49 protein-coding genes and 1 other RNA gene (2 of these 50 running past the window's edge) are annotated in these 57,671 nt (G+C 48.7%); 14 read left to right on the forward strand and 36 right to left on the reverse strand.

What is annotated here, in order from left to right:
- Positions 1–1,151, forward strand: partial view of a cache domain-containing sensor histidine kinase gene (locus tag KTH90_RS05505; protein ID WP_238726406.1) — the 3' portion only. 634 nt of this gene lie to the left of the window's left edge; the window shows 1,151 of its 1,785 coding nt (coding positions 635–1,785); its start codon lies off the left edge, out of view; it ends in the stop codon at positions 1,149–1,151.
- 144 nt (positions 1,152–1,295) lie between these two features.
- Positions 1,296–2,864 (forward strand): DUF4091 domain-containing protein, encoded by a 1,569-nt coding sequence (locus KTH90_RS05510; RefSeq protein WP_158350755.1) that lies wholly within the window; start codon positions 1,296–1,298, stop codon positions 2,862–2,864.
- 35 nt (positions 2,865–2,899) lie between these two features.
- Here KTH90_RS05510 and KTH90_RS05515 read toward each other — a convergent pair whose 3' ends face one another.
- From KTH90_RS05515 to KTH90_RS05530, 4 genes are all read right to left on the reverse strand, one after another.
- The gene (locus KTH90_RS05515) at positions 2,900–3,592 is read right to left on the reverse strand and encodes an N-acetylmuramoyl-L-alanine amidase (RefSeq protein ID WP_158350753.1); all 693 of its coding nucleotides are present in this window, start codon (positions 3,590–3,592) and stop codon (positions 2,900–2,902) included.
- Between the two features lie 75 nt (positions 3,593–3,667).
- Complete coding sequence (locus tag KTH90_RS05520) at positions 3,668–5,410, reverse strand: glycosyl hydrolase family 18 protein (RefSeq protein WP_158350751.1); 1,743 nt, start codon at positions 5,408–5,410, stop codon at positions 3,668–3,670.
- A gap of 677 nt (positions 5,411–6,087) precedes the next feature.
- Entirely contained in the window at positions 6,088–6,324 is a 237-nt protein-coding gene (locus KTH90_RS05525) for a hypothetical protein (RefSeq protein ID WP_158350749.1), read from the reverse strand.
- Between the two features lie 103 nt (positions 6,325–6,427).
- Positions 6,428–7,882 carry a serine/threonine protein kinase gene (locus KTH90_RS05530; RefSeq protein WP_158350747.1) on the reverse strand — a complete coding sequence of 485 codons (1,455 nt, stop codon included), beginning with the start codon at positions 7,880–7,882 and terminating at the stop codon, positions 6,428–6,430.
- Positions 7,883–8,157: 275 nt separating this feature from the next.
- Between KTH90_RS05530 and KTH90_RS05535 the strand changes: the two genes are divergently transcribed.
- Positions 8,158–8,892, forward strand: a complete 735-nt coding sequence (locus tag KTH90_RS05535; protein WP_158350745.1) for an adaptor protein MecA — start codon at positions 8,158–8,160, stop codon at positions 8,890–8,892.
- Positions 8,893–8,972: 80 nt separating this feature from the next.
- Here KTH90_RS05535 and KTH90_RS05540 read toward each other — a convergent pair whose 3' ends face one another.
- Together KTH90_RS05540 and KTH90_RS05545 are read right to left on the reverse strand one after the other, a co-directional pair.
- Positions 8,973–10,079, reverse strand: coding sequence for a glycoside hydrolase family 66 protein (locus KTH90_RS05540; RefSeq protein WP_238726407.1), 1,107 nt, complete (start codon positions 10,077–10,079; stop codon positions 8,973–8,975).
- 242 nt (positions 10,080–10,321) lie between these two features.
- Positions 10,322–10,525: a DUF1858 domain-containing protein gene (locus tag KTH90_RS05545; protein WP_158350741.1), complete on the reverse strand. Its 204-nt coding sequence runs from the start codon at positions 10,523–10,525 to the stop codon at positions 10,322–10,324.
- 490 nt (positions 10,526–11,015) lie between these two features.
- Between KTH90_RS05545 and KTH90_RS05550 the strand changes: the two genes are divergently transcribed.
- Entirely contained in the window at positions 11,016–12,290 is a 1,275-nt protein-coding gene (locus KTH90_RS05550) for an MFS transporter (protein WP_158350739.1), read from the forward strand.
- Between the two features lie 196 nt (positions 12,291–12,486).
- Here KTH90_RS05550 and KTH90_RS05555 read toward each other — a convergent pair whose 3' ends face one another.
- The 11 genes from KTH90_RS05555 to KTH90_RS05605 all read right to left on the reverse strand — a co-directional run bounded on the left by KTH90_RS05555 (position 12,487) and on the right by KTH90_RS05605 (position 26,484).
- A complete protein-coding gene (locus tag KTH90_RS05555; protein ID WP_238726408.1) occupies positions 12,487–13,284 on the reverse strand; it encodes an ATP-binding cassette domain-containing protein in 798 nt (265 codons plus the stop codon).
- Complete coding sequence (locus tag KTH90_RS05560) at positions 13,253–14,158, reverse strand: glycine betaine ABC transporter substrate-binding protein (protein WP_238726409.1); 906 nt, start codon at positions 14,156–14,158, stop codon at positions 13,253–13,255. The genes KTH90_RS05555 and KTH90_RS05560 overlap by 32 nt, the downstream gene beginning before the upstream one ends.
- Positions 14,155–14,799: an ABC transporter permease gene (locus KTH90_RS05565; protein ID WP_238726410.1), complete on the reverse strand. Its 645-nt coding sequence runs from the start codon at positions 14,797–14,799 to the stop codon at positions 14,155–14,157. Before KTH90_RS05565 ends, KTH90_RS05560 begins: the two co-directional genes overlap by 4 nt.
- 40 nt (positions 14,800–14,839) lie before the next feature.
- Positions 14,840–16,021 carry a MalY/PatB family protein gene (locus KTH90_RS05570; RefSeq protein WP_158350735.1) on the reverse strand — a complete coding sequence of 394 codons (1,182 nt, stop codon included), beginning with the start codon at positions 16,019–16,021 and terminating at the stop codon, positions 14,840–14,842.
- A gap of 127 nt (positions 16,022–16,148) precedes the next feature.
- Entirely contained in the window at positions 16,149–16,622 is a 474-nt protein-coding gene (locus KTH90_RS05575) for a MarR family winged helix-turn-helix transcriptional regulator (protein WP_158350733.1), read from the reverse strand.
- 529 nt (positions 16,623–17,151) lie between these two features.
- Positions 17,152–18,882, reverse strand: a complete 1,731-nt coding sequence (locus tag KTH90_RS05580; protein ID WP_238726411.1) for a glycoside hydrolase family 2 protein — start codon at positions 18,880–18,882, stop codon at positions 17,152–17,154.
- Positions 18,883–19,005: 123 nt separating this feature from the next.
- Positions 19,006–21,012 (reverse strand): AbfB domain-containing protein, encoded by a 2,007-nt coding sequence (locus KTH90_RS05585; RefSeq protein WP_238726412.1) that lies wholly within the window; start codon positions 21,010–21,012, stop codon positions 19,006–19,008.
- Entirely contained in the window at positions 21,009–23,270 is a 2,262-nt protein-coding gene (locus KTH90_RS05590) for a glycoside hydrolase family 43 protein (protein ID WP_238726413.1), read from the reverse strand. The genes KTH90_RS05585 and KTH90_RS05590 overlap by 4 nt, the downstream gene beginning before the upstream one ends.
- Positions 23,271–23,283: 13 nt before the next feature.
- Positions 23,284–24,126 (reverse strand): carbohydrate ABC transporter permease, encoded by an 843-nt coding sequence (locus KTH90_RS05595; protein ID WP_238726414.1) that lies wholly within the window; start codon positions 24,124–24,126, stop codon positions 23,284–23,286.
- 2 nt (positions 24,127–24,128) lie between these two features.
- Entirely contained in the window at positions 24,129–25,019 is an 891-nt protein-coding gene (locus tag KTH90_RS05600; protein ID WP_238726415.1) for a carbohydrate ABC transporter permease, read from the reverse strand.
- An 88-nt stretch (positions 25,020–25,107) separates the two neighbouring features.
- Positions 25,108–26,484, reverse strand: a complete 1,377-nt coding sequence (locus KTH90_RS05605) for an ABC transporter substrate-binding protein (protein WP_238726416.1) — start codon at positions 26,482–26,484, stop codon at positions 25,108–25,110.
- A gap of 311 nt (positions 26,485–26,795) precedes the next feature.
- Between KTH90_RS05605 and KTH90_RS05610 the strand changes: the two genes are divergently transcribed.
- The 5 genes from KTH90_RS05610 (at position 26,796) to KTH90_RS05630 (ending at position 31,757) form a co-directional block, all read left to right on the forward strand.
- The gene (locus KTH90_RS05610; RefSeq protein WP_158350719.1) at positions 26,796–27,716 is read left to right on the forward strand and encodes an ArsR/SmtB family transcription factor; all 921 of its coding nucleotides are present in this window, start codon (positions 26,796–26,798) and stop codon (positions 27,714–27,716) included.
- 443 nt (positions 27,717–28,159) lie between these two features.
- Entirely contained in the window at positions 28,160–30,286 is a 2,127-nt protein-coding gene (gene pflB, locus KTH90_RS05615) for a formate C-acetyltransferase (RefSeq protein ID WP_238726417.1), read from the forward strand.
- Between the two features lie 22 nt (positions 30,287–30,308).
- Entirely contained in the window at positions 30,309–30,554 is a 246-nt protein-coding gene (grcA3, locus tag KTH90_RS05620) for an autonomous glycyl radical cofactor GrcA3 (RefSeq protein WP_158350715.1), read from the forward strand.
- A gap of 38 nt (positions 30,555–30,592) precedes the next feature.
- Positions 30,593–31,345, forward strand: coding sequence for a pyruvate formate-lyase-activating protein (gene pflA / locus KTH90_RS05625; RefSeq protein ID WP_238726418.1), 753 nt, complete (start codon positions 30,593–30,595; stop codon positions 31,343–31,345).
- A gap of 241 nt (positions 31,346–31,586) precedes the next feature.
- The gene (locus KTH90_RS05630) at positions 31,587–31,757 is read left to right on the forward strand and encodes a DUF362 domain-containing protein (RefSeq protein ID WP_158350711.1); all 171 of its coding nucleotides are present in this window, start codon (positions 31,587–31,589) and stop codon (positions 31,755–31,757) included.
- A gap of 104 nt (positions 31,758–31,861) precedes the next feature.
- Here KTH90_RS05630 and KTH90_RS05635 read toward each other — a convergent pair whose 3' ends face one another.
- Positions 31,862–33,811, reverse strand: a complete 1,950-nt coding sequence (locus KTH90_RS05635) for a hypothetical protein (protein WP_238726419.1) — start codon at positions 33,809–33,811, stop codon at positions 31,862–31,864.
- A gap of 337 nt (positions 33,812–34,148) precedes the next feature.
- Here KTH90_RS05635 and KTH90_RS05640 point away from each other — a divergent pair, with 337 nt between their 5' ends.
- Both KTH90_RS05640 and KTH90_RS05645 read left to right on the forward strand, forming a co-directional pair.
- Complete coding sequence (locus KTH90_RS05640; RefSeq protein ID WP_158350707.1) at positions 34,149–34,817, forward strand: response regulator transcription factor; 669 nt, start codon at positions 34,149–34,151, stop codon at positions 34,815–34,817.
- A gap of 3 nt (positions 34,818–34,820) precedes the next feature.
- Entirely contained in the window at positions 34,821–36,776 is a 1,956-nt protein-coding gene (locus KTH90_RS05645) for a sensor histidine kinase (RefSeq protein ID WP_238726420.1), read from the forward strand.
- 19 nt (positions 36,777–36,795) lie between these two features.
- Here KTH90_RS05645 and KTH90_RS05650 read toward each other — a convergent pair whose 3' ends face one another.
- From KTH90_RS05650 to KTH90_RS05665, 5 genes are all read right to left on the reverse strand, one after another.
- On the reverse strand, positions 36,796–37,509 hold the full coding sequence (locus KTH90_RS05650; RefSeq protein WP_158350703.1) for a LytR/AlgR family response regulator transcription factor: 714 nt from the start codon (positions 37,507–37,509) through the stop codon (positions 36,796–36,798).
- A 189-nt stretch (positions 37,510–37,698) separates the two neighbouring features.
- Positions 37,699–38,451, reverse strand: coding sequence for a helix-turn-helix domain-containing protein (locus KTH90_RS05655; protein ID WP_158350701.1), 753 nt, complete (start codon positions 38,449–38,451; stop codon positions 37,699–37,701).
- Positions 38,452–38,611: 160 nt separating this feature from the next.
- Complete coding sequence (locus KTH90_RS24850) at positions 38,612–38,740, reverse strand: hypothetical protein (RefSeq protein WP_275061334.1); 129 nt, start codon at positions 38,738–38,740, stop codon at positions 38,612–38,614.
- Between the two features lie 381 nt (positions 38,741–39,121).
- Positions 39,122–40,696, reverse strand: coding sequence for a DUF3794 and LysM peptidoglycan-binding domain-containing protein (locus tag KTH90_RS05660; RefSeq protein WP_158350700.1), 1,575 nt, complete (start codon positions 40,694–40,696; stop codon positions 39,122–39,124).
- 61 nt (positions 40,697–40,757) lie between these two features.
- A complete protein-coding gene (locus tag KTH90_RS05665) occupies positions 40,758–41,234 on the reverse strand; it encodes a protease complex subunit PrcB family protein (protein WP_238726421.1) in 477 nt (158 codons plus the stop codon).
- A gap of 132 nt (positions 41,235–41,366) precedes the next feature.
- Here KTH90_RS05665 and KTH90_RS05670 point away from each other — a divergent pair, with 132 nt between their 5' ends.
- Complete coding sequence (locus tag KTH90_RS05670; protein WP_158350698.1) at positions 41,367–42,101, forward strand: lysophospholipid acyltransferase family protein; 735 nt, start codon at positions 41,367–41,369, stop codon at positions 42,099–42,101.
- Positions 42,102–42,200: 99 nt separating this feature from the next.
- Here the strand turns inward: KTH90_RS05670 and ffs are convergent.
- Positions 42,201–42,462, reverse strand: an RNA gene (gene ffs, locus KTH90_RS05675) — signal recognition particle sRNA large type.
- A 183-nt stretch (positions 42,463–42,645) separates the two neighbouring features.
- Here ffs and KTH90_RS05680 point away from each other — a divergent pair.
- Positions 42,646–43,437, forward strand: a complete 792-nt coding sequence (locus tag KTH90_RS05680; protein ID WP_238726422.1) for an enoyl-CoA hydratase/isomerase family protein — start codon at positions 42,646–42,648, stop codon at positions 43,435–43,437.
- Positions 43,438–43,536: 99 nt separating this feature from the next.
- Here the strand turns inward: KTH90_RS05680 and KTH90_RS05685 are convergent, their stop codons facing one another.
- From KTH90_RS05685 to KTH90_RS05735, 11 genes are all read right to left on the reverse strand, one after another.
- Positions 43,537–43,989, reverse strand: coding sequence for a YhcH/YjgK/YiaL family protein (locus tag KTH90_RS05685; protein ID WP_238726423.1), 453 nt, complete (start codon positions 43,987–43,989; stop codon positions 43,537–43,539).
- A 73-nt stretch (positions 43,990–44,062) separates the two neighbouring features.
- Positions 44,063–45,580, reverse strand: a complete 1,518-nt coding sequence (locus tag KTH90_RS05690) for an FAD-dependent oxidoreductase (RefSeq protein ID WP_238726424.1) — start codon at positions 45,578–45,580, stop codon at positions 44,063–44,065.
- Positions 45,581–45,676: 96 nt separating this feature from the next.
- Complete coding sequence (locus KTH90_RS05695; protein ID WP_158350691.1) at positions 45,677–47,011, reverse strand: sugar ABC transporter substrate-binding protein; 1,335 nt, start codon at positions 47,009–47,011, stop codon at positions 45,677–45,679.
- A gap of 60 nt (positions 47,012–47,071) precedes the next feature.
- Positions 47,072–47,932, reverse strand: coding sequence for a carbohydrate ABC transporter permease (locus KTH90_RS05700; RefSeq protein ID WP_158350689.1), 861 nt, complete (start codon positions 47,930–47,932; stop codon positions 47,072–47,074).
- 15 nt (positions 47,933–47,947) lie between these two features.
- Entirely contained in the window at positions 47,948–48,850 is a 903-nt protein-coding gene (locus KTH90_RS05705; protein WP_158350687.1) for a carbohydrate ABC transporter permease, read from the reverse strand.
- Positions 48,851–48,877: 27 nt separating this feature from the next.
- Positions 48,878–49,660 (reverse strand): HpcH/HpaI aldolase family protein, encoded by a 783-nt coding sequence (locus KTH90_RS05710; protein WP_158350685.1) that lies wholly within the window; start codon positions 49,658–49,660, stop codon positions 48,878–48,880.
- A 290-nt stretch (positions 49,661–49,950) separates the two neighbouring features.
- Entirely contained in the window at positions 49,951–50,673 is a 723-nt protein-coding gene (locus KTH90_RS05715; protein WP_158350683.1) for a FadR/GntR family transcriptional regulator, read from the reverse strand.
- Positions 50,674–50,738: 65 nt separating this feature from the next.
- Positions 50,739–51,881 (reverse strand): DHHW family protein, encoded by a 1,143-nt coding sequence (locus KTH90_RS05720; RefSeq protein WP_158350681.1) that lies wholly within the window; start codon positions 51,879–51,881, stop codon positions 50,739–50,741.
- A gap of 19 nt (positions 51,882–51,900) precedes the next feature.
- Entirely contained in the window at positions 51,901–53,307 is a 1,407-nt protein-coding gene (locus KTH90_RS05725) for an MBOAT family O-acyltransferase (protein WP_158350679.1), read from the reverse strand.
- 10 nt (positions 53,308–53,317) lie between these two features.
- A complete protein-coding gene (locus KTH90_RS05730; protein WP_158350677.1) occupies positions 53,318–53,815 on the reverse strand; it encodes a DUF4358 domain-containing protein in 498 nt (165 codons plus the stop codon).
- 3 nt (positions 53,816–53,818) lie between these two features.
- A complete protein-coding gene (locus tag KTH90_RS05735; RefSeq protein WP_238726425.1) occupies positions 53,819–54,604 on the reverse strand; it encodes a GDSL-type esterase/lipase family protein in 786 nt (261 codons plus the stop codon).
- Positions 54,605–54,772: 168 nt separating this feature from the next.
- On the opposite strand from KTH90_RS05735, the gene KTH90_RS05740 reads away from it, so the two are divergent.
- Positions 54,773–55,588, forward strand: coding sequence for an alpha/beta fold hydrolase (locus tag KTH90_RS05740; RefSeq protein WP_238726426.1), 816 nt, complete (start codon positions 54,773–54,775; stop codon positions 55,586–55,588).
- 660 nt (positions 55,589–56,248) lie between these two features.
- Here the strand turns inward: KTH90_RS05740 and hcp are convergent.
- Positions 56,249–57,671: the 3' portion of a hydroxylamine reductase gene (gene hcp, locus KTH90_RS05745; protein WP_238726427.1), read on the reverse strand. It continues 176 nt past the right edge of the window; only the last 1,423 of its 1,599 coding nucleotides appear in the window; its start codon lies beyond the right edge, outside the window; its stop codon occupies positions 56,249–56,251.

The raw sequence follows: 57,671 nt of genomic DNA on the forward strand, positions 1-57,671 counted from the left end.
TCATGAGCGCTTATCCGATAACGGAAAACAGCCTGACCCTGCTGGCGGATGACGAGCATCTTCTGCTTGCCTCCGGAATCCTGGATAAAAAGGAGGCAGACAGTCTCATACTACGTCTGCCGGAGATTAAAATGGATGATTGGACACTGATCGGGACTGCCGGCGGAAAAAGCTATATCCGTCCGCATACGTTTCGCCTGAACGGCCTTCACCTGATCACGCTCATTCCATGTGATGATATATACCGCGTAAGCCGTGAGCTGCGCACCGGAATGCTGTGCATCGTACTGGTTCTTGCATTGACGGCATACACGGCTGCTTATCTGATCAGCAAGTCCTTCCTCCGCCGCCTTTCCATGCTTTCCGACACAATGGCAAAGGTGGAAAAAGGGGATGTGACGGCGGAAATAACACCGCAGGGAGCTGATGAAATCGGAATGCTCATGGGCAGCTTTGTCCGCATGATGGATCACATCAGCGTTCTGATGGAAGAAAAGGTCAGAACCGGGAAACAGATAAAAAACCTGGAACTTAAGGCGCTGCAGGCACAGATTAATCCTCACTTCCTCTATAATTCCCTGGATCTGATCAACTGCACCGCCATCAGCAGCCATGTGCCCCAGATCAGCAAGATGGTGAATGCTCTTGCCCGATTCTACAAGCTATCCTTAAGCCGGGGCAGGGAGCGTATTCCCCTGTCCGATGAATTTCTGCATGCCAGACTTTATATCGACATACAGAACATGCGCTTTGAGAACCGGATTGCCGTAATATGGAATATTGATGAACAGGTATTGCCCTGTATAATCGTCAAAATCATATTACAGCCCATTATTGAAAATGCCATTATACACGGAATTTTTGAAAAACCGGAAAAAACAGGAACCTTAAATGTCCGTGCGGTAAAAATAAACGGAGATATCGTTATTACGGTTTCCGATGACGGCGTGGGCATGGATTCCAAAACCCTTTACCGCAACTTCGATCTAAGCGCCCCCGCGGTACCTGAAGCATCGGGTTACGGCATCCGTAATATCAATGAAAGGCTCCATATAGCATACGGCGGTGAATACGGGCTGACCTGCTCAAGCGGGCGGGGGAAAGGTACGACAGTGACGATACGTATTCCTGTCCAGTATCCTGACCGGTAAAATACGAAGCACATACTCTCTGCACTATTTATACATAATTAAAATATTTATTGTTTCGGAGTTATCCGGAGCCTGACTGTTCACACGCAAATTTATGCCTGCAGCCCCAAGTATACAGATTATAAGAAAGGTATGGTTACGACTATGGAATTTAAATTATTATCAGAAACCGAATGGGCTTATCCCGATACACCCCTTACTACAGAAACACCGGAAATATCTCTTGAAGCCGCGGCAGGCGGTCATACCGGTTTCCAAATCCTCGCAAAAGCCTGCGCCGGTTCCGTGTCCATCCTGTGGGATGACAAACCGCTTTCGGCGGACATATTTTCACTTCTTCCCGTAGTGGTGGATGAAAATACCGCTCCCGGACTTATGACGACTACCGATTATGAGAGCTGCAAAGGTTATGTTACAAAAAAAGCGCCCTTTGAAGTATATGACGCGCTGATGCCCTATGACAAAATGAAGACCGGAAGCAGCCGCGCATTTTACATACGGATATCCGTTTCCGAAGGAGCGGAGCCTTCCGTCTGCACCGGCAGGCTCGTTTATAAAACCGGACGGGAGGAATGCACCATACGTATCAGCTGCCGTGTTCACCCGGTAAAAATCCCCTCCCTCTTTGAAGCCTCCCTGGGAATGCTTAATTTTTTTGATTACGATAATCTTTTCTTACAGCATAATGTCCCCCGCGGCAGCGAAAGCTACTGGTCGCTGTTCCGCCAATACGTCCGTATGCAGCTTTCCCTGCGCTGTACCCATATCCTCCTTCCGCCGGGCAGTCCCCTGTACCATGACGGACAGCTTGAAGGCTTTGATTTTTCCGATGCCGAGACAGCCGGACGCATTGCCCTTGAAGAGGGCGCGCCGTTTCTCTGCGGCGGCCACATAGCCCACTGGAATGAATGGACGGAAAACGAATACTATCCCATATGGGACGCCGATACCGGAGTGACCACTTTAAACGGTTATTTCCAGCTTAAAAAATACTTTACCGGATGGGCGGATGTCATACGGCGGAATAACTGGTCCAATCAGATGTGCCAGTCTCTTGCCGATGAACCTCAGATACACAATGCGGGAACATACCGTATTCTGGCCGCCGTCTTCCGCAAATTCCTGCCGGGCATTCCCATTATAGAAGCGGTGGAAACTGCCGATCTGGGCGGCGGAGTGGATATTTGGGTTCCAAAACAGGATACCTATGAGAAAAACAGGGAGGTTTATGATCTCCTTAAGAAAAACGGAGAAGAACTGTGGTTCTATACCTGTGCCTTCCCGGCCGGACCGACTATGAACCGCAGCATGGACCTCCCCCTTACCGTTACACGTGCGGTTCTGTGGCTGGGCGCCGCTTACCGTCTCACCGGCTTCCTTCACTGGGGCTTTAACTTTTATATCGGCGAAGACATCTTTCGTAAATCATGCTGTCCGCATAAAGGCAAGCTTCTTCCGGCCGGCGACGCCCATATCGTATATCCGGGCGACGGCTTTGTCCTTCCCAGTATCCGTCTGGAGGCGCAGCGGGCCGGCGCGGAGGATTATGAGCTCCTTTGGCAGCTTATAAAGAAAGACCCGCAAAAAGCGGATAAAATAATTGCTTCGGTATGCACCAGCTTTACCAGCTATACAAGGGATGCCGGAGTCCTGTTAAAAGCCCGGCGCTCCCTGTTTCAGGCTCTTTGCTCTGACAGGGAAACCGATTTTTAACCGCATTAAGCTTAAGGGGGTACCGGCAGGCCCGGTCAGTTCGCGGCTATGTACTGCATCACGGCCATATGGACCGCCCAGGCCAGTTTCTCCTGGTAATACTCATCCTCCAGCTTAGCCGATTCCACCCAGTTTGACAGGAACCCGCATTCGACGATAACCACCGGCGTCTCGGTTCGTTTCAGCAGGTAATAACTGTCATTCGCTTTGGCCACCCGATGATTCTCAGGATCCACAGTCCCGATCAGGGAAGCCTGTATCATCTCCGCCAGTTCCTTCCCTTCGGCCGAATGTGAATAATAGAACGCCTGCGCCCCGTGCACTCCCTCTTCATGATAACTGTTCTGGTGGATGCTCACCGTACAGATCGGTTTCGCGCTGTCGATTACCGAACAGCGCCGCTGCATATCCTGCACCTTCTTATTGCTGGCGCTGGAATCATACAGCCCGCCGTCACTGTCCCGGGTCATCACTACCTTGATGTCATTTTCTTCTAAAAATTCCTTCAGCTGAAACGCAATTTTCAGATTTATATCTTTTTCCAATGTACCGCTGACGCCGACTTTACCCGGGTCCGCACCGCCGTGTCCCGCGTCTATCACCACTACCTTCTGCTGAGCCTGTGCCTGTTTCATATTTGATACCAGAACAGCGCCCTGCCTGGACAGAAACAGTACCCCCGCCAGCATCAGAACTCCCATTCCGATCTCCAGAGTCTTTCTTTTCACAAAAGCAGCTCCCACACACATTTTATATAATATATGTGGGAGCCCGCCCGATTCATGACAACAGAACGGCTGCCGTCAGTTCACATATTTCAAAATAACATCCCAGGTGCTGGGCTGCTCCAGCCCCAGCCGCCATGCGGCGATGCCGGCCAGATTATATTCCTTCACCAGACCTGCCTTCAGATCAATGGATTGATCGTCCTCGATCCACATTTTATAAGTGGAACCGTCTTTTTCGTACTCCACATAATTCTGCCCGATATCCTCCTGCCAAACCGGCTCCAGGCCGTTGACACTGACGATATCCTGCTGCGCCTGCATCCCCAGCGCCTCGCTGCTCAGATGATACGGCACGTATTCCTCGGTCAGATCCTCCGCAGCGATCTCCTCCTCTGTCTTAGGTGTCTCCTTCCAAAGCCGGCTGAAGAACGGGACGGCGTTAATGACCTTATCTGCCGGAACTTCCTCCAGCGTTTTCTCTATCCCTTCCCGAACAAATCCCATCGAGGCCACAGACCCTGATTCCTTGGAACCGCTGTAGTGTTCATCATAACCCATGATAATCACATAATCCGCCACAATTCCCTGCTCCCTGCGATCATAATGAGCCGTGTGCGCCTTTGGCACATAATTGTCGATCGACAGAACAATCCCATTAGCCCGGCATTTGATGGATAATTCCCGGATAAATTCTATGAAATGTTCCCCAGTCTCACCGGACAACTCCTCAAAATCAATATTCAGCCCGTCTAACTGATACTCGATCGCCGTTGCGATCAGCTGGTTGATCAGCGTCTCTCTCCTGGACGTATGTGACAGCACATCAAAGGTACTTACTTCTTTATTAAAATTATCCACCAGTCCCCAGACTTCCACTCCGATCTGATGGCACTGGGTCACATAACTCTTATCCGCCAGAGAAGCGATATTTCCCTCGTTATCCGACAAAGAAAACCAGGTAGGGGAAATCGTATTCACTCCCTTGGTATTGGTAATCAGCTCCAACAGCTTACCGTTGGCCTGGGCATTGGTTACCTGATGCCACACCAGATTAATCGGATAATCTTTGGAAATATTCGTATAGACCGGCTCTTCAAATTCACGGCTGGTTGCCTCCGTACGGGTCTCGCCAATCTTCTTATTCAGAATATAGCCAATATAACCGTCCCCGGTCCGCACCTTCGTCCATTCTTCGATCTGTGCTTCCTCCGGCAGAACATAGAGCTGATCCCCCTTCAGCACATCCGTCAGAATCGGGCTCTTATTCCCCGCTTTCACACGGACCTGGGTATCCCCTTTGACGTCAGCCATCTGAACCTCGCCCCACTGATAAGTAATGTGTACCCGGTTCGGCTCCTGGAACGTCTCATACTCTATATTTGTAAATTTCTGAACATAATCCAGCGCAATATACGCCTGATCTCCATCCACCTTTACGACTGCGTAACTTTCCGTATTCTTATTTTTGGAAATATAATAATCCTTGCTTCCCACTTCCGCCTTAATAATATCGGTGGGTGTCGTGTAAAGCAGAACATTTTCATTAGCATCCCAATAGAACCTGGAATTGAAGTAATTCTTAACGGTATTATAATTCAGATATACTTCCCCGTCGATCAGCTTCCCTTTATCCTCAACCACCTCATCCTGGAGCACCAGCCCCACCTGATCCTCCCCCTGCAGGTTAAAATAAGCATTCAGGTCCGCCCGTTCATCCGTAAAACTATATTTTTTAATCAAGCCGCTGGCCAATGTAATCGCTACCACGATCACAATCAGCAGCAGCGCTGCCAGTATCGGAATCAGCTTCTTCTTCATTCCGTCCTATTCCTCCTAATATAAATGTTCAATCTACAATGCACACTCCGCGCCAGGGAAAGCGCTCCGGCGCAGATATAATGTCTCTCGACATTAATCATGATTGCAAGCAATCATGCCCCCTCCGGGGCGATGCACACTCCGCGCCAAGGAAAGCGCTCCGGCGCAGATATAATGTCTCTCGACATTATATCATATAATTCAACAACTTCATCAACTTTTTTACATGTTTACAAAAAATTAAGAGAATCCCAGAAAAACATTCATCATCACTCAACCCGCTTTTTCAAAAGGGGGGATTCACCAAAGCAGGGAAGAGAGGGAAGCGGCCGGGCCTTGGAACCGGGCGGCTCATCCCGTGGGGGCAAATCATTTGAGGCCGGGCCTTAGAACAGCTTACGCAGAAGGCGGGAGAACCTCGCAGGGCCTGGAACACTGTCCGAGCCGCCCTCTGGCGAGTTTGTTCCAGGCCCTGCCAATAAGAGGTTCTCCCGTCTTCGGAGTTAGCTGTTCTTAGGTCCGGTCGAAGTGATTTGGCCCCACGAGATGAGCCGCCCGGTTCCAAGGCCCGGCCGCTTCCCTCTCTTCCCGGCCCTAACCCACACACAAGGCAGAGCGGCATAAACAGCCGCTCTGCCGTCCTGGTAAGGATATCCATATTTTGTTAATTCTATTCTTTAATCCAGGTTTCCATTCCTGATCCTGTCAAAACGGATCTCTTTTAATTCCCCCTTTTCATCGGTAACATAATCGCGCATGTAGGAATTGCAATCTTCCTCCACGGTGCACGCTTTGGCTATTTCACAGGGGCTGCTGACAGTCCCGTCAAGCCAGACCGAAATTCCGCCGTTTTCATAGCCTTCCAGCTCCAACAGCAGGCCGATCCGGTTCGGATATTCTCTTGATTCGTACATAGAAGATGCCTCCTGTTTCTGAATTTGCGGATGTCCCCTGTATGATCCTGACCGTTCAGGAGGTTTCGTGATATATTATTCAACAGGTTTCATCCTTTCTTTTTCAGTACAGCAGCTCCCGCACAAACTTCCGGCTTTCCTCATTTAAGGCAAAAGGATTTGGCGCAAACGGGACAGACCGCATTCGGATTTTCGTCAAATGCGCGATTTCCTTTAGTTCCCGGCTGCCTGCGAACTGCGCTGTATACAAAACAGAAGCGTTTCCCTTTTCATTTACCCTGTCTTCCAGGAAACCAAGATACACTTCTCTTTTCCAGGCGCACAGACTGCCTGTAACGATCTGTCTGTCACACCGTTTGAATTCATCCCGATTCGCCTCATAGTCGCATCCAAAATCGATGATTACCATCTCATAGGGCTCGTTGAGTAAATCGGTCAATTCCCTATGTGTGGCATTCCTGCAGCATGTGAATCCGAATACTGGAAACACTTTCTGCTGGCTGGCTTTTTCCGTCAGGCCCTGACAGGCGCGTTGCAGCATTCCGTAGTCCGGATTTTCATCCCTCTGAACCAACAGGGTTTTTTTATGCCGGGCTCCGGATAAATACCCCGCCGCCATAAGCGCCAGATGAGTCGTGCCGGTCCCTGAACGGCATCCCAGAACTCCGATTACCGTAGCTTTATACTCTATTTGAGGCAATTTACGATCACCGTTTCTGGTAAGATTGGACAGGGTGCTGTTTAATCCGGATATCAGAGAAGATATTCCGCCATTTTTATTTGATTGTCTTTCATACTTTGATGCGGTTTTTAGTGCTCTTTTCAACTCAGCCACCGAGTCATAACGCCCGCCAGGTTCGTGATTCAGACAGGTTTTTATGACAGACTGGAGCTTTCTGGAGATAGGAATCCCCTCTGCCTCATTTGACAGTTTCTCCTCATAGGTCCTTCCGGAAGCCATAAAAAATAAAATAGCTCCGATCGCGTAAAGATCTGTCTTTTCATCCGGCAGCTCTCCTTCATACTGTTCCGGCGCAGCGAATCCCGGAGTTCCCAGAGAATAGCTCTCACAGTCTGATTTCCGACAGACCGCGCCGAAATCGATCAGTTTCAGCTGTCCGTCGTTAACAAGCAGATGGGACGGCTTCAAATCCAGGTATAAAACGGGCTCCGGACGCATATGATGTAAGTACATGATAATTTCGCAGAGTTGAATTCCATAATCAATAATTGTAGATTCTGGTATGTATTGCTGATGCAGCATGATTGTCTGAACAGACTCACCCTCGATATATTCCTCTATAATATAGAGGTTTTCCCCCTCTTCTTCCAGATCGTAGATCAGGGGTATCCCCGGGTGCTTTAGATTTTTCAGAAGCATAGCTTCTTTTAGAAACTGACGGTACATAACGTGTTTTCTGCTGATGCATTTCACTGCACGCAGCGCCTGCAAACCGGTATGTTCTGCCAGAAATACGGTGCCGCTGTAACCTCTCCCCAGAACTCTGAGAACGCGGTAACGGCCTGCGATAATCTTATCCTCCTGTAATAGAACCACTCCTTTCCATTTTCAATGGCATAATATCTTCTCTATAGAATAGTATAGGGAAAAAGAGGAACATTTTCAAGGAAATTGTAAAATTTTATACTTTTTTACAAAATGTTTATAAAATTGAAAGATTTGTTCTATTGACTTCATATACTATATTGGATATACTTTTTACTACCAAATTATACTTATGGTAATCGCTTTACTTATCGGGCATTTTTGTTTATACTATAGGTAGGTAGTCCGACAGTTTCTAATCTCATTTTAGAATAGGAAGTGATTTTATGAAGATAGAAAAAGTCAGTGAAAACCAGATCCGTTGTACCTTAACCAGAGAAGATTTAGCAGATCGTCAAATAAAATTGAGTGAACTGGCTTACGGAACAGAAAAGGCAAAGTCCCTGTTCCGGGATCTTATGCAGCAGGCCTCCTATGAATTTGGTTTTGAAGCAGAGGATATTCCTCTGATGATAGAAGCAGTCCCTCTCTCAGCGGATTGCATAGTATTAATCGTAACGAAGGTAGAGGATCCGGAAGAGCTGGATACCAGATTTTCCAAATTCGCTCCTCTGCTTCGGGATGAAAGTGAAAGTACGCTGGATTGGGGCAGCGCCATCCGGGAAGGCGCCGACGAAATCCTGGATCTCTTCAAGAAATACCGGGAAGACCGTCAGAAGAAAGAATCACAGACCGGCACTGCCAGGGAAACTGTCGAGAATACGCCGAATGTGACGAAGCTCTACCGGTTCCGGCAGCTGGATAATCTGATTGACGCCGCTCATGTGCTGCATCATTTTTATAACGGATATAATACTTTATATAAAAATCCGGACAATGGAGAATACCTTTTAACATTAAGCCAATCCTCCCACACCCCGGTTGCATTCAATAAAGTATGTAATATATTATCCGAGTACGGCCGGAGCGACAAATTTACAACCGCCGGCGAAGCTTACTTCAAAGAACATTACGAGGTCATGATTTCTGACCAGGCATTGCAGAACCTGGCTCTGGTATAAAACGCATCTAAAAAAACCCGCCTTATCGGCGGGTTTTTTTGCGTGTGAAATTCATCGCCAGAGACGGGCTGCGCACTTTCCTATTGAATGTAAATAAGGCCCCAGAATTTGACCTGCGGAAGCGTAAACCGTACCGCCCAGCCCCGCTGTGTCCGTATGGTATCATGGGGTACCCCGGTCATACCGGACACTCCGTCTGGAGAAGCGGTCCAAACGTGCAGGGACCGCGTATCAACCTGAACCTGGAAGGTTACATTTTCCTGGGGAACCGGCGTCTCCTTCCCCTCGTTCCAACGATTATCACAGCCGCATAGGTTGACGACGCTGATCAACTTCCTCTGTCCGCTCTCACGGAGGGTAAGCCATAATCTGCCGGCCTGCCCGTCCGACAGGCGGGAATGGTCTACATAGTACCCCTGGGTGAGTATTCCATTTTTTTCACCTAATAACAGGTTCGCAGCCCCGCAGGAAGCCGTACCCGCCAGTAACAGCCGCGCCGCATTCAGCGCGCGAAGCGGCCCGTCCGTACGGAAGGGGGACAGATAGGCCGCCAGCACCACGGGCTTTTGGTCACTGCAGGTACGCCGCGCATCCAGGATGACCTGACGGAGGTGGGCATAGGTGGTATAGGGTTCCCACAGCTCTATATATACTGCCGTTTGAGGCGTATTGGCCACAGACACTACCGGCCAATTGCCTACATTGTTGAAAATCAGATGGCTTTCTGCGCCCAATGCGCCGACAGCTTCCTTTGCGTCTCTGATCAGACGGGCATAGCGCTCATCCAGACGCAGCAGCTCTCCAACCCGTGTAAAAGCTGTCTTGGGAAATCCATAGGTATCCATATGGATACCGTCGAATCCCACCTCCCTCATGGCCTTCACATACTCCGATATAATGTGTCTGTGCCATGGGCAGCTTTGTTCTATATTCATTAGGTAGAAGGTATCGATAAAAACCAGAGGATCTCCCGCGCTGGTATAAAGTCCCTGCTCCGGATGAGCTTCATGCATCCCATAATGTCTGCATGCCTCTATTTTGGCCCGCACAGCTCCCCGATCCACCACACGGCCCATCATATCGGTGTAGACCTCCTGTTCGGCCGTCAGGTCGTCATGACCGTGCGGCCCTGTCCCCCGGATACAGGCAGCCTGCCGGAGCATGCCTGCGCGTACATATGCGCCCACTACAGCGAGCCCATCAGCCTTGCTCTGGTAGCCGACTTGTTGGAAGTGACCCCCAATGAATATTTGCAAAATCATATGTAGGCCGGCCAAGAATAAAAACAAGTGTAAAGATCCGTTACAAAACAGCCTTTCCCAATAGAATAAGCGGTTCTGCGGCAATAAAAAAAGAGTTTCACTGACGAAACCCTTTTTTTGTTCCACCTATAGACGGAACCGTGACAAGCGAAACGCCGCAGTTCCGATTATTTACCTGCCAGATATTCATTAATCTGGGTCACCAGCTCGTCCGCGTCCATTCCATGTACGAATGCGGCTTCTTCCAGGCTTTCCCCCTGTGCGGACGGACAGCCGATGCAATGCATTCCGGCCCGCATAAGAATGGGAATAATATTGGTGTCAATCCCGATAATATCGGAAATAATCATGTCCTTCGTAACTTGTGCCATTTTCGTTTCCTCCTTATAGTATTCAGTTTACTCATTATAATACTTCCGCGAATATTCGTAAAGTATATTTTATACGAAATCAGGGCTTATATACCTGGTAATGGGGATTTTTACAGCTGCGGGCGTCTTATTCTACGCCGTCGTACATCTTCATCTTAACTTTTTAGGTATATATTAGAATATACATTGATCATCATTTTGATTAAGGCCGTAGGTTGTAAACTTTCTCGAATCCAAGATACTCTGTCTTACACTTTATCTTTATCTATGTTTTTTCATTATATTATTCATGGTGAAATATCAAACTTCAGATCGAAGTTTCATCGCATATACCGTGATTTCACACAAATAATTTTATGTTATTTTATATTATTTATATTTATTATACATAAACTGTTGACATGTTTGATGGAAAGTGATATTTTATGAATACAATAGTTTAATCATTAAAACGTATTGCGCAAGCAAATACAAACCAGGAGGACAAGTAATGGAAACAAAAGCTGTATCAAGATGGAAACGGATCTTTCAATTTATTGTTCTATGTTTCGGCGGTAACATAGGATATGTTGTCTATATGCGAAGCGCATATTACGATGCTTATCTGGAAGCTTTTACGATGACCAACCAGGAATTTGGCGTATTGTTCAGTGTTTATGGCACCATGACTATTTTTGCGTATTTCTTCGGCGGCGTCATCGCAGACAAATTCTCCGCCCGTAAGCTGATGTCCTTTTCTCTTGTATCAACCGGGCTGCTCAACATTTGGTTCGGCACCTTCCCTTCCTATAAGATTGCATTGCTCATCTATGCACTGATGGGAATAACCACTACCCTGACCTTCTGGTCAGCACTTATGAAAGTTACCCGCCAGTTTGGACGTTCCATCAACGGAGAGAGTACTGCCTTTGGCGGACTGGAAGGCGGCCGTGCCATCTCGCAGATGCTGATTGGTACGCTCCTGGCATTTATATTCGGACGTTTTGTATCCATGAGCACAGGTCTGCGCACCATTATATTCATGTATGGCGGACTGCTGATTCTCCTGGGAGTTCTGACATGGATGATTTTCAAGGGAGACAGTGAAGATGAGACCGCTTCCGAGACCTCGTTACAGCTGCTTAAAGAGTGTATTAAGAATCCAAGTATCTGGCTAATGGCATTTATGGTTATGGGATGCTATTCCGCCGGCAGCACCATGTCCGGTTACGCTTCCAAGGTTGCCATCTCCGGTTTCGGCGCTACCGCCGCTGCCGCTGCTTACATCGGACTGTTCGACAGCTATTTTAAGCCATTTGGCGCATTTGCAGGCGGAGTCCTGGGCGATAAATTCGGTTCCAGCAAGGCTCTGATGATCAGCGTTGGTGCAGTAGCCGTGAGCTGTATCATCATCGCGGTCTTTTCCGGCAGCGGTACCGGACTGGTCTTCTTCATGATCGTCTTCGCACTTGCCATGGTCTTCAACGGAGCCATGAGAGGGCAGTACTTTGCTCCGATTAAAGAAGCCAAAATATCCATGGCGATTTCCGGAACTGCCATCGGTCTGATTTCCACCATTGGCTACCTTCCGGACGTGTTCATCTCCCCGATTGTAGGATCAATTCTTGACAACAATGAACCGAATGTTGCCTTAAAATACTTATATCTCATGCTGGCCGGCTTCGCCGTGTTTGCTGTGATTATGGCTTTCTTATTCCGCCTGATCAACAAGAAGAACATACAGGAACTGTCCGAAGAGAGAAAGCTTGCAAAAGCTGCAAAATAACAGAATACCATAAAACGAAGAGGCGGCTGCAAAATTCATTTTTTGCAGCCGCCTCTTATTCCTTACACACCAGTTCCGTTTCGTTTTTTATACAATCTTCATTCTCTTTATAATTGACAAATCAGGTTACTTTATAAAACTGAGTTATAATTTCATTAACGGGTATACTAAGCGCGTTTTGCTTCGTTAGAAGTAATTACCCAAACTTATATCCCGCTTTCATCTGTTCCACCAGGCTGCTGACAAACGCACTTCCCGGCTTTTCCACGATTTCTTTCGGCGCCCCGTCCTGTACAATCGTCCCCTCATTCATGACCACCACCCGGGTACCAAGGGTGAGCGCCTCATGAAAATCATGAGTGATAAAAACAGCCGTAATCCCCAGCTCCTTATGCAGTCTCCGCAGTTCCTCCTGGAGCTTTCTCCGGGTCACACCATCCACGGCGCCAAGGGGTTCGTCCAAAAGCAGGATATCCGCACCGGCCGCCAGCGCCCGGGCAATTCCCACCCGCTGCTGCTGTCCGCCCGAAAGCTCTGACGGATACCGCTCCAGAAGCCCGGCATCCAGCTCCATGCAGGACACCAGATGTTCTACCGCCCGTGCGGTTCTCTGCTTATTCTTTTTGTTTAGCAGCGTTGGGACATAAGCGATATTCTGCCGCACCGTCATATGGGGGAACAGCCCTACATACTGGATTACATAGCCAATGTCCCGGCGCAGCGCTATTTTATCCGTATGTGCCACATCCACTCCCCTGACCCACACACTCCCGCTATCCGGTTCAGTCAGCCCGTTGATCATTTTCAGCATAGTGGTCTTGCCGCAGCCGGAAGGCCCGATTACGGTGAGGAATTCCCCTTTCCGGACAGACAGGTGGAACTGACCCAAAACCTGTTTGTCCCCGTAACTTTTGCTTACATTGTCAAAGCATATCACAGGCGTCTTTACACGTTCTTCTGTCTTATTCATCTGCTTCCAGAAGTCCTTTCTCAATCAGAAACTCCCGCGCTACCTCCTGTTCTGATTTTTTCTCCTCTTCCACTTCATAGTTCAGGCGGCTCATATCCTCGTTGCTGATTAAACCGTCCATCTGCATGAAAACCGGCTCCAGCTCCGGATATTTCTTCAGCGTTTCATTGCGTACAACCGTCCCACAGTAATAAGTCTTGAAAAAGTTCTGATCATCCTCGAGAATCTTCAGATTTGACACATGCAGCAATCCATCTGTAGTAAAAGAAGTCATCACATCAAGTTCTCCCGACTCTATAGCCGCGTACTTCAGTCCGATATCAATATCCAGAGTCTTTTTAAACTTCAGTCCATACGTATCACACAAGGCGTCGTACCCATCTTCCCGCTCATAGAAATCATAGCTGCTGCCAAACTGCAGCCGGCCGCTCACCCCTCCCAGCTCCGACAGCGTTGTGACACCTAATTCCTCAGCCTGTTCCTGCCTCATGGTCAGCGCGAAGGTATTGTTAAACCCATAAAGCCCGACCCATTTTAAATCATAATCCTGCATATAAATTTCTTTTAACTGTGCAAGCAGCTCCTCTTCTTCCGGTATTTCCCCGCGTTTTAAGACAAAGTTCCATGCCGTTCCGGTATACTCGGGATACAGGTCAAAATCTCCCTTCAGCAGGGCAGGATGAATGTTGGATGTACCACCCCCGATACCTTTGGTAAGTTCCACCTTAATATCCGTCTGCACCTCAATCAGCTGTTTTAACATCTCTCCCAATACAAACTGTTCCGTCATCGGTTTCGTTGCAATTGTAATCTTTCCGGTGTTTTTGGATGCACAGCCTCCCAGCATCAGAGCACATATCACAAAGAGCAGTCCCCATGCCGTCATTCTTTTTTTCATGATGGCAGCCTCCTTTTTCGCCGGTAACGTTTATCCAGTACCCCAAAAGAAAAATCAAAAATCAATGCTATCACAGCAATCAGCAGGCTGCCCGTCAGAGTCATAGCCGGGTTATTGGTGGTGATTCCACGGTAAATTGCCACACCGAGACCGCCTGCTCCGATGAACGAAGCGACTCCGGCAAGTGAGACCGTCATAACCGCCATGTTCCGGATGCCGCCTAAAATAACCGGAACCGCCAGCGGAAGTTTAATTCGGAATAATACCTCTGTATCGGTACTCCCCATCCCATAAGCCGCCTCGATCACCGGCGGGTCGATCCCCCGAATCCCCAGATAGGTATTCCTGGTCATGGGAAGAAGCCCATAGACCACCAGCGCAATCAAAGCAGTCGTATCGCCCACACCGGTAAACGGTATCAAAAAGCCAAGCAGGGCAATCGACGGAATTGTGTAGACCACGCTGATAATCCCAATGAGCAGACGTGATACCCGCGGCATCTGGGCCATCAGAATCCCCAGTCCCAATCCCAGAAACACCGCTATCATGATAGCCGCAAGGGATAGGGTCAGATGTTCCAGTGTACATTGTAAAAAAAAGTCAAAACGATCGGTATATAGTAAAAAAACATCCTTTATCATAGCGCTAGTCCGGTACTCCTTTGCTGCTGTAAAATACCAATCAGTTCAGTGCCGCTTTTAATCTTAACATGCCCTGCTCCAAAAGAGCGCGCGGGCAAGCCACATTAATTCGCTCAAATCCGACCCCCTCATGGCCAAATATGTAACCTTCATCAAAAATCAGGTGTGCCTTCTGCAGCATAAATGCTTCCTGCTCCTCCACCTGCATCCCGTAAGCACGCAGATCCAGCCATGCCAGATACGTTCCTTCAGGAATAGAGAACTTGATCAAAGGCAGCTCCTTTGCAAGGAAGTCCTTTAGATAGGTTAGATTATCATCCAGATACTGCAGCAGCGCAGCCAGCCATTCCTCACACTCATTGTATGCGGCCGCCGCGGCCGTAACTGCCAGCGGATTTGGCACTCCGATTGCTCCCTTTGTATCAATCTCCCGGAGCCATGCCCGGCGGATTGCCGGATCGTGAATGATGATATTTGACAGATGCATCCCAGCCAGGTTAAATGTCTTACTCGGCGACAGGCAGGTAATGATGCGGTCCTTATATTCCGGACAAATCTTCTCCATCGGATGATAGGTAACCTGCCCGCGAACCAGGTCACAATGGATTTCATCGGAAATAATCGTGACATCATGACGTTTGCAGATGTCCGCCACTTTTCTTAGTTCCTCCGGGTTCCACACTCTTCCGGTCGGATTATGAGGATTGCAGAAAAGCAGCAGATGGTTGTCTGGGTCAGCAGCACACCGCTCCAGCCCTTCATAATCAATCGTATAATATCCGTCCGTCTCCACCAGCGGATTCACAACAAGCTGACGTCCGTTAGCCCGGGTCTTCACCATAAACGGGTTGTATGCAGGCTGCTGTATGATCACGCCCTCTCCCGCCCGGGTAAGTACCCGCATCAGCAGCACAATCGCAGGCACAACGCCCGGTGAAAAAAAGATGGACTCACGCGGAATCGTCAATCCATGACGACGCTCAAACCAATGCTGTACCGCCTCAAAATATTCAGCATCATAAAAAGCGGTATACCCCAGAATTTTCTGGTCAATTCTCTTATGAAGAGCTTCTAAAATAGGATCCGCACAGGCAAACTCCATATCCGCAATCCAATATGGCAGACAATCCGATGGCGCATCCGGAAAATATTCTTCCAGATTCCATTTCATACTGCAGGTTCCTTCGCGGCTGATAATTTCATCGAAATTAAATGTTTTCACTCTATTATTTACCTCCTTATTCAAACGTCCACAATACGGCTACAAACAATTACAATATTTTAATCATTAAACTTTACTTTTAGAATAGCACCGCCTATGGAACTTGTCAAGAAAGGTATTTATGAGCCTAATTTTCCTCTAAAATAGAAATATATGCCTGAAGTACTTTATAAAAATGGTCGATTTCCTCCATGGAACATTTGGAAAGCAGCTTCGTTGTCGTTTCCGTAATATCCTTGGAATCATAGGCTTTATGAAGCTGGCTTAATCGTGTTCCGGACGGTGTGAGATAAAGATTTACAATCTTTCCGTTTGCAGCATTCTTCCTGCGCTCCACATATCCCAGGTCCTCAAGCTTTGTAACCACCTGCGAAATCGCCCCTTTTGTGCGGTTCCAGATGGTTGACAAGCTGGAAACCGTGGTACCGGGATTATCTCCAATCTCTGTCAGGGTATGTATTTCCAGCATATTAAACTCGTCTCCGCTTCCATAATCATATCGTTCAAACATCAAATCCCTGTACTGCAGGACAAACCGGTAAATCAAATTTCCCCTTGCATTTAGCTGGGTATACAGTTGATCAATATTTCTTATATCCATAAAATACTCCTTGTCTTAACTATACTAACAAAAGCAATTTTTGTTTTTAGTATTATCTCACACAACTGCGAAATATTCAACGGCCAGAACGAATAGCCGCCTGGCCGCACCGTGATTTCATACATATAATTTTTTGTTTTTTTATATTATTTATATTTAACAAAAACCGTTGAAGGGTTTGATGAAAAGTGATATTTTATGAACCAAATGGTTTAATCATTAAATCAAGTTGCCAGGCAAATAACAACCTATGGAGGACAAGCAATGACAGCACAAGCTAGGGAGTCTTATACTTCACTCAATGTTCGTCATCATCTTGACTTTTTAAGTTCTGTTGAATCGTGCTGCGGCTAATAAAGTGAAGTTTTGAATCCCCATATATCAGATGCGACTTTGTTCAATTCGGAAAAAACCAAAAGTGTGCTGAATAAGAGGGCACAAGGGATGCCCTCTTATTCAACCCACCTTCGGTTTTTTCCTTAGAAATTTTACAAACGGAAACGGACAAAGGCACATAGCGTCTAAGCGTTTATCCAGTCATATTCTCTCCTGAAGTGATTCGCCGAATCTGCTCCAGGTCTACTTTGGCGGCTCTGTCGTAGGTAAGAAGTCCATTGATCTCCTGTTCGATATCGGTTAGCTGGGTATAGCAGAAGCCTTGTATGTGGGGAGACTTAAGAATTGGTTCCATGACAGCGCGGTATCGTTCCAGAAAATCCCGGGCTGATCCGGCTGTAGAATATCCCCAGCCTTTTGCGCCTTCCACCGCAAAGGAAATGCCGCCGAACTCACTTACTATAATCGGTTCTCCATGGTAGCCGCTGCCTTTTGCATACAGAGGACGGCCGGCCGGCTGAGCGTTGATGATCTGTTCCATGGAAGCGTATCTTTCTTTTAACACCTCTTCTTGGGACTCGTAGTCATGGATCGTGAGAAGATCACTGTCCACATGTTCCCAGCCATCGTTGTCACTGACCGGGCGGCTTGAGTCCAGCGCTTTTGTGAACGCGGCCAGGGCTCTGCAGAACTCCCGCTGTTCGGGCCGGTTAGCGATCTCCAGCACGCCCCAGGATTCGTTCAAAGGAGTCCATGCCACGATACTGGGATGATTATAATCCCTGAGAACGATCCGGGACCATTCCTGCAGCAGGTCCTGTGCCAGACGTCTGGAATATACATAGCCGGAAGCGTTTTCCCCCCACACCAGCAGTCCCATTCGGTCCGCATGATACAAAAAGCGGGGATCCTCGGCTTTCTGATGAATCCGCACACCATTGAACCCCATCTGTTTTATCAGGGTGATATCTTTACCATAATCCTCATCCGACGGGGCGCTCATCAAACCTCCGGGCCAATAGCCCTGATCCAGAATCAGCCGCTGGTAATAGGGCCGGTTGTTCAGCAGAAATCGTCCCGAGGCGACGGAAACTTTTCGCATGCCAAAGTAGGATTTCACCACATCAACCGTCTCCTGACTCTGTTTCAGCCGGTATTCCACATCAAACAGTCTGGGGTGCTCGGGCGTCCAGGCGAAATCCTCCGTCACATTCCAGCCGCCCAGCGCCGCCTCATCCAACTGCAGGCAAAATGTCCCTTTCTTTCCAACAGGCGAGATCCGCATCTTCCCAGCGGTTTTCCCCTGAAAAGTGATTTCTGTTTCCAGTGTACAGTCCTGCCAATGGCTCAGCTCATAATCGAAACGGACCGCCTTTTCGTCAAAAAGAGGAGTGATCAGCACCTGTTCGATATGCGCAGCCTCTACCGGCTCCATCCATACACTCTGCCAGATCCCCATGGATGCAGTATAGAAAATACTTTCGGATTTCTCTTTCCAGAATTGCTTGCCTCTGGGAATATCCAGGTCGCCGGGGTAATCCTGTACCCGGATCCGCACCTGATTCCCGTTCTTTTTGATAACCGGAGTCATATCGATGCAAAATCCGGTCTGCCCGCCCACATGATGTGCCATATGCCGGCCATTCACCCAGACATCACAGCTGTAATCCACCGCTCCGATATGCAAAAGTATCTGTTTGTCTGCCCATTCCCCAGGTATCAGGAATTCCCGGCGGTACCAGATCACATCATGAAACTCGTTCACTCCGATACCGGAAAGCGGAGCTTCATAGACAAAGGGCACCCTGATTTTCCGATCGTAATTCTCTTCATCAAAAGAAAAATCCCACATTCCGTTTAATGTCATCCATTCTGTCCTCTGAAACTGGGGCCTGGGATATTCTTGTCTTAATATACTGTCCATATTTCCTCCAAATAGCTTGATCGCTTCCTCCAACCGCTTGAGAATTTTCTTCAAGCTGTTTGATCGCTATATTCTAAACCGCTTCATATTTCATCTTGTCACTCTATGATTCTTCCATATCACTTATTGTCTGATTTCCCTAAATGTGGCGTCGGCCCGATCTAAATCGGACGAAATTCCAGTAATATGCAGAACGCCGTCCATATGCCGCATGTAATTACCCGCAATGTTATAGGACTCAAAGGACACCTGTGAACTGTCCACCAGTCCCGGCCGCACCCTCCATGTGGCGTCTTCAGCCATCAAAGCGGTCTGGTCATTCTGAGACAGCTGCAGCCTGCCGTCCCTGTGCCTTAGATAGTAACCCGGCATATTCACCGATTCAAATGAGATGCAGCCCGCATCGGCAAGACCGGGTACGATACGCCATTCGGAGTCCTTAAGGGGAAGGCTCGTAAATTCCGTATCGATAATAATCCGGCCATCGGATGTATGACGGATATATCTCCCGGCAATATTGAAAGATTCCAGCCTGGCTATCTCATAGATTCGCTCCAGCTTCCATCTCTGGGTAGCGCTGCCATTTAATGGCGACTGCACCAGCGGCGTATGCAGGTCTGCAGCCTGGTTCTGGGTATCCAGATACAGACCGCCTGCCTGATTCTGAATATGGAAGGTGCCGTCCGGCTGCGCTTCCAGAATCCAGCGCTGGGCGGGCGCGTTGTTATCCTCCCACTGACGGACAATGCTTCCGTCTGCCGTAGAGCCTTCCTTATTGTCCAGTATCAGACCGCTGTAATTGCACCGGATCTTATATTGTCCGTTGGCCATATCTTCCAGATGCCAGCTCTGGGTCTTTAAGGAGTTATCCGACCACAGGATCATCTGGGTTCCCTGCTCGACGGATCCGGCTGGATCATCCATACAATATCCATTTGCAGCATTTACGAATTTATAATCGGCTCCGGATACCACCAGCTGATCCCCGCAGAGGACGCCGGTCCCGCAGCGGATTTCATTGTAACTTCCGTTATAGTAGTTGTTCAACTCGATCAGCTTATCGCCGTCGGCCACGAACGTACCGCTCCAGCTGCTGCCCACGTTTTCATTGCGGACCGCGGTCAGCGGTGCGTCGATCAGACTCCAGGTCCTGCCGTTATCCGTGCTGGTAAAGCACTGGCTGGGAGAACAGTTATCATTCATACCTCTTAAAAACAGCCTGCCATACTCACTTCCGTCGTCGATCAAAGCAATCATGGGACACTGATAGGCCGTATATTGGCCTGTCGTCACCACACTGCCGAGCGCCAGAGGATCACCCCAGGACAGTCCGTCCGCAGACCTGCGGATCGTAATGGAACCATAAGGCTCTGCGTTAATATTTTCATGAGCCATCAGATAACTGCCGTCTTTTAACTGAATCACACGGGGCATGCCGGGCCGCCAATTCCCGGGACTTACCCCGGGGATCCATCCCTCCTCGTATTCCCCTGCCACGATGGTATAATCTCCCCATGTTAAACCGCCATCGTCCGAAACTTCATAGGAAATACACTGATCATAGCCTTCCTGACGTTCATCCGAATAATAACATACCAGCCGTCCGTCCGCGCTTACCGCGAATTCCGGTTCCCAGGTCGAGCGGCCTGCCCGGGGAGCCAGCTCACTGTGCAGCTGCCAGGACTCTGCGTTGTCGGTACTCCTCCAGATATGGATTGTATAAGTGCTGTCGGTGTCCCAGTCGGATACCGCATAGAGAATCGTACCGGCGGGATAATTACCCAGCGCCTGCGGAAATACATACAGTCCCGGCATGCCTATTTTGTCTTTGGAAATGCCGTTCGCAGCCGGATTTATCTCACTGCACATATGCCAGGTCTTTCCCTGGTCCGCGCTCTTATAAAACTGCGGATCCTGCATTCCCGTCCATCCGGTATTCACCGGAAACTCCCTGAGCCAAGTTGCCAGTAAGTCTCCGTTGGGAAGTTGGACCATACGTTCATAGAAACTGTGCGGGGTCTGCTCATCCCCAAATACGGTATTTCCCTCCGCATCCTCTGCCGATGCCGTCATGGTTAATCCGCTGATCATCATTGTGAAAGTCAGTAAAAATACAAAGAATCTCCTCATACTCTTCTCCTCTCCGAAATCCTCAGTCCGGTTACCTTAATTTTGCTGTTCTTTGCCCAGACACCCGCGCATCCGTGGGTCAGAGGCTGTTTATCACAAACTCTAAGTCTTGGGGTTAACTCCTGATTCATATACACATCTATATAAGCGCCCGTTACAGTGACGGATAGGGTATAACCATCGTTCTTAACTTCCAGCGGACATTCCGCTAATATCTCCCTGTCATACCGGTGTCTGGCGATCCGGAGCCATCCATCGGATACACTCACCGTATAGCCGAGGAAAAAATCGATACCCAGTACAGGATCTTCTCCCTCCCCGCCTTCCGCCGGTTCCGTTACCCTAAGCATAATGCCCGCGCTTCCTTCCTCACCGATATCCGCAGTAAATTCGGCTTCCGCAGTATAGTCGTGCCACTGTGTATCCCCGCACAGCGCTTTGCCGTACGGGCCCACTTCTACGACCGTATCGCTTTCGTATTCCGCAGCGGCGCCCTGACGCACCAGTTCGATTCGGGCCAGTTCCGCCGTACCAGCCTGCCCGGTTATTGTAAACCGGTGCAAACCCGCAGAAAGAGCGACGGGGAATGACTGTAATATTTCTTCTCCGGAACCGGTACCGATCGGCTCCTTATCCGCCGTTACCAGAAAACCGGAGGAAGATTCCGACGGCCGGCAGATCACATTGAGCCGATAGTTCCCTTCACCCTCTGTCCGGAACCTGTATTTCATCATGTCGCCGCGGCCTATCTGCACCGCGCCATTTTCGTCCGCTGAGGTGTTGACCGCACCGTATACCGCTGCGCAGGAACAGCCGGCCGGGATTACAGTATTACTAATTTCATTGTCGTAGGTGTTATTTGTGACTGCCGTATAGCCGCAGCCGACCCGTGTGCCTGCCGCAAAATATCCCGGCCGGACTTTTTCCTTTTGCACAGCCACATCCGCTATCTGCAGGCGGTTATCGATCCAGATCTTCATCCTGCCTTTGTCCGACTGTACCCTGATGTTGTGAAGGCTGTTAAAGTCATATGCCTCCGGCAGTTGGCTCTCCCCGAGCAATACGGTCTGCTCCGGAAGGCCGGACCAGATCTGGAGAGCATGCCTATTTATACGAAAAACCAGGTAATACTTCTTTTCCCCTGCATCCAGTACGATTCCGGCAACGCTTTGATTTTGTCCGTTCTCACTATTTACGGCCTTTTTCATGCAGGAGATATTCGCTTCCCGCTCGGAACGGGAGCTATCATCCGGTCCTGCATCCGGGCAAGGAATGCTCAAATGGAATTCTGCCGTATACGAAGGTCCGAAATTCTCAACGGTCTTTACACATAACTCATTTTGCAGCGTATAGCGGACCCCGTTTTTTTCCTCCCATTTCCCCCGTTCAAATTCCCACGAGAGTGCCGCGCTGCCCTCCGGGGCAGGATCGGATGCATCGGGAAGACCCGGTGCTTCCTGCGGGGTCCGTGTCGGTCCCATCAGCTGTGTATTTGCCTGATACCACATCATACGGTCTATATTTAGATCCCTAGAGGCATCCCCGTTCAGATTATGGTACACCATATAATAGGAGACCAGATCCGGTCCCAGTACCGTGCTGCTGTGCCCCAGACCCACCGGGCCATCCTGGGTATGTACCGCGATGGGGCCGCCCGGCTCATCCTTATACCCGGTAAGCGGATGTCTGCTGGACGCAGCGTGAATCCGGTATCCCTTGCTCAGATAATGGTTCCCGGTATAAGTCATATAATAGAATCCATCCCGTTTCTGGATCATAGGCCCCTCGGTCCAGCCATGCAGATAGGCGCCGGTCAGCACCGGTTCCTGAAACTTCGTCGGTGAGTCCATCCGACAGCCCCAGATCCCCTCGTCCCCGGCCCAGTAGAAATACCAGGTTCCATCATCATCTATGAATACGGAGCCGTCGATATCGTGTCCCTCGTTCCCGCTGATCTTTTCGAAAGGCCCGGTCGGAGAATCGCTTCTTAATATGTAATGCCCAAAGCCGGACGGAGAGGTATACATATAGAACCAGCCGTTCCAGTACACCACCTCCGGCGCGAACGGCACCAGTCCCGGGAACGTGTCGGGATCTATGGCCGGCCCCGCTTCCTTCCAGTCCAGCAGGTTTTGTGAAGTAAAGACTCGCAGATCCGGATTCGTCGCATACAGATAATAGGTTCCGTTATACCTCAGCACGAACGGGTCCGCATAATCGCCATGACGGGCGATCGGGTTTTGATATAGTCTGTTCATGAAAGTACCCCCATCAGCCCTTAATGCCGCTCATTGCGAAGGACTCCGTAAAATATTTTTGACAGAATATAAATAATAGCAGTACCGGCAGTACGGCGATCAATGCGGCCGCCATCACAACAGGCACATCCGTCTGGTTCTCGTAGTAAGAGTTCAGCATAGAGATGGCTACCTGAACCGTCTGTTTCTTCGCATCATTGACAAAGACCATTGGGCCGAAGTAATCATTCCAGGTCGCCATAAAGATCATGATCACATTACTGATCACCGCCGGTTTGGATAACGGCAGGAATATTTGGTAATACGTGCGGAAATATCCGCAGCCGTCGATCTTTGCCGCCTCGATCAGCTCCGTAGGCAGCCCCGTCATATACTGGCGGAGAAAGAATATCATGGATGCGTTACCCAGCATACCGGGAACCATCAAAGGCAGCAGCGTATTGATCCACTTTATTTTTGTATAAATGATATACTGGGGTACCAGGAGCACCACGATCGGGATCATCATGGTGGACAATAGCGCCATGAAAAAATATTTCTTACCCGGAAACGTAAGCTTTGCAAAGGAAAATGCTGCCATTGTGGAAGAGACCGTGCCGACGATCACCACGCTGCCGGATACGATGACACTGTTTTTAAGGCCTGAAAGCAGGTTTGAATTCTTCCAGACTTCCACGTAATTATGCCAGTCCACCGGGTCCGGAATCCACTGCGGCGGAATCTGGTATACCAGATTCGATTCCTTAAGGGAAGTGGACAGCATCCATAGAAAGGGGATGACCATCGTGGCCGCACCCAGTACCAGAATGATAAATATAATAATTCTCACGGGATTCGTTCTGTTTTTTGCCTTCATCCTTACTCTCCTTCATAAACCCATTTATTCGAGATCTTAAACTGGAGGGCCGTCAGCAGCAGGATAAACAAGCCGAATATAACCGCAGCGGAGCACGCATAGCCCATCTGGCTGTAATCAAACGCTTTCTGCCATATGTAATAAATGATCGTGGCAACTCCATAATTCCGGCCGCCGTCGGTGGTAAACAGATTCACTTCGATGAAGGTCTGAAGGGAACCGATGATATTTACCGTTACCAGGTAAAAGAGGATCGGCGTCAGCAGCGGCAGGGTGATCCTGAAAAACTGCTGCGTCGAAGTGGCGCCGTCAATGGTGGCTGCTTCATAATAGGTCTCCGGCAGATTTTTTAAGGATGCCAGGAAATAGATGGCCGTAATCCCGATCATTTTCCAGCCGATCATAAGAATAATCATCCGCCTGGTCCATGTGGGATCGTTCAGCCAGTTTGGCCCGTCGAAGCCGAACAGACCAAGGAACTGATTCACAAGACCGAATTCCGAGTTAAAGATCCATTTCCAGATCAGCACCAGCGCAACGATCGAGGAGATATAAGGCAGATAGTACAGCACCCGGAATACCTTATTTCCCTTGATATTCTTATGGCAGGCCAGAGCAAACAAAAGACCCAGCACCATGTATGCCGGAATCGGAAGCAGCATATAGACCGTGTTGCGCATCGCGATCCAGAACTTCCTGTCCTGGAACAGCTCTGCAAAATTACCCAGCCCGATAAAGGACTTATCCCGCACCAGTACATTCCAGTCCGTAAAGGATGCCCAGATGCACAGCCCCAGCGGAAGCAGGAAGAAGAATAGAAATTGGGCCATGGATGGCACAATAAAAAGAAGCCCCGCTATCTTTTCATTGCGCTTTAAGCTTTTTTTGAACATCGAAAAGGTCATCTCCTTTGCTTAATGGATGTTCTGATATTTGTGGTCGGCGCTGCGGCGGCATATCACCGCCGCAGCGCACTGAATCTTACTTATTTAACGCCTTCTGCTGTTCTATACTCTTATCCAGAAGCTGCTGTACCTGATCCGCTACAGAATCGCAGTATTCCTGGGCCGTCATCTCACCGTCATATACCGCGTCAATCCCCGAGTTGAACTCACTCCACCACTCCTGGTTGAAGGTGCGGGACTGGGTAGCCAGGCGGCCGTAATCATCCAGAACATTTAAGAATGCCTGTTTGTTGGCAGGTGGTTTATCCATTGTAAGATATTCCCCGTTAGCCATATCTTTTAAAGTAGGGACAGACATTCCGGTCGTATAGCTGGTCCTCTGCGCATCCTCGTTAAAGGCCAGAAACGCTGCCAGGTTGCAGGCCGCTTCCTGATTTTTGGCCGCAGGAGATACCGCAAGTCCGGCACTTCCGAACCACACAGCTTTATCACCGGTATTCGGACTTACCGGCCAGTCCATCAGATCCCATTCAAAGTCACAGTTGTTCCACAGGTCTGCCGTGGCCCAGGAGCCTACGCCCATCATGCCCAGCTTGCCCTGCATAAACCGGTCATAGCTGCTTAACGATGCTTCCTCCGCCGAGGAAGGAGCCGCGTGATCCTTACACCGCAGATCCGCTACATATTGAAACGCCTCCACAAACTTCGGGTCGGTGAATGCCACCTTAGACAAACTTTCATCCAGCCAGTCCGCTCCGTTGGACCAAACCGCGGATTCCATAGAATACATCGCCGTGCCGAACACGTCCCCATTGGTCAGCTTGACCGCCGCCTCCCGGTAATCATTCCAATCCCACGGATCGTCCTGGGTGGGTGCTGTGATACCGGCAGCGTCGAACAGATCCTTATTATAGACCACGGAAAATGCGCTCACGTCCTTGGGCAGGGCATAGATCGGTCCATTTCCCAGGGAAGTGCCGTCGTATCGGTAGATGTCTATCGCGTTTTTCCAGATATTGTCTATATCGAAGATGTCATTTTCCTCCACATAGGATGTCAAATCCAGCAGGTTACCGGTTGCCGCGTATTTCATAACATAATCCACGCCGCAGTAAAAGACATCCGGCTGATCGTCAGCAGCGATCATATTCTGCAGCTTGGTGTCAAAATCGCCGGAGGGTACCACGATATACTCGACCTCCACATCCGGATATTTTTCCTCAAACTGATCAATCATGGCCTGGAAGGTGGCAACCTCAGAATCATTTCCCCAGCCCATAAACTTTAAGTGTGTCTTTTCGCCGGAAGACTCCCCGGCGGATGCCTGATCCGCCGCCGGCGCATCCGGACTGTCCGCGTTCCCGCCGTCGGATTTGGCGGCTTCTTTCCCGCACCCGCCGAGCATACAGCCTGTTAACATTACCATGAGTAAAACTGACAATAACTTTTTCATATGAAACTCCTTTCTCATCGCTATTATAATAATATTTTTAATTAATTCAGTGAATCGTTTTCTATCCCCCTTCGGTTTCACTGTCTGGCTTTGTCGGTTATTAGAACAATATTTTTGTTTCTTATTGCTGTAATCTTAGCATAATATTCCGTATTATGTCAATATATTTGTTGTTACTCCAGATCTTTTTGGTAATTTCGTCTCTTTTACAACAATATTATTGTTTATATTTACTGTTTTACGCTTTTAAGTGGACAAGAGGAATCTAAGATGTTATTCTTTAATAAGAACAATATTAATGGAGGAATACCATGTCTAAGATACTTGAACTGAATGCGGATAACGAAGAATATCTATGTGAAGTGGCCAAGGCTCTCTCTTCTCCGGCCCGTATACAGATCATAAAATTACTATATTATAACAGTTATAATATCGGTGAAATCGCGGAAAAACTGAATATCCCAGCTTCCACAGCCGCTTTACACATCCGGATATTGGAGGGGGCCGATCTGATTCATACGGAACAGCAGCCTGGATGCCGGGGCTCTATGAAACTATGCAGCCGGAAAAATGATTTCGTAAGCATCCGGCTGTTTGGAAATCCCATCGATGTAGATCAGATCTCTACGATATCCATGCCGGTGGGTGCCTATACCGACTGTCACATCCTGCCGACCTGCGGTCTTGCCGGAGAAAACGGCGGAATCGGTTATGAAGACCGCCCTTGTGACTTCTTTCTTCCTGAGCGGCTTCAGGCACAGCTGATCTGGTCCGCCGGCGGCTATGTGGAATATCGCTTTCCGAATCCTATGGCAAAAGATATCTCCTTAAAACAGCTGCTTCTGACCTTTGAAGCCTGCTCGGAAGTAGCGAATTACCGCGAAGACTGGAAATCAGATATCACCGTCTGGATCAACGGCTATGACTGCGGAACCTGGCAGTGTCCCGGAGATTTTGGAGCCAGAAGAGGCCGGTTGAATCCCCCCTGGTGGGAAAGCGGTGCGACCCAGTATGGACTCCTCACCACAGTAACTGTCACCGGCACCTCCACACTCATTAATAATGAAGTCAGCAGTTCTGTCCGTCTGTCTGATCTTTCCCTGCAGGACAACTGTTGGATTACCGTACGTATCGGAAACAAAGAGGACGCCGAGTATCCAGGCGGATTCAACCTGTTCGGCCAAAAGTTCGGAGACTATGAACAAGATATAAAATTGTCGTTTGTATATTAACGCTTCCGAACCGGAACCCGGGAAAATGAGAGGGGACTGGCACCTTTCGGTTGTTAAGTTAAAATTTTAAGTAAATATGCAGAGAAAGGGGCCTGTCCCCGGATGACGGTCGGATCGAGGATAATAACGTCTGTTTCCCCGATAGAGGGACTAATCCAGCCAGCTTCCGGGGACAGGCCCCTTTCTCCACGTTGTTACTTGAGAATTTAACTTTATAATCGAAAGGTGCCAGTCCCCTCTCATTCTTATATTCCAGATTATGGAATTTTGTATACTGTATTCAAAAAAGTACACTGGAATCTATTGACCGATACCTGTTATTTCCCTTATAATGTGGGCACAATAAGATTTAGGAATTTGGTTTTAAGTATCTGATTAATTACTCAGGTTTTGTTGGAAGGGAAGCTTCCAATGAAATTCAACAGGAACAGGAGGACAAATATATGAGTCACCACTTAGAAACGCAGTGGCAGGGTTTTCATCCCGGAGCATGGGTACGCGAAGTAGATGTCAGGGACTTTATCTTAAAAAATTATACTCCCTATGAAGGGGATGAGGGATTCCTGGCCGGACCGACCGACGCGACCGCGCAGCTGTGGGATCAGGTTATGGAATTGAGCAGGCAGGAACGGGAAGCAGGCGGGGTATTGGATATGGATACCAGGATCATATCGACCATCACCTCCCACGGCCCGGGGTACCTGGATAAGGACAACGAGAAGATCGTCGGTTTTCAGACGGACAAACCGTTTAAGCGTTCCCTGCAGCCATACGGCGGAATCCGGATGGCGCAGAAAGCTTGCAAGGATAACGGTTATGAAGTGGATCCTGAGGTCGTGGACTTCTTTGCCTCACACCGCAAGACACATAACGCAGGCGTATTTGACGCCTATACGCCGGAGATGCGCGCCGCCAGATCGAATCATATCATAACCGGTCTGCCCGACGCTTACGGACGGGGACGCATTATCGGCGATTACCGCCGGGTAGCCCTCTATGGCGTGGATAAGCTGATACAGGATAAAGAGGCGCAGAAGGACAGTACCCGTACGATTATGTATTCGGATGTGATCCGGGAACGGGAAGAGCTCTCCGAGCAGATCCGGGCGCTGCAGGACCTGAAGAAACTGGGACAGATCTATGGCCTTGATATCTCCAAACCTGCGGCTAATGTTCAGGAAGCGATCCAATGGCTGTATTTCGGTTATCTGGCCGCTGTCAAAGAACAGAACGGCGCCGCTATGAGTCTTGGCCGCACCTCTACTTTCCTGGACATCTATGCTCACAGGGATCTACAGAACGGTACGTTTACAGAAGAGGAAATTCAGGAATTTGTAGATCATTTTATTATGAAGCTGCGTCTGGTGAAGTTTGCCAGAACCCCGGAGTATAATTCTCTGTTTTCCGGTGACCCGACCTGGGTCACGGAGTCTATCGCCGGTGTCGGAATTGACGGCCGCCATATGGTAACTAAAATGTCCTACCGCTACCTGCACACGCTGGATAACCTGGGTACTGCGCCGGAACCGAACCTGACCGTTCTGTGGTCTGCAAAGCTCCCGCAGACTTTCAAACGCTACTGCGCGAAGATGTCGATCAAGTCCTCGTCGATTCAGTATGAAAATGATGACCTGATGCGGGTTACCCACGGAGATGATTACGCCATCGCCTGCTGTGTTTCTTCCATGCGTGTCGGCAAGGAAATGCAGTTCTTCGGCGCCAGAGCGAACCTGGCCAAATGCCTGCTCTATGCCATCAACGGCGGTGTGGATGAGATTTCCAAAAAGCAGGTGGGCCCGAAGTTCAGACCGATCACCTCCGAATATCTGGACTATGACGAAGTGATGGAGCGCTATTACGATATGATGAAGTGGCTGGCCCGGCTGTATGTGAATACCTTGAATGTCATCCACTATATGCACGATAAATATTGCTATGAAAAAATCCAGATGGCGTTACATGATAAGTATGTGAAACGATATTTTGCCACCGGTATCGCCGGGCTTTCCGTCGTAGCCGACTCTCTGTCCGCGATCAAATACGCTAAGGTAAAAGCCATCCGGGATGAGAATGGGGTCGTTGTGGACTATGAAGTGGAAGGCGAGTTCCCCAAATACGGCAACAACGATGACCGGGTGGATGAAATCGCAAGGGATATCGTCCATACCTTTATGCAGATGATCCGTGGGAATCACACCTACCGCGGCGGTGTTCCCACCATGTCCATTCTGACGATCACTTCGAATGTGGTCTATGGAAAGAATACCGGTTCTACACCGGACGGACGGGTACAGGGGCAGCCTTTCGCTCCCGGGGCCAATCCCATGCACGGCCGGGATTCCCACGGCGCGATCTCTTCCCTGGCCTCCGTGGCGAAACTGCCGTTTAAAGATGCGCAGGATGGTATCTCGAATACCTTCTCCATCATACCGGGAGCTCTGGGCAAAGATGATCTGATCATCTCCGGCGATCTCTCCATCGACCTGGAATCCGGCTGTGACTGCGGTCCCGATATGTCCTGCGGTATTCCGAACCTGATGGAAGGGATCGACGACAACGAAGCACTATAAAATTCAAAAGGAGGAAACTTATATGACTAATCCAAGCCAGGCACAAATCGACAATCTCGTAAATATGCTGGACGGCTATGTAGAGCAGGGCGGCCATCACTTAAACGTTAATGTATTCTCAAAGGAAACCCTGCTGGACGCCCAGCAGCATCCTGAGAAATATCCGCAGCTGACCATCCGTGTTTCCGGTTATGCGGTCAATTTCACAAAACTGACAAAAGAACAGCAGGACGACGTGATCTCCAGAACCTTCCACGAGGGTATGTAATATATAGGATATTTATAAGAGGACAGAGGCGATTAACTATGACAGGTAAAATCCATTCGATTGAAAGCTTCGGCACCGTAGACGGACCCGGCATCCGTATGGTTATCTTTTTCCAGGGATGCCCGATGCGCTGTCTGTATTGTCATAATCCTGACACCTGGAATCCGGACGGCGGCCAGGAAATGACTGTGGATGAGATTCTCAGTGAATACGACACGAACAAAGCATTTTACCGAAACGGAGGGCTCACCGCCACCGGCGGCGAGCCGCTTATCCAGATTGATTTTCTCACGGACTTGTTCCGGGAAGCACACCGGCGGGGTATCCATACCTGTCTGGATACCTCCGGCATTACCTTTCACCGTGATTCGAAGGAGCTGCTGAAAAAATTCGACCGGTTGACCCGCTATACCGATCTTGTTATGCTGGATATCAAGCATATCGACCAGGAGGCCCACCGGTCACTGACCGGGCAGCCGAATGGTCCGGCCCTCGACTTCGCCCGCTATCTGGGTGAGAGGGGGACCCCTCTTTGGATCCGTCACGTGGTCGTTCCCGGAATAACGGATGATCCCCAGTCGCTAAAGCGGCTCGGCGCATTCATCGGTACCCTTCCAACACTTAAGGCCCTGGATGTACTGCCTTACCATTCCATGGGCGCTGCCAAGTATGAAGCGCTGGGACTTGATTATCCGCTGAAGGATCTGCCGGACATGCCCAAGGAAGAAGCGAAGGCTTTAAGGTCCTATATCCTCGAGGGTATCCGTTCTGTTCGAAGACAGAATCATTAACAGATCCGAAATTTTGGAATCGATGGGTTTCTTCTTGTCCCTGGAAGCTTTATAACGGTTCCAACTTCCGGATCTGGGACCTTCAGTTTTAACCTGGACTGCCGGTACTTCTCCCAGTATTGTCCTAAATAAAATGCATATAATTTACTTGTATAATTGATATGAATGTATTAGAATAATTCTAAGCATATCGTGAGGATAAGCTAATTTAAGAAAAGTTTATAGAAGGAGGATACGCATTATGGCACATGTAATTAACGATAGCTGCATCAGCTGTGGAACCTGCGAGGGCGAATGTCCGGTTGGTGCGATCAGCGAAGGGGATGGCAAATTCGTTATTGATGCAGATACCTGCATTGATTGCGGTGCTTGTGAAGGCGCTTGCCCGACCGGCGCTATCTCAGCTGAATAATAACGAACTACCAAAGAGTCTGTTGTAACTCGTTATACATCGGGTTGCAGCAGACTCATTTTATTTTTCCGAAAATGCTTCTATAATGAATCAAAAAATCCATCCTATTTTTGATCCCTGGGAACGTCCGCCTCTTTCCTCATTAATTTTAATCCCAGGTAAACCACCGCTGACACGATCAAAACACAGCACAGAATTACCACAGTCACTTTCCATGGAGAAATCCCCGGCTGAGACTGTTTTTTTTCATGTCCCGCCTGGCTGGCTGCCTCTCCTGGATTCTGAGACGGCTTTACTAACGGCTCTGAATCCGCCGCTTTCTCTTCCTGTCCGCCCGGCTCCATGACTTCCGCTGTTACCGCCGGTTCAGGCGGAAAAGATTCCTGAATGCCCGCCTGTCCGCTGGACGTTCTGATCTTCTTCTGGGCGCTGACTGTTGCAGTGTCCGTTGGATGATCTGTTTCTTCCCCCTGGGAATGTTTCTGGCTGTTCTTATTATCATCTTCTGTGTCTGGGTTCTGTGACGGGTTATTATCGGGACCTTCTCCGGTACCTGTGTCCGGGTCCCGGTCCGGGGGTTTGACTCCTGCGCCGCCCCGATCTCCTTCACTCGATCCGGACCAGACCGGGGGGATCGTCTGCGTACTGGTGAGATCCAGCAGCCACATATCTCCCAGCTCCTCATAACTGCTCCCAGGCCCTGTCAGGAACCTGACATAAAGCTCATCCTGCTCACATGGGATTTCTATGTAAAAACTTAACAGGCCAAGCTCCGTAGGCACGCCCCCGTTCAGGAGATTACTGCTCGAATCGGAGAGGCGGTACAGACTCCAGTTTTCCTTATCCAGGCTGTATTCCATCTCAAGCGTGTCCGCCCCATAGGGATAAGGCATCAGGAAAAGTATCCCATACCTCCCGGTATCCTTGTCATTAACCTGATATGATACCGGAAACATACCCTTTTCCTCATTTTTACTTATCACTGCCATCCGGGGCGTGACATTTTCCGGATTGTGTACTGTATACGGAAGATTCTGCAGCAAATAAGTGCCCGTAATCTGTGTTACACCAAAGGCATCCGTATCTGCCTGGGAGACTTCCCATCGGACCGGAAGAGCCACGTCAATGAGTTCCTTCGTTCCCTTAAGCTCTAACAGGGTCAGGACCGTATCCGGCAGCATTTCCTGCGTAAGTTCCGTTCCCACCTGTACGGTCACAGGCTTCGGATTGTCGTTATTTATCATCTGATAGACTGTCATAGCCCCTTCCACCGGAGGTGTCAGGCTGCTGTTTATAATCGTCATCTGATCCAGCTGGCTGTATACGCTCACCGCATTTCCGCCCTCACCAGCAATGGCTTCTATGGTACAGTTGCTGACCGATACCTCTCTGTTGCCATAGATCCCATAGGCATCGCCAGTACTGGAGACAGTGATGTCGCAGTCCGAAAGGGAGATGTCTCCCATAAAACTAAATACTCCACGGACCTGCCCCGTCCCTGAACTACGGATGTTCAGCCCGGATAGTTCCGCAGTCTCTCCCCCGGAACAGTACACTCCTGTACAGCTTTCACCTGTTGCTTCTATTTGAAATTCCCCTTTTTGGGGATCTGTACGGATCTCACCGGATGACAACATAATTCCGGCTCCACTGGATACTGAGATTTTACCGTTATATAAAGCTACGGTTCCCCCGCTGTTCACTACCAGGGCGATACCACCGGTCTCTGTGATCAGCAGATTCTCATTATCCAGTACTAATGGGCTGGCTGCAACGATGGCATAACGTCCGCAGACGATATCGATATGGCCGGTGCCATCCAGCAGGATCGGCTGGTCCTCGGTGCCAAGGGTCAACTGCAGATCCCCCGACAGCACATACTGGGCATCCTCGTTTTTATGCTCCTCATACCATTTCAAAAACTCTTGTTCATCTTCTCTGACAGGCGGCCATACGATTGCAAAACAGTCACTGGTGTTAAGCAGCACGACTGCCAAAACAATAACGATACCTGCCCATATATGTACTTTTCTGCTTTGCGCTTTATTTCGCATCTGTATATTTCCTTCCAATTTATGTTACCCTCTTTTTTCATATTATAGGTTCAACCTGTTACAGTCAAATTATTTTTCAAATATATACATATTTTGTATGTATTTTACAATAATTAACAATAATTAACAACAAATAACAACAGATAATTATTTAGATTGCAGTTTTATTCCGTTATAATTAAAATTAGTTTTATTGTATATCTCTCACATTCTCTCAGATTTGACAGAGATACAGACAGGCAAATAGCGTATAATGAGATGATGGGCAGATAAAACATCTAAAACATCTGGACAATTACACCTGTACTGCTTAAACTATAATATAAGGTGAGGAACTATGGAACGGTTATTATTTGTGGATGACGATGCAGATTTACTGGATATGAATAAGATCTATTTTGAGAAACTCGGATATTTGGTGGATATCGCATTGGGTGCGGAAGACGCACTCCATTTTCTGTCCGAACATCATTATAAATGTATTGTGCTGGACATTCGAATGGATGATGTGAATGGTCTGGACCTTTGCAGGCTTATTCGTCAAAAATACCGGGTGCCGATTATTTTTCTGACCAGTCTGACGGAAGAGGAGATCATGATCGAAGGATTCGAATGCGGCGGTGATGATTATCTGCTGAAGCCCTATCGCATGAAGGAGCTGGAGATGAGAGTACGAGCCAGGATCCGGAATACCAATCCGCTGGCACCGGCACGGTCTTTGACCTGCGCCCTGCAGCTCAATCCGGAGGAAAAGCAGGCATACATAGGCGGCAAGTCATTAAATCTTACAGTAAATGAATATGAAATATTACAGTTCCTCGCTCAGCACAAGGGTACGCCATACCGCCAGGAGGCGATCTATCAGGCTTTGTGGGGAGAAGATTATTATAACACCCACAGTATCCAGATCCTGGTTATGCGGATACGCAGAAAAATCCAGGCACTTTCACCCGACAAAGAATATATCAAAACACAGTGGGGAAAGGGCTACATCTATACGGAGTAATCTATGACAAAAGAAGCAAAACACAATATACGGATTTCCATACTGATCCTGGCCTTTTCCTTTTTATTGGCTGGGATCTTATTTTGGGTTACCTATCACTATGATAATAAATATACTTCCCAGAGCAAACAGCTCTATCCGTTAATCGATCAATGGGAATACTATCCCGATCACCTGTATGGACCGGATGATTTTGTGTCCGGCGACGTATCTGATCCGGGATTGATCTATATCGGACAATTCGGGAATTTCTCACAGGACCGCAGCGGCGGCTCGCCTTTTGGAACTGCCACCTACCGCAAATGTCTGACACTGGCACACCAGCCCCAGGGATGGCTTCTCGAGCTTCCGGAGGTCTTTTCGGCCTGCAGGATATACATGAACGGGGAAAAGGTGCAGGAGATCGGCAATGTGGATCCGGATCACTATAAGTACGGGGTCCGCAATACATTGTTGAACCTGCCTGACGGGCACGTAGAACTGATTATACAGACCTCGAATTTCTCCCATTACTACAGCGGTGTCACCTATCCGCCTTTACTCGGCAGCAGCGATGATATTTTGAAAAATCTGACGGTCCGTTTTATATTCTATGCGCTGTTATGCTTCTTTCCACTGGGCGGCGCGGCCGCCTCCATTGCCGTCTGGGCCCACCGGCAGAAGGAACCTCTTTATCTGACTTATGGCCTGCTTTGTCTTTTCTTTTCCATCCATACCCTTTATCCTTTTATCCACTGGAGCGGGATCCGTCTGGGTGAATTGGCCTATGTTATCGAGGATTCCTCTTATTTTGCTATGCTTTCCTGTATGGCTTTGCTGACTTATTGGCTTACCCGCAGGGTTTTGCCGCGGAAGCTGCATATCGTTTTCTATCTGTTTTCGGTTCTGTTGTGCATACTGCCCCCTGTTTCCATGTACATACTGTTTCCTCTGTTTCCCCATACCATAGCATGGTATGGAACGGTTATCAGCCTGGCAAAGCTGATTATGTGTGTCTACCTGATGTCTGCCGCTCTTTATGGTGCACTGAAACGAAGTTTTTCCATCTGGCTTCTCTCCGGCAACGCGGTTTTCGGCTTTGGTATTCTATTGGATTATGTTACTGGCGGACAGTTTGAGCCGATCCGATTCGGCTGGCAGAATGAGTATTGCGGTTTTATTATGGTTATGCTGTTTACCGGTCTGATCATCCGGTATAACCGTAAAATTATATCGGAAAATCAGCGTCTGACCGAGCATCTGCAGGAAGAAGTCTCGCTTAAGACCGCATCCTTAACCAGTATGCTGAACGAACGTAAAAAATTCCTGTCTGCCGTGGCCCACGATCTGAAGGGACCGGCTGCCGTTATTCAGACCTATATTGATTTTATCCGGGAAAGCGGAGTCGATATGGATGAGGAAATGGAGCGGTATCTGACGGTGATCGACAATAAGTCTGCCCAGCTGCGGGATAATATTCAGACGCTGCAGGTCTTTAACGCCCAGGACCGGATACAGGAAACGTCCGAGCGTTTAAGCTGCCTTGATTTTTTCAGATTAGTCTACATGGAAACACGCGCATACACGGATGCCAATGGGATTTATTATGATCTGTCCCTCCCAGACCAGGATGCCGTTCTCTATTGCCAGCAGAACCGGCTCTTCCGGGTATTTGAAAACATTATCCTGAATGCGGTGGAGCACACGCCTCTGGGCGGCAGAATCACCATCGGTATCAACTATTTACAGGAAACAGTAGAAGTATCGATCATGGATACCGGCGAAGGAATTTCACCCGATCATATGGACCATATCTTTGACTATCAGTTTAGCACTAAGAATCATCAGGGGGTACGGGGACTGGGGCTCTATTTTGTTAAAACCACAGTGGAGGAAATGGGCGGCTCCATAACGGCCGAATCGGATCCGGGTATTTTTACACGCTTTACGATTATCCTGCCGCTTAATTCACAGGGATAGCATATACCTGGTATAGCGTTTATTTCTGACTGATCAGGTATCGATAGTAAATATCCCGGATCTGGCGTACCTGCCCTCTGCGGATCGGGATCGATACGCCATTGCGCAGCAGGAACTTTGTATTTACCTCTTTTACATGTTCCATGTTAATCAGGAAACTCTGCTGGCAGCGCAGAAACCGGGAATCCCTCAGTACCTGTTCCACATGATTCAGCTTATCGTAGATCTGATACACGGCACCGTCGAACTGATGAATCATCACAATACGGTTCTGGCTTTCCAGATATAAAATATCATGATACGGAATCCGGCAGCGTTCCTTTTTCGTCTTAATCTCGAAGCTCTTATCCGTCTGCGGGAATTCCCTTCGGATCAGCCTGTACAGCAGTGCTTCCGCTTTTGGCTGCTCAAACGGCAGCAGCAGATAACCGGAAGCGAAGACTTCCTGGCTTTTCAACGCGAATTTCCTGCTGTCCGAAAAAAAGACTATACATTGGTCGTCATCCAGTGCCCGCAGCTTTTCGGCCGCCTGGACTTTTTCAGGCTTATCTGCATGAAAACCCAGAAAAATAATTTGATATTCCTCTTTTTCATACTGCTCCAGAAAATTATTTACTTCCTGATATTCCCTGATCGTAAAGTGCATACGATACTTACTCAATAAATCAGTCAGAAGGGCATACAGTTCCCTTCTGCTGTTCTCCCACTCATCACAGATCGCAATTCTCAACATGATGCTTATGTCACCCTCTCTATAACTCTGTCCCTTCAATTATAAAATAGATTCGGCGACTGTAGGGGGGCAACACAAAATGTTGTTATTTGTTGTTAAAGCGCAGAAAGGGACATGTCCAATCCGGTTTGGGACATGTACATTCTGAATGTACATGTCCCAAACCGATTTGGACATGTCCCCATTTACCTAAATCAGTTCGCTGCGCAGTGCTCTTTTTTTGCGCTTGGCCATTTTCATGCGGTGTCTTCTCTGCTTTTTCTCCTCAGATTTGGCAGCGGCCACTTCCCGCCGGGATCTCTGCACATTCCGGATAGACTCGTCCAGTTTTTTGAACCGCTCCTCTTCCCGGTCTTCCTTCATACGCAGCAGATAATCCATCTCTTTGATCACGTTATCGCTGACCTGGGTGCTGACTTCTTTCCCCAATTCCTTGTTGTTTTCTCTCAGGACGTCGGTGATCATGCTGCCCAGAATCATACGGAACTGGTTCATCTTCTGACCCTTGTCCATATTTTTTACAGCGGAGGACTGCTCTACCACCACGATCTCCTTTTCCACCGGTTCCGGTTCTTTTTTTACTTCCGTTTTTGGTGTGGAGGCGGCCACTTCTTTCATCGCCGTTTCTTTCAGCGTCTGCTCCATCACCTGGCGGTTTAGTTCCTCTTTCAGGATGATCAAGCTGTCCATATTTTTTCCACCGTTGGAGATTAATTCGGGTATCAGCATTTTAATCGCCTTCAGCTGGAACCCCTGATTTTTCAGTTCCTTTATATTCTTAAACAATTGAATGTCTTTATCCGTATAGTATCGATGACCCATTTCATTTCTGGCGATGGCGATTTCCAGCTCTTCTTCCCAGTACCGAAGAACATGAGCTTCTACCGACACCTTCTTGGCCGCGTCAGAAATCATGTAGCGTGTACCTCGTTCATTACTCATACTTGTCCCTCCAGGATTGTAAAAATTTTACAATTTTTTCTCTTTCCAATTATAACATACCCGCTATTTGGCGCAATAAAATTCGCTCGACATAATTTTCCCGGCAAGTGCGCTGAATTCGTCGTTTTTTCACAGGTGCCGCGTCTCCCCGGGGAAGGTCTTAAACCGTAAGGATCGGAACCCGCACGATCCCATTCCAACCGGAAATCCATACGTTATGCTTTTCCATGACGTCGTCTGAATGCCCGCATACCGGCAGTCCCGCCGCCGCGCCGGCGGTTATCTGCATCTTTCAGAAACCGTCCGCTGCCTTATCCCCCGGCAGCCTGAGTTTCCGGAAAAAATTTCTTATATTCAAAAGTCGAGGCGTCTGTATTTTACTTCGAAGAAAGTAAAATCGCCCCGATTGATGCGGTATTTCATGTTATAAGAAATAGCATCTGATTGTAAAATGTTACGTTTATCCCCGCATATAGCAACGCTTACCTGCCCGCTCCGTCCGTATATCCCCATCAGCAGGTAAAACGGCAAAAACGTGAAGTCTAATTGCGATTGGTATTTTGAGTAAATTGCATAACTAATTATACCCAAAAACCGCTGAAGTCTCACGACCTCAGCGATTTTCCTTTTTTCTTCCCCGTAAAATTTCTACTTTGGCTGCCGCAGGCTGCTAAGCTGTGAGCATGGATTCCACCATCTTCACAATCAGCAGTTTATCTCCCGGTTTTATCTCATCGCTGGTAAGCTCATTGGCTGCCATGATCTTTTCCACTGTGGTATAGTATTGCTTCGCGATACTCCAGAGGCTGTCACCGGGCTGCACACAGTAGCCCACGATTCCCGGCAGACCCTGCAGCTTATTTATATCCAGCGGTTCCACTTCCACATCCACGATATTGTTTCTCTTCAGTTTGCGCAGTACCAGCGTGTTCAGGTTAATCGTCAGTTTGACTTCGATCTCCTCACTGTCGATCATGGTCGTGGACAGCTGTTCAATATCTGTCCGCAGGTTATATTCGCAGTTGGCGTCAATTCCAGGCGCCTCTATGGTGTGATGGAACGGCACCATCCCCTTCATGGAATTAAACGGCATGGTATCGTCTGAGGTCACATACAATAACTGCACCTCCACGGCCCCTTCGATCTCGATTCCATTTTCCACCACCTGGATGTCGTCGATCTTGACATCTCCCTCGCTGTGGCAGACCTGCAGGATTCTCGAATCATTGCTCCCGATGCGGATACGCTCCGAGGCCCGGCATTTTGAAAAATTCTTAATCAAGAGCGTGTCAAAGACAGCTGGCTGAACCACAGGTTTTAACTCCTTGCTGGGCATGTAGACATCATCCAGAAGGCCCACCTGCTCTTCCTCGTAGAGCTTCATATCCAGTTCCAGCACCACGTCCACATTTAACAGCCGTTCTTCTCCGTCGTAATCCGGTTTCGGCTCCAGTTCTATATGGGGTACCGCCACTTCGATATCACCGATCATCTCGGCATTGCAGCCATAACACTCCAGTTCCCCGTGAAACGGGACACTGGTTTCCAGCCACTGTATCTGGTTTTCCTCATCCTCTCCCGTATAGAGCACAAACAGCAGCAATTCTCCTTTTATACTGACCATATTCTCTGCCAGCCGCAGATCCAGTCCTCTTACCTGCACGCTGTTCCAGAGCATTTCATAGATATTCGGCTTATTGGAAGGAAGCACTACTTCGTCTTTGATACGATAGGTATCTTTTTTGCTGACCGCCAGCTGGAGAACATCCATTCCCACATTCCGGAAAGCAACCGTCTCGTCATCGTGTACCTCAACCGCGGTTTCCTCATCATAGAGCTCTTCCAGCGCCATCATAAATGTCACCAGCGTTTTGACGCTTAATTTTCTGGAATTAATCAGGTTGGTGCTTAAATCCTCCAGATCCCATTTCAGACGGATATTATCGCCATCCGCCGCCCCTTCCAGGTTCATAACTTCCTCAAAGGGCAGTTTGCCATCCAGGCTATGTACCAGCTTATCCTCGGTATCACTCATATAGAGAATCCTAAACGTGAGATTCCCCTTGATACCGACATGATCGGCAGTAGGCTTGACTTCGTCAATGTTAACCTCGCCTTTTTGCTGTATAATTTTCCCAATATCGGGTTTACTGTCCGGTACATTATAATCGTCATCCAGGGTCAGCTGACTGACGGCTTTATTTTTGAGTTTATTCATATGAATATTTTTCTTTATCAACTCCATAGCTATACCTCCGCACGAGTATCCTTCTTTTTATTGTATTCCCGTCCACATCTATTTATGCTTACTGAAACACCACCGATTTGTCTAAATATTCCGTCTTGATCACGATATAAGGATAACTGGCCGCTTCCGTGATTTTCTCATCCTTGGACGGGCCGATCAGATTCGTATCAATATAAATGGCATTGCTGGTCAGAAACAGTTCATTTACCGCGATACTGTACCCTCCTGTATTCTGTTCCCCATAGCCCGCCACAATATACAAATAGCCGCCGTCCTCGTAGGTCAGCTTAAAATTAGCCGCTTTTTTTTCTTCGATGATTGTCAGAAGCTCTTCCGGAACCTCCGCGTTTTCCACAACAGTGAACTCCAGATCCTTAAGCTTGACCGGATCTGTATTTTCCACACTGCATCCGGTCAGAAGGCCGGCAACGGCCAGCAATATGCATACATGAACGGTCAGCGAATGCTGCGAGCCCGCCCGCAGGGCATGCATTACAGGGTACCAAAAATGGTATACTTTATATTGTTTTTTCATAGCAACATTCCTATCACCTTTTTAACCATTTTATTAAGCGACTGGAAAATTTATACACCATTTGCTTGTAATTTCCTAAGGGGTTTTCTATAATAAGACTGTATGCACATTAGAAAAGAAGAGGTATGAGATATGTTCCGATTTATCTTGATCGTAATCACCGTGGTAGGCTTTCTGATCCTGTCGATTCCCATCATGATCGTAGAATGGATTCTGGGAAAATTCAACCCGCGCGCCAGAGATATCAGCTCTCTGCGCATCGTGCAGGGGGTATTCCGTTTCATCCTGCTGTTAACCGGGCTTAAGCTGACCGTCATCGGGGAGGAAAATGTTCCGAAAGACCAGCCGGTTCTCTATGTCCCCAATCACAACAGTTTCTTCGATATCCTGATCACCTACTCCAGGTGTCCGCGGCTGACCGGATATGTGGCCAAGAAATCGATGGAGAAGATTCCGCTTCTGTCCAACTGGATGAAGCTTCTCTATTGCCTGTTCCTGGATCGTGACGATATCAAGGCCGGTTTAAAAACCATATTAAAAGGCATCGATCAGATCAAATCCGGGATTTCCATGTGTATTTTCCCGGAAGGTACCCGGAACAAGTCCGGCGAAAAGCTGCTTCCCTTCAAAGAAGGCAGTATGAAGATGGCGGAAAAGACTGGCTGTCCCATCATCCCGGTCACTTTGAATAACACCGCCAACATCTTTGAAAACCAGTTTCCGAAGATCCGCCCTGTCCACGTGATTCTGGAATACGGCGCCCCCATAGACATTAAGGCCTTATCCAAAGAAGACCGAAAGCATGCAGGAGCTTATACCAGAGATATCATTCTGGCAACCTTTGAAAAGAATGAACAACTGATATAAATTCAGGGGGCCAAGAGGCCAATCTGGCGCTGACAAAAAACAGGGCATCTGCAAAAGCAGTGCCCTGTTACGTTTTTTATCTATATTTTTAATTTAAATCCGTGCATCCCGCTTTGAATTCCCATCATAGACGTTACCTTTACAGTTAACTCGGCCCAGGCGCCCTCACGGCACACAGGAGTTTCTACTTAGTGCTGCTTCATTCCTGACCTGACACGGTTCATAGATTCCTGTTGCGTAAGACCCAGACGTCAACGCCACTTATAAAGGGCTGCTCTACAAGAAGGAACCCTGGGCGGGATATCACCCCTGCTGTAGCGGATTGCAGGTACAGGGCACCGCTAACTCCCCGGCTGCACGGAAACTTTATAACATTATTCATCCATTCTCAATCAGAATGCGAATTTTAGTATACCTTGTTTTGCCCGGTTTGTCAATCATCGCGTTTGTCATTATTGACTTAGTCAGGGAACACCGCTATTATTAAATTGTAACCGATCGTACAGCATCAGCTATTTATTTTGTCCATGGGGAGGCATGCGGTATGAAACAAAGAGACCTGAAGGGTACGCTGGTCGAAAAAAGAGACGGCGTAGGTATCGTTTTTCTGAACAGACCTGACAAATTGAACGCTTTGAATTCCGACATCATTGAGGACCTATTATATCTAATGGATGCATTCGAGGAAGACCCGGAGGTACGGGCCGTCATACTGACAGGCGTGGGAAAAGCTTTTTGCGCCGGCGGCGATATCGGCTCAGAAGCACAGATGGATACCATCGGTGCTTTTCACGGGGGAATTACCGGGAATAAGCTCATGAGCCGGATAGAGACTTGTCGTCTTCCGGTAATCGCCGCGATTAACGGTTACTGCCTCGGCGGTGGTTTTGAGATGGCTCTGGCCTGTGATATTCGGCTCGCCGCGGACACCGCAAAAATCGGCCTTACAGAAGTTACCCTGGGCGTGATTCCCGGAAGCGGCGGAACGCAGCGTTTACCCCGCCTGATCGGTAACAGCAAAGCCAAAATGGTCATGTTCTCCGGTGAAAAATACAAAGGTGAACGCGCGCTCCAAATGGGCCTGGTCGATCAGCTGTTCCCTGCCGGCTGCTTACTGGATGAAGCCGTAGCCTATGCCTCGAAAATAGCGAAAATGCCCCCTCTGGCTCTGGAATACATCAAGATCGCGGTAGACCAGGGATCCCAAATGGATCTGGATCGCGGCCTGCTCCTGGAATCCTCCCTGTTCGCCCACCTCTACGGAACCGAGGATCAAACAGAAGCCATGAACGCTTTCCTGGAAAAACGGGAACATAAGCCATTCCAGGGAAAATAACTAATTATAAAAAGATACCATTACTGCCCTGTCTATTCAGACCAAAACATCCGAATAAGCCAGGGCAGTCTTCTATTCTGCCTCCTATCCTTTTACCCGCTATACTTCCGCCTTCACGATCATCTTCTTAAACTCTGCCTGCTCCCCGTGGTCCAAAAGAGGCTTGTGGGCATCCTCCTCAAAACAAATCATGAACTCCCCTTCCTTAAGTGTAACATCCCACTCGCAACTTCCATTAAGCCACTCCACGTCCTTTCCCTCATCATACGCAGCAACACTGGAAAGATTATGTATCGAAGCCCCCTTGATCCTCTCCCGGCCGCCCAGGCAGATATGCACATCGATATATTTCCTGTGTGCCTCAAACAAAGCCTCTTCCTCGTCTCTGGTCCTCAGCAGTTCGCATTTAAAATAAACCCGCTCCCCATCTATCCGTACTTCTTCCGTCGGAATCCCCTCCACATCCAACCGGCTGATTTCATCAATTGCCCTGTCCAGATTCCGGTTCAACCCCGTATACTTTTTCAAATTCTGCAATCTATCAACAATCATAACCCATAACATTTCCTTTCTTAACATAAGCTCAACCAGCCAATAACAAATTAAAAATACCGAATCATCTCCTTTAATCAAACCATTCAACATCTTCATAAGTATTAACAGATTCTTTTGCCGCCAGGAATTCTTCTATAGCAGCTTTAGCTCTGGCTTTCTCCTGTTTTACGGCATCTTCATCCCGGTACAGGGACGCACCTTCTTCCAGAAGCCGTCTTTGTAATTTCGTAATGTCCACATTCCGCACCTCTACCTGGTCGTCGACCGCCAGCTTGGCCGCGATACCGGCCGCCTGCCCTTCCGCCATAACCAGAGGCATCAGTCTGGTGCTGCCGTGGGCGATGTGGGATACGGATATGCATCTGCCGATAACGATCAGACCGTCCATAGTCTTCGGGATCAGGCAGCGGTAAGGAAGATCATAGGCATCATCATTCTCAATCCACAGCCCTTCCACGGTACGGGTCTCTTTGTCAGGATCATCCCAGTAAGAACCTTTCGTCTCTTTGTGGACATCACAGGGGAATCCATATCGGGCGATCACATCGTCGAAATGGCGGCCCCTCTGTACATCCTCCGCCTGCATCGTATATTCCCCCACGATATGGCGGGACTCCCGGAAGCCGATCTCGATACCCGAATCCGCCAGATAGGATTTCTCGAATCCGGGCACATTCCGGATCAGAAAGCGGGCTATGCTCTCCGCCTGACGGTGGCCGTCCAGCTCCGCCTCGGTGCGTGATTCCGCGTCCGTAGGATCGAAATGGCAGCGGGTCGAATTCAGGCTGATGACACCGGGCAGGGCGGTTGTGGTAAAGAGGATGCTTTCCTTTGCGGAATAGACTTCTCCTTTCATCGCCTTTTCACGGAACAGGCTGTAGAAGCCCTGCGCTACAAACTGCCGCTGCTGCAGATTCGGCGGAATGGGCCGATCCACAGGGATCTGTTCTGTTTTTACATCGTAATCCTCCAGGGTAGACATTACATAATCGTGCAGCCGTTCAATGTCTACATTACCCATATCAAACATCAGGCTGCCCGGCTGGATTACACCGGCCCCATCCCCCATTACCCACTCGGCTCCAGCCCGTACGGCTACATCCGCGTCCCCGGTGGCGTCGATGATCACATCCGCATAGTAGGTGCTTCGGCCCGATTTGTTTTCCACTACCACACCCTTTACTTTATTGTCCTCTGTAACCACATCGGCCAGATACGTGTGCAGCATCAGCTCCACACCCGCCTCGCAGACCATTTCCATGGAGATCCATTTGTAAAGTTCCCTGTTATAGAGGGAAGCGTAGTAACCCGAACCGTAGGATTTTAGCGCCCTCAGATGGGGAGTGGCGCCGCCGCAGGCTACCAGGCGATCCATGAATTCCTGGGGAAGGCCCCGGATTACCTGCTCATCCTGATAGAAAAAGGAAGCCATGTTACACAGGCCGCCAGCCGTGGCTGTTCCGCCCAGGAAACCATACTGTTCGATCAGCAGCGTTTTCGCTCCTTCCCTGCCCGCCGCTATGGCCGCCATCACACCTCCGGTGCCTCCGCCCACTATAATTACATCATATTTATCCTTATAACCCATTGTATTCTTTTCCTCCATCCCTGTAATTTTATATATCCCTAATCCTTCACATTTAACCTTTACCTCACAGCGCCAGCGTGAAAACCAGATCATGCCCTACTGATAGTTTGACACCACTTCATCCAGAGTTGCTTTTACATCACCGCCGTTGATAATCAATTCCTGCACTGCTTCCGCAACTGCTGTAGAGAATTCCGCGTTGTAATCCGGCTCAAAGAAAAAGTTATCCAGCCCGCTTTCCCAGATTTTGGACCATTCGGACATGGTGTCATACATAGCGGATCCTTTTACGGATTCCATGTCGTATACGCTGGTTCTGACCGGCATACAGGATGCTTCATAGTAGTAGGAGCTGGCCTCGGCGGTCAGATTCGCGGTAATAAAATCAAAAGCGATCTCCGGATATTTACACTCTTTTCCAATACCCAGCGTCTGGGAAGTATCATAGGCCGGAGCCACACTCCCGTCTGCCACGCCGGGAATCGCACAGGTTCTGATATTTTCACCGACGCCTTCCGCGCCAGCCAGGGCACCGTACCGGTGGGATCCCAGAATAATGGAATAAGCCGTACCCGCTTTCATGGCGTTGAAGGTGTCCTCGATATTCATCTGTACCGCCGCGTTGTCCATGACACCCGCGTTGTACAGGTCTCGGAGCCATTCGATGGCCGCTGCTCCCTCATCGCTGTTCAGTACAATGTTCATGTCCTTGTCATAGACACTGGCGCCAAAGGCGTATAGTACCGGCGTCAGCTGCTGCAGGAAGCCGTCATCCCCGTGGCATCCCAGCACGAAACCGTAATTACCGTTTCCGGTAAATTCACCGGCTTTATCCACTATATCCTGAAGGCTTTGAAAGGGGGCTTCCTCGCCATAGATATCAGCACGGTAATATAACAGCATGCATCTGGTTTCCCAGGGAAGGCTGTAGATCTCGCCGTCGGTTTTCGTCAGGGCCTTTGCGGTGTAAATATAATCATCGGTTTCATTGATCCATTTGGTGGCATACTCGGTCATGGGCTGGAGCCCGCCAGCCGCTATGTACTGATCCAGGTTCGTGGAAAAGGCGCACACCACGTCCGGCGCATTTCCGGCGGCCGCAGCCTGTGTAAACTGCGTATGCAGGTCGGCCCAGTTTACGCTGACAACCGTCATTTTCGCTCCATACTCATTATTGGCGTTCCAGTCATCCAATATCTTCTTAAATGCCACATTCCTGGGATCGGCGTCTGATTCGGGATTCAGAATGGTCCAGCAGATCAGTTCTCTGCCTTCCCCGGATGCATCCGCAGGTGTTTCTGTCTGCGCGGAAGAATCCGCCGCGGGAGTTTGTGTCCCTTCCCCGCCTGATTCGCCGGAACTTCCACAGCCGGTCATAGACATAAGTAATGTTGCCGCCAGCAATAATGCCCATAATTTTCTTTGCTTCATAGATACCTCTCCTTTTTTTGCTCTTGTTGATAGTTTCCCTCATGCATCCACGATATGGATTCACCCCTTCACCGCGCCGGCCGTCAGGCCTGCCACGAACTGCTTCTGCAGGCAGATAAACAGGATCACGATCGGCACGATAGCCATGCATACACCTCCCATCAGCTGTCCATACATCGTACCGTAAGCAGTGACATAATTGTAAATTCCAATGGACAGCATTCTGTTCTGTTCACTGCTGACGAAGGAAGAAGATACCAGATAATCATTCCAGACAAATACCGCGGACAGAAGCGCTACGGAAGCGATTCCGGGTTTTGACATGGGAAGCACCATCTGATAGAAAATTTTAATTCTGCTGCACCCGTCCATAACTGCAGCCTCTTCGATCTCTTTGGGCGTCTGTTCGAAAAAGCCTTTCAACAGCCAGGTCATGATCGGTGTCCGCCAGGCCGCGTAGATCAGGATCAAAACCAGCTTGGTATTGTACAGCCCGGTCTTAACCGACAGGACATACAGTGGGCTTAACTGCGCCACCGCCGGTATCATAGCGGTCATCAGAACCGCGAACATGATAGCGTCACTGAACCGGAACTTCAGTCTGGCGAACGCATACGCCGCGTGGCTGGAGATCATTACCGCGGCCAGCATTGTAATTGCGGTAACCAGTATGGTGTTACAAAAATAAACCGGATAGTTTGACTGGAACAGGACCTTATAATAGTTCTCAAATGTCAGCGTCAGCGGTATAAAGCTGGGCGGATACATCAGCACCTCGCTCTCAGGCTTTAAGGACGTGGATACGGCCCAAAGGATGGGAAACATAGTAAAACATGCTGCGGCCGCCAGTATAAGATAAGTACAGGTGCGCGTCACAGTACGTTTTATGGTTCTGCTGCCCCTTTCATTCTGTACTGCCATTTCCCTCTCCCCTTTCTAGCTCTCTTTGCTGCTCATCAGCTTGATGTACAGGACACTGAAAATCATATTTAACAGCAGGATCAGTATACTGATAGCCGATGATGTACCCACATGCCAGTATATGAATCCTTCCCGGTATGCATAGACGCTCAGAGTCATGGTGCTCTTAAACGGCCCGCCGTCGGTCATGGTATTGAGCAGAGTCACCATGTTGAAATATTCCATGCTCTGCATGACCAAAGTGATGGCAATCGTGGGTTTTAGCAGAGGCAGCGTAATTTTCCTGAAGGTCTGCCAAGCGTTACTTCCATCCACCTTCGCCGCCTCGTACAGGTCTGCGGATATCCCCTGCAGAGCCGCCAGCATCATAATAATTACAATGGGGGCCGTGTTCCAGAAATTCGCCACCAGCACGGAGAGCCGGGCCGGAAGTATTTCCGTAAGGAATTCCACTCTTGTGCCGAATAGCTCCTGGAAGATATAGGTCAAGAGTCCGTAACTGCTGTTATAAATCCACCGCCATAACATGGCCGTTATGGTCTGGGAGATAACCCAGGGAATAATAATGAAGGTCCGGAATACCGCCTGCCCTTTCAGCTTCTGATTCAGAAGGACAGCCAGGACGATTCCCACCGGAAATACCAATAACAGGGAACCGAATACATACCACAAAGAATTCCATATACTTTTCCACGCGTTGCCATTGGCAAATATTTCCCTATAATTGTCCAGCCCGACGAATTCCTGAAGAGTAAGATAGTTGGTATCATGCAGACTCCATTTGACCGCTGTTCCGATCGGAATAAACGTAACCGCAACCGTTAACAGTACCAGCGGAGCGATAAACAACAGGGCTACCAGAAATTCTTTCCGCTTTCGCTTATTATGGTGTACCGCGGCAGCTTTATGCTTACCCAAGACATCCCCTCCTTTCCGGTCTGCGTATTATGCCTGCTGTAATTTGTGTGCTTTGGTAAGGTTTCTAAGAGCTTTTTGTGCCCCATACAGAAGGTAATCCGTATCCGCTCCCGCCGAGATCATGTGGATACCCATACCGCTGAAATACCGGATCGTTTCTTCCCGGAAGTCCCCTGTAGAAACCCCGATATATTTGTTGCGGGCTTTCAGCTTCTGAATGGTCTCTTTCATGAGCCGGGCCGTAGGCTCATCGTACGGATGGCACAACTGCCCGATGGAGCCGGCCAGGTCACAGGGCCCGAAGATAAAGCCGTCGATCCCGTCTACCTCCGCCAGATTTTCCACACATTTTACCGCTTCTACATGCTCGATCTGGATAAACCTGCACATGTCCAGGGACCCGTTTTCGATATATTCGTTCACATCGCCCAGTCCGTATTTAATAGGTTTTCGAGGTCCAAATCCCCTGCTGCCCCGGGGCGGATAGAAAGTCCCGTCTATAGCCTTCTCCGCCTCCGCCACGGTGCGGATCATCGGAAATACGACCCCGTCCACTCCCATCTCCATGACACGTTTCAGCGTAATAAAGTCATTCTGTGGAATACGGACGATCACACTGGCTCCCACTGCCCTGGCCGCATTCAAATGTATGTATAACTGTTCGCAGTCAATGTAGGTATGCTCCATATCCACCCATATGTAATCAAAATTCAGGCATCCCAGTATTTCACAGATACTGGGATCACTGAGAGATACATGGGTGCCGATAACCGGCTCTTTGCTTTTGATCTTTTCTCTCAGACTATTCATATCGACTCTCCTCCGCTTGTTTGCTGTACATCTTCATCACCAGTCTACCTTTCTAGCTGTCTTACAGCTTGATAGGTGTATATTACCATTAATGTTTTTATTTGTCAATATATCCATTGACTATTTTTGCTAAATTTAAATGCTTTTTAGAGATGTTTTTCGTGTTTTTTATCTATGCTCCGGAACGCAAAAAGGCGCTGCAGCCGGTTATCAACTTAAACCCGGCTGCAGCGCCCTCTCATTCCACTCTCTTTCAATTCTGCGCATCATGCAACATTTGAACTTCCGATTCACTGCCTGTTTTCCTCGTGGGAAAGCGCCAATATGTAATTCCGCTGGGAACTCTCCAGATGAAGGCGGATCACTTTCTTTGCCTCCGGCACATTCCTGGTGCGCAGCACCTCGATAATCCGGTCGTGGTAGTCGATCCCCTCTTCATTCCCTACCTTGTAATCCAGCGTGTACTTTACCACCTGCGTGACCAGGGATGCCATAGATTCCACGAAAACCTCCAGCAGCAGATTCCCGCTTAACTGTGCGATTTTCCTGTGAAACAGTACATCATCCTGTGCCCGCTTGTCCACGTTCAGCATATATTCCCGCATATGGTTGTTAATCTTCTGAAGTTCATCAAAACCCTCATCAGAAGCCTTCATCGCTGCCTGGGCGGCAGCCATTGTCTCCAGATTGATGCGGACACTGAAAATATCATCCACATCAATCTTTCTCAGATGGATGATCCGGTTAATCGTATCGGTTACCAATTCAGAATCCGGCTCACAGATAAAGGTCCCTTCCCCGTTTTTCTGAATGATCAGCCCACGCTCTTTTAGAATTTTCATAGATTCCCTGATTACAGGACGGCTCACGCCAAAGTCACCTGCCAGCGACTGTTCGGACGGAAGCTTCTGCTCCATGACAAATTTTCCGTTTATAATCATCTCTTCCAGCTTATTGGCGATAATCTCCGGGAATGATTCTCTTGGCAGTATCAGATCTGTATCCATACCCATACCCCATCAACCTCCCTTTCATTAATTAATAACACATAAGCCGGCAGTTTTCAATCAAAATAATGTTATTCCGGGTTTAACACCGTTTCCAGGCTGCTGTCCTGGAAAAAGGTATTCGCATTGTACAGGAATAACAGATCCGAATAATTCCCGGACTGCATCAGCTCCTCGATGTTCCCCGTATAGTACCTGGGATCCAGCATGGTGATCTCCCCGAAATACGGCGCCAGAAACGGTACAAAACAGTTGGCATAAGAGTCCTTGATCACCAGCAGGCTTCTGTTTGGATCCGCCGTACTCTCTATCTGCACCAGCGGATGATTTCCTCCGAAGAAAACCTCGTACTTATCCTTGTTCTCCAGTTTGGATTCCTCATAAAACGTAGCGGTTTTCTGCTTCTCCTCCACATAGGTCACCACGTAGTCCAGAGGCACTTGGGGCAGGAACACACTGATCGTATCCCCGTTGTTCAGATAATATCCGCTTTTGGAAGCCAGGGACCCCACGAATTCATTGGTTACCGGATAGCTGTCGTAAGCCACCGCGTCCGGATCCAGGGACAGGACAGGCGCCAGCTGCCGGAATGCGTCGTAGGCCCCCTGCGTCGTCCAGTGGTGATCCGTCTTATAGTACATCGGGTTCACGGAATCCCGCTGCAGTGCTTCCTTTACATCCACGAAGGTAAGAGGCGGGGCCAGGGAATCCCGCACCTGTCCGATATAGGCATCCTGATCCTTAACCGGGGCATAAGACGGGAGATAATCCCGCAGCACATTGGCGGCGTCAGGAACCAGTATGACCGCAGAACGCATCTGGGGATAGCGGGCAGCGAACGCGTTCATCGCGTTTATTTTTTTTACAAGGCTGTCCTGGTCGGGAACCGCGATATCTTCCAGCAGATACTGCTGATCTCCGTAATAGACACCGTTGGAATAGTTTTTGCCGACCAGGCGGTCTACCGTGGTCTTGATCTCCACCCAGAAAGACCGGAATGCAAATTGGTCTGTCGTGTACTTTTCATATTTCTTCGGATACCTGCCGTCCAGGAACCCGGCGGCTGTAAAGGCCGGACGTTCTGTCAGCATACGGTTTTCCGTTTCCGAATAGGTCTGATCCGGAATAAACAGGTTTATTGCCGTGATGGCTGTCAGTACCAGAAGGAAACTGATGAACAGTAATTTATAAAAACGTTGATTTTCTCGCTTCATAGATCGTCTTACTCCAATGTCAGAATCTGAAATAAAGGAATGGATTATAGGTTTCCGTTACAAGGAATGCGATACACAATACAAAAATCAGTAAATGCAGGACCACAGCCGTTTTGGAACGCCCTTTGCGGCCCTCAAACATCAGCCATTGGAACAGACGCTGCACTGCATTGGTGGAGCAGACTGCCGCCAGCGCAAACAGCACCGCATTGGTGAGCAGATAGTAGATACCGGCGGTATCGGTCAGCGGCACGCCGTTTTGGCCAAACATGGCGGCCAGATACTGACCGGCATAGTGAAGATCCGGGCTTGCGAACAAAACCCAGCCGATCACCACAAAAAACATCGTATACACATGGATCAAAACAGCCGGGAGTTTATCCAGGAATTTCCGCAGAACGAATTTTTCAATCAGCAGCAGAATGCCGTAATAAAGGCCCCAGACCACAAAATTCCAACTGGCCCCATGCCAGAGCCCGGTCAGCAGCCAGACAACGAAAATATTGCGGATCGTCCGCAGAACCCCCTTCCGGTTGCCTCCCAGAGGAATATAGACATACTCCCGAAACCAGGTGCTCAGTGAGATATGCCATCTTCTCCAGAAATCCGTGATCCCTCTGGCTACATAAGGATGATTAAAGTTCTCCTGAAATTCGAAGCCAAACATCTGCCCTAAGCCGATGGCCATGTCCGAATATCCGCTGAAGTCAAAATAGATCTGAAAGGTAAAGGCCAGAATCCCCACCCAGGAGCTCAGAACGGAAAGCTGTTCCAGGCCCAGATTCGTGATGCTCTGGTAGACACTCCCGATCGTGTTGGCGATCAAGACTTTCTTAGCCAGTCCCTGCAGGAATCTGGATATTCCATAACCGAACTTGCTGAAGCATTCCCTTCTGTCCTTCAGCTGCTCCGCGATATCCTTGTATTTTACGATCGGTCCTGCGATCAGCTGGGGAAACATGGAGACATAGAGTCCAAAGTCAACGATATTCTTCTGCGCGTCCACAACACCCCGGTATACATCAATGATATAGGACATGGTCTGAAAAGTATAGAAGGAAATTCCGATCGGCAGTGCCAGATCCTGGATCGGGATATGAAGACCAAAAATCCCGTTCACATTTTCCACAGCGAACCCATAATACTTGAAAAATCCCAGGATAAAAAGGTTCACCACTACCGCGAAGACCAAGTTAACGGCGGCGGCCGTCTTTCGGCCGCGGCACCGCTGGATATCCATACCGCACACATAGTTAAAGCAGATGGAAAAGATCATCAGGAAAATATAGACCGGTTCTCCCCATGCGTAGAAGATAAGGCTTCCGGCCAGCAATACAAAATTCTTGAATTTTCTGGGGACAATATAATAAACCAGCAGCATGGCCGGCAAAAATGTAAAAATAAAAAAGACACTGCTGAATATCATTCCTGCTTCCTCATTCTTTCTTACTGTTGTCGCTGATCAGGCTATCCAGAAACGCCTTCTTCATAGACTCCGCGCCCGGTGAGATCGCGAAGAAGACATAGTTTCCCTTGACCAGAGTTTCTGCGTCTCCGATCAGTTTCATCTGCTCCACGCCATAACCGTCAAAGTTCTGTCTCTGTGCCTCGATCCGCTTCGTTATGGCCTGTTCCACAGCATCCGCCTGACTATCATTTTCTGTTTTGACCAGCAGGATTTCTTTTACATCCATACTATCAGTGGAGGTGTACAGCACAAACTCCTCATAGGTTCCCTTGTCCAGCCCATAGAGTCTTTTCAGTGTCCTGGCATCGGCCGCCTGCATAGTACTTAGATCGGCCGCCTGTAAGATATTCTGTTCCACTTCCCGTATCGGTTTGGAGCTATATGCGTTATAATGCAGCATGGCCGTTATGAACAGGGCCAGAATCAGCACCAACCCGATTTTTATAATATTATAAAGATATTTCATATCTCAGATTCCTGCTTTCGATGCCATATTTTCCAGCCATTTGGGGTAATAGTGAGGCTTGGGATGAATTCCGTCCTCCTGATAGATATCCTCCTGCTGCATCAACTCACTGTTGTCAATAAAGGGGATCCCCAGGCGTGTACACATTTCCATCAAAGCCTGATTATATGCGTCCACATTGCCATACAGAGGTTTCTTATCGATTGCCTTTTGCTGAATCGGCAGGATACCGTTTATGTAAATCTTCGTATCCGGCAGGCTCTGCTGGAGAGTGCGGACCGCGTTCTCGTATAGTTCTACGAACTTCTGGGGATTTCCCCACAGGTATTCAAGGTCATTCATCCCGTATGACATGAAGATGTTCTTCGGGTTCAGCGCAACAGCCTGCTCCAGTTCCGGCTGGACGTGGGGCAGGTTAATCCCGTTTTTCGCCACTACGCTGGTGCTGTCCAGGAATTCATAATCCTCCAGCGCCTTAGTGATCGAATCACCCATCACCACAGAACTGGCAAACCGTGTCTTCATATCCCCCAGCGGCTCCGTTTCCGCCGACGTTTCCGCCGCTTCAGGCTGCTGCCCGGAAGCCACCCTGCTGTTCTGAATCGTACTTTCCACCACAGCCACATCCCTGGCTGCCAGCTCGTCTAATTTATGTATACCGGCCATGTCTGTAATCCCTGCCCGCAATTCCTGCTGATATGATAGAATCATTAATCCAAACCATACCACACAGGCAACCACGGCTACAGTTGACATAATCCGAATTCCGTTTGCCAATACCTGCTTCATAAGGTCTGCCCCTTTATCTGATAAAATACAACAATAAACTAACATAATCATAACATAATATATATTTCTTTTGGTTTAAATAATATTAAATTATAGTTACAATTACTGGAATTTACCCTAAACAAAAACAGCTGCCTTTCATATATTAGAAATAAAAGGAGTTTTCTAATGTATTATATCACCACCAGCGACCATGTTAAAATAGCCGTCTATGATCTGAATCCCGGTTCCGATAAAGCTATTCTCCTGATACACGGCTGGCCCTTAAACGAAAAGATGTATGAATATCAGAAAAGTATGCTGCTGTGCGCCGGTTACCGGGTTATCACCATGGATCTGCGGGGGTTCGGCAATTCGGATGCCCCCGCCTGCCCATATGATTATAACCGGATGGCCGATGATATCTATACGGTTGTCTGCAAGCTAAACCTCCGCTCGTTTACCCTCGTCGGTTTCTCCATGGGCGGTGCCATCGTCAGCCGTTATATGGGACGCTATCAGGGGCATGGCGTGAAAAAATTATGCCTGCTGGCTACCGCTGCCCCCCGCTTCACCCAGACAGCAGATTTCCCTTATGGGGAAACCTTTTCGGAAGTAAACCGTCTGATCTGCCTGGCTGAAACCGACCGGGCTCAGCTCAGTGATAATTTCAGCCAGATGCTGCTGTATTCACCGCACAGCGAATCCATCAAAAAGTGGTTCGCTGACCTGTCTTTAAGCGCCTCCGGGATTGCTACGGTTCAGACGGGATACGCCTTGCGGGATGAAGACCTGCGGGAAGATCTGAGCCGCATTAAAGTACCGACCGGTATCTTCCATGGCACCCGGGATCAGGTCGTCCCTTACTCCCTGGCCCTGCAGCAGCAGGAACGCATCGCTGATTCCACTCTGTTTACCTTCCATAATAGCGGCCATGGTATATTCTATGATGAACTGGATTGCTTTAATCAATCTTTTTTATCTTATTTAAAAGGCAGCCGGTAATCAGCTTTATACCGGCTATTTACCAATAAACAGGTAACCCTCTAAACCGGATCAGGCCATGGCGCAGAATATTTTTGTATTCTCCCTCATGGCCTGATCTTATTATAAAGCCCAACTGTAACTAATTTGTAAATACCGCTGATCCAGGCTGCTATCCGATAAACAGGATAGAAGAGAAATCCGACCAAAAATGGATAAAAGCGGCCGGCAGAATGGGAAGCTCATACATTCAGGTATGGTTGAACATCTTTTTGTTCAACTTTTCCGGTACGTCTCCTCTTTTTGATGTTTCCTAATAGTCTAGCCTCTATCCGGACGGTTGTCAATTTTATACAGACCGTCTTAAGGATTTCTTCCGATTCTTAAGAACTCGTCAGATTTTGCTCATAATATTTTTGAATTTTCTTCACAAACTGTTGACAATTCATTCACACGTTTTTCACAGCTGTCCTGTATATTAATAATCAAACAAGGCAATAACCTTTTCATATAAAACTTCTTTTTCATAGAGCCGGTATCTGCTAGATACCGGCCCCTCCTTTTTTCAGACGGTTTTCCTTTTACACCATCTTCCTTATCTGATCCCTCCGCCGCATTGTACCATATCTGCTTTTAATTTTCTACGGTTATGGGATTCCTCTTTTAAGTACGCCCCCGCATTTATGCTTCTCCCAACAATTGCTTTAAGTCTGCCTCCGGAGTGGTAATTGGTGCGATTCCGTAATTTTCAACCAGATAATTCAATACATTTTCAGAGATAAAGGCAGGAAGCGTCGGGCCAAGGCGAATGTTTTTAATGCCCAGGTGGAGCAGGGTCAGCAGAATACATACGGCCTTCTGTTCATACCAGGATAAAACCATGGACAATGGCAGGTCATTGACTTCACATCCGAAGGCTTCTGACAGCGCTGCCGCGACGCGGATCGCGCTATAGGCATCATTACACTGCCCCATATCCATCAGCCGCGGCAGACCTTTGATGCAGCCAAGATCCAGATCGTGGAAGCGGTATTTCCCGCAGGCCAGGGTCAGTATGACTGTGTCCGGCGGGGCCTGTTTCACGAACTCGGTATAATAGTTCCTGCCGGGGCGGGCTCCGTCACATCCTGCTACCAGGAAGAAGTGCCGGATGGCTCCCGATTTCACGGCCTCCACAACCTGGTCCGCCACGCTCAGAATCGTTCCGTGGCCGAAACCGGTAGTCACCTGGGTGCCTCCGTTTATGCCGCGAAAGACCGTATCCTCCCGAAACCCGCCCAGAGCCAGCGCTTTTTTGATCACCGGGGTAAAATCCTTATCCTCCCCTATATGCAGAATCCCGGGGTAAGCGACCACTTCGGTGGTAAATACCCGGTCTGCGTAACTTTCTTTTGGCGGCATCAGACAGTTGGTAGTAAATAACACCGGAGCCGGCAGATCCGCGAATTCCTTCTGCTGATTCTGCCATGCGGTTCCGAAATTTCCCTTCAGATGAGGATAGGCCTTAAGTTCCGGATACGCATGGGCCGGCAGCATTTCTCCATGGGTGTATATATTGATTCCCTTATCTTTCGTCTGCTCTAAAAGCAGCTTTAAGTCCTTAAGATCGTGGCCTGAGATCACGATGAAGGGGCCTTTTTCTACGGTCAGCGGTACCACTGTGGGTTTTGGAACCCCATAAGTCTTTGTGTTTGCCTCATCCAGCAGCGCCATGCACTTCAGATTTATTTCCCCTGTTTTCAACACGACCGGCAGGAGTTCTTCCATACTCCAGTCCTCTCCCACCGCGAAAAGCCCCTGATAGAAAAACTGGTTCACCTCTTCGTCCATATATCCCAGCACCAGCGCGTGATAGGCATATGCGGCCATCCCCCGCAGGCCGAACAGAATCAGGGATTTTAAGGACCGTACGTCTTCCTGATCCGTCCAGAGCATCCTCATGTCATAATCTTCATTCCGGCCGCAGCGGGATTCGCAGCTTCCGCAGCGCGGGATCAGCGCTTCTTTTTCCTGATGGACGATCCTGATCTGCCTTTGCAGCGCTTCGTTGTCAAAACTAACATTGGTCACTGTCGTAAAGAGTCCCTCAATCATGGCCCGGTGT

Origin of the sequence: Diplocloster modestus (assembly GCF_019042245.1) — a bacterium.
Classification (GTDB): Bacteria; Bacillota; Clostridia; order Lachnospirales; family Lachnospiraceae; genus Diplocloster; species Diplocloster modestus.

What these genes read in the sequence shown, in the direction of transcription:
- KTH90_RS05510 (WP_158350755.1), top strand. Translation starts at nt 1,296, where the DNA reads ATGGAATTTAAATTATTATCAGAAACCGAATGGGCTTATCCCGATACA.
- KTH90_RS05520 (WP_158350751.1), bottom strand. Translation starts at nt 5,410, where the DNA reads ATGAAGAAGAAGCTGATTCCGATACTGGCAGCGCTGCTGCTGATTGTG.
- KTH90_RS05525 (WP_158350749.1), bottom strand. Translation starts at nt 6,324, where the DNA reads ATGTACGAATCAAGAGAATATCCGAACCGGATCGGCCTGCTGTTGGAG.
- KTH90_RS05535 (WP_158350745.1), top strand. Translation starts at nt 8,158, where the DNA reads ATGAAGATAGAAAAAGTCAGTGAAAACCAGATCCGTTGTACCTTAACC.
- KTH90_RS05545 (WP_158350741.1), bottom strand. Translation starts at nt 10,525, where the DNA reads ATGGCACAAGTTACGAAGGACATGATTATTTCCGATATTATCGGGATT.
- KTH90_RS05550 (WP_158350739.1), top strand. Translation starts at nt 11,016, where the DNA reads ATGGAAACAAAAGCTGTATCAAGATGGAAACGGATCTTTCAATTTATT.
- KTH90_RS05560 (WP_238726409.1), bottom strand. Translation starts at nt 14,158, where the DNA reads ATGAAAAAAAGAATGACGGCATGGGGACTGCTCTTTGTGATATGTGCT.
- KTH90_RS05565 (WP_238726410.1), bottom strand. Translation starts at nt 14,799, where the DNA reads ATGATAAAGGATGTTTTTTTACTATATACCGATCGTTTTGACTTTTTT.
- KTH90_RS05575 (WP_158350733.1), bottom strand. Translation starts at nt 16,622, where the DNA reads ATGGATATAAGAAATATTGATCAACTGTATACCCAGCTAAATGCAAGG.
- KTH90_RS05580 (WP_238726411.1), bottom strand. Translation starts at nt 18,882, where the DNA reads ATGGACAGTATATTAAGACAAGAATATCCCAGGCCCCAGTTTCAGAGG.
- KTH90_RS05585 (WP_238726412.1), bottom strand. Translation starts at nt 21,012, where the DNA reads ATGAGGAGATTCTTTGTATTTTTACTGACTTTCACAATGATGATCAGC.
- KTH90_RS05590 (WP_238726413.1), bottom strand. Translation starts at nt 23,270, where the DNA reads ATGAACAGACTATATCAAAACCCGATCGCCCGTCATGGCGATTATGCG.
- KTH90_RS05595 (WP_238726414.1), bottom strand. Translation starts at nt 24,126, where the DNA reads ATGAAGGCAAAAAACAGAACGAATCCCGTGAGAATTATTATATTTATC.
- KTH90_RS05600 (WP_238726415.1), bottom strand. Translation starts at nt 25,019, where the DNA reads ATGTTCAAAAAAAGCTTAAAGCGCAATGAAAAGATAGCGGGGCTTCTT.
- KTH90_RS05605 (WP_238726416.1), bottom strand. Translation starts at nt 26,484, where the DNA reads ATGAAAAAGTTATTGTCAGTTTTACTCATGGTAATGTTAACAGGCTGT.
- KTH90_RS05610 (WP_158350719.1), top strand. Translation starts at nt 26,796, where the DNA reads ATGTCTAAGATACTTGAACTGAATGCGGATAACGAAGAATATCTATGT.
- pflB (WP_238726417.1), top strand. Translation starts at nt 28,160, where the DNA reads ATGAGTCACCACTTAGAAACGCAGTGGCAGGGTTTTCATCCCGGAGCA.
- grcA3 (WP_158350715.1), top strand. Translation starts at nt 30,309, where the DNA reads ATGACTAATCCAAGCCAGGCACAAATCGACAATCTCGTAAATATGCTG.
- pflA (WP_238726418.1), top strand. Translation starts at nt 30,593, where the DNA reads ATGACAGGTAAAATCCATTCGATTGAAAGCTTCGGCACCGTAGACGGA.
- KTH90_RS05630 (WP_158350711.1), top strand. Translation starts at nt 31,587, where the DNA reads ATGGCACATGTAATTAACGATAGCTGCATCAGCTGTGGAACCTGCGAG.
- KTH90_RS05635 (WP_238726419.1), bottom strand. Translation starts at nt 33,811, where the DNA reads ATGCGAAATAAAGCGCAAAGCAGAAAAGTACATATATGGGCAGGTATC.
- KTH90_RS05640 (WP_158350707.1), top strand. Translation starts at nt 34,149, where the DNA reads ATGGAACGGTTATTATTTGTGGATGACGATGCAGATTTACTGGATATG.
- KTH90_RS05645 (WP_238726420.1), top strand. Translation starts at nt 34,821, where the DNA reads ATGACAAAAGAAGCAAAACACAATATACGGATTTCCATACTGATCCTG.
- KTH90_RS05650 (WP_158350703.1), bottom strand. Translation starts at nt 37,509, where the DNA reads ATGTTGAGAATTGCGATCTGTGATGAGTGGGAGAACAGCAGAAGGGAA.
- KTH90_RS05655 (WP_158350701.1), bottom strand. Translation starts at nt 38,451, where the DNA reads ATGAGTAATGAACGAGGTACACGCTACATGATTTCTGACGCGGCCAAG.
- KTH90_RS24850 (WP_275061334.1), bottom strand. Translation starts at nt 38,740, where the DNA reads ATGCAGATAACCGCCGGCGCGGCGGCGGGACTGCCGGTATGCGGGCAT.
- KTH90_RS05660 (WP_158350700.1), bottom strand. Translation starts at nt 40,696, where the DNA reads ATGGAGTTGATAAAGAAAAATATTCATATGAATAAACTCAAAAATAAA.
- KTH90_RS05665 (WP_238726421.1), bottom strand. Translation starts at nt 41,234, where the DNA reads ATGAAAAAACAATATAAAGTATACCATTTTTGGTACCCTGTAATGCAT.
- KTH90_RS05670 (WP_158350698.1), top strand. Translation starts at nt 41,367, where the DNA reads ATGTTCCGATTTATCTTGATCGTAATCACCGTGGTAGGCTTTCTGATC.
- KTH90_RS05680 (WP_238726422.1), top strand. Translation starts at nt 42,646, where the DNA reads ATGAAACAAAGAGACCTGAAGGGTACGCTGGTCGAAAAAAGAGACGGC.
- KTH90_RS05685 (WP_238726423.1), bottom strand. Translation starts at nt 43,989, where the DNA reads ATGATTGTTGATAGATTGCAGAATTTGAAAAAGTATACGGGGTTGAAC.
- KTH90_RS05690 (WP_238726424.1), bottom strand. Translation starts at nt 45,580, where the DNA reads ATGGGTTATAAGGATAAATATGATGTAATTATAGTGGGCGGAGGCACC.
- KTH90_RS05695 (WP_158350691.1), bottom strand. Translation starts at nt 47,011, where the DNA reads ATGAAGCAAAGAAAATTATGGGCATTATTGCTGGCGGCAACATTACTT.
- KTH90_RS05700 (WP_158350689.1), bottom strand. Translation starts at nt 47,932, where the DNA reads ATGGCAGTACAGAATGAAAGGGGCAGCAGAACCATAAAACGTACTGTG.
- KTH90_RS05710 (WP_158350685.1), bottom strand. Translation starts at nt 49,660, where the DNA reads ATGAATAGTCTGAGAGAAAAGATCAAAAGCAAAGAGCCGGTTATCGGC.
- KTH90_RS05715 (WP_158350683.1), bottom strand. Translation starts at nt 50,673, where the DNA reads ATGGGTATGGATACAGATCTGATACTGCCAAGAGAATCATTCCCGGAG.
- KTH90_RS05720 (WP_158350681.1), bottom strand. Translation starts at nt 51,881, where the DNA reads ATGAAGCGAGAAAATCAACGTTTTTATAAATTACTGTTCATCAGTTTC.
- KTH90_RS05725 (WP_158350679.1), bottom strand. Translation starts at nt 53,307, where the DNA reads ATGATATTCAGCAGTGTCTTTTTTATTTTTACATTTTTGCCGGCCATG.
- KTH90_RS05730 (WP_158350677.1), bottom strand. Translation starts at nt 53,815, where the DNA reads ATGAAATATCTTTATAATATTATAAAAATCGGGTTGGTGCTGATTCTG.
- KTH90_RS05735 (WP_238726425.1), bottom strand. Translation starts at nt 54,604, where the DNA reads ATGAAGCAGGTATTGGCAAACGGAATTCGGATTATGTCAACTGTAGCC.
- KTH90_RS05740 (WP_238726426.1), top strand. Translation starts at nt 54,773, where the DNA reads ATGTATTATATCACCACCAGCGACCATGTTAAAATAGCCGTCTATGAT.